This is a genomic window from Myxosarcina sp. GI1(2024) (genome assembly GCF_053543375.1).
This window is the reverse complement of sequence record NZ_JBKGTY010000011.1, coordinates 1-57,671: the sequence shown is the minus strand read 5'-3', so window position 1 is coordinate 57,671 and position 57,671 is coordinate 1. Positions and strand designations below refer to the sequence as shown.

Here is a 57,671-nt window from a genome sequence, read left to right as displayed (position 1 = left end):
TGCTGCCTTAACCAGAGTCAAAGTTGCTTTACAACAGGTAAGAGAAACAATTGAGGCAGGTCTACCCCTAGATTTTTGGACGATCGATCTGCGCGGCGCAATTCAAGCTTTAGGAGAAATTACGGGAGAAGAAGTTACCGAATCGCTTTTAGACCGCATTTTCAGTCGCTTTTGTATCGGTAAGTAGAACATAGAGATTAACTTGAGGATTTGATTTAAAACTTCTTACTTTCTACTTTCTAGTTTTTTTATCTTCCTTTACCTAAAACGATCACTCGTATAGTTTTTAAAGCGATCGCCATATCTAAAAACAAAGAATAATTTTTAATATAGTAAAGATCGTAAGCTACTTTTTGATAGGCATCTTCTACTGAAGCACCATAAGGATAAGATACTTGCGCCCAACCTGTAATTCCTGGTTTGACCAAGTAGCGAACATCGTAGTAGGGTATTTCTTTTCTCAATTCGAGATCGAATTCAGGACGTTCGGGGCGAGGTCCGATTAAACTCATATCTCCTTTGAGCACATTCCAGATTTGCGGTAGTTCGTCGATTCTAGTCATGCGCAGGAAACTACCAACTCTAGTAATGCGCGGATCTTTTTCTGCTGCCCACTGCACCCCCATTTGTTCGGCGTTTTGATACATCGAACGAAATTTATGCACCCTAAATCGTTTACCGTTAAGACCCGTTCTAACTTGGCTGTAAAAAATGGGTCCTTCACTATCCAATTTGATTAAAATTGCTACGATGATAATAATCGGTAAGGTTAAACATAATAAGCATACTGCAACTGAAAAATCGATTAACTGTTTAAGCTTGATGGTTACTCGATCGTGTAAGATGCTAAATCCAGAAGTAAAAGCAAACCAATTATCTTGAATATAAGCAGGAGGAATTTTTTGCCAAAATTGCTCGCAAAAGTCAGCCAAACTATAAACGTATATTCCCCGCAAGCGCATTTCCATCAATTCTCTGACCATTGCTTCGGAAAGTTTTTCACTCTGCTCGTCAATCAAAACGCCAGACCAAAATTGATATTTCCAAGTTACAAAATTATCGGTATTGTCGAGCAATATACGGTTACTGACATTAGTTTGAGAATCGGACTTGGCTTCTGAATCGGTTAAACAAACAAACTCTGTATCGGAATTTTGCTTCTGGTATTCTTCACTAAAAGTGAGTATTTTGTTGTCACTGCCAAAAATTAAAAAACGACTTGGTTCTTGATTGACTTTAATCCATTTGCCAGCAACAATTCTCCAAGTTATCGCCCAAATTGAAAATAAGCCAACGCTAATTAGTAAGATTCCTCTACCGACAATCGGATAGCTACCCCACAAACCCGTTAAATATATACAGGAAGTGATTGCCGTTACCGTAGCTAAAATACCCAACAGGACTCGTTCGGAAGTCCAAAGTCCAGAGACTTGTTTTTGTAATTTATAAGTATCTGCCAAATAGAGTCCAAATAAATACATGGCAATCAAAGCATAGATAACGGGCGATTCCAGATCGATCGCTTTTCCAAAACGTACTAAAAAGGCTAAATTAAAACAGAGCAGTAGTCCAATAACATCACTAAGTAACAGCAGCCACATAATAATGGCGCGAACAGTACGGTTTTCAATCGGTAATCTCTGTCGAGATGAAGATACTTGGCTAGATGACATCAGATACTGAAGTTAGATAAAAGTACGGAAGTTAAAAATTAGGTTTAATTTTACAGGAGAGATTGTAAAACTACGGCTAAGACTAAGATAAAAAGGTAGATTTAGCAAGTTAAATGAAGATAGTTAGATCCATTTGGCTTAGTTTATGGTATTTTCTGATTATTGTTGGGATTAATGGTTGCGATCGCGCTTTATTTGTTGAAACGCAGGTAATTCCAGGAGGGATTAACAGTAACTCAATTGAGGAACACCCAGCCTATAGTAGCGATGGTCGTTATTTAGCTTTTGCCAGCGATCGCCGAGGACATCGAGATATTTTTCTTTACGATTTGCAAGAGCGGAATTTGGTTTCTCTGCCCAATCTCAATCGGCGTAATTCTAGTCAAGATTCACCATCCCTTAATACTGATGGTAGCTATATTGCCTACGTTTCTACCGAACGAAGCAAAACCGATATCATGCTTTACGATCGCGCCAAACAGCGCTCGCAGTTATTAACCGTAAACGTTCGTGGTTCTGTAAGCAATCCTACTATCAGCGGTGATGCTAGTAAAGTTGCTTTTCAAACCAGTCAATTAGGACAGTGGAAAATCGCCATCGTGGATACGAATATAGTCAATATCAGTAGTGAGGAATAATTTAGGCTTTCTCTACATCTGCCAGGGATTATACTTCTTGGTAACTACTATGACCGATTTATCTTTGACTAACATGATGAAAGAGATAGTAAGATAGTAAAATTACCAGAGCGATCGCTCGAATAATTGATTGAGTCCTATGGAAATTAAACGCATTCGAGTTTTATCCGATAACTATATTTTTGTCTTAAGCGATTCTCAACAGAAAATTGCCACAGTGGTCGATCCTGCGGTAGCAGAACCCGTACTCAACTATCTTCAAGCATCCGATTTAAAACTAGTAGCAATTTTTAATACACACCACCATTACGATCATGTAGGAGGAAACAAAAAATTAAAGCAAAGATTTCCCGACCTTTGTGTTTATGGTGGTGTTAAAGATCGAGGACGAATTCCCCATCAGGAAGTTTTTTTAAATGAAGGAGATACGGTAGAATTTGCCGGGCGACAAGCAAAAGTCTTCTTCGTCCCAGGACATACTTACGCTCATATTGCCTATTATTTTCCTCCCACCACTCCTAGCGAAACGGGTGAGTTGTTCTGTGGCGATACCATTTTTGCAGGAGGCTGCGGTAGGTTGTTTGAAGGTACTCCCGCACAAATGGTAGATTCTATCAGTAAATTGAGAAATCTCCCCGATAATACTCGCGTTTGGTGCGCTCACGAGTATACCTTGAAAAATCTCAAATTTGCCCTAGCTGTAGATGGAAACAACTCCGATCTCCAATCCAGATACAAACGAGTCAAACAAGCACGCAGTAAAAATATTGCTACCGTACCTTCCCTTTTAGGTTTAGAAAAGCAAACCAATCCCTTTTTGCGTTGGGATGCACCTAGCTTACAAGCAGTTACCAAAATGAAGGAACCAGCAGAGGTATTGGGATATTTGCGAGCCATGAAAGATCGATTTTGAATTAGGCACTAGGCACTAGTCACTAGACACCAAGGTGTTATACATAAGACTTCTTGCATAAATATTATTAACCTTGATTTAGTAAGGGGAAAAGGTTAAAAGGTATAACAATTGCTCCTTAAGAAGGTTTATAGGCGATCCCGTAGGGATCTGCTTTGCAGTTCGCATAATTTTATCCAACTTTTTTTTAAATTAGCTGTCTCCTCTATTGTCCTAATAGTCCATAAAGCGTAGCGACGCGATCGTCTATTTCTTTTATTAAAGAATATGAAGAACCAGTCTTGCCGAAAAGAATTAATAAAATAGATGGTAATGTACGAGAGACTCAAAGAGCGAAAGTCAAGTAAAAAAAATTGATTCGGTCAGTTTTATGGAAGACTTCACCACATTCTACTTTCCCGACAATAGCTTATCAAAACGCCTAGTTTTTAAAAAAGGTAGTGGTGCTGCGGTAATCTTGATGCACGAGTTATCAGGAATAATCCCCGAATGTGTGGACTTAGCCCGAAGGCTAGCTGAACATTTTACCATTTATCTGCCGTTGTTATTTGGAAAAACAGATAAACCTGTTTCTGTACCTAGAATGCTGCAATATACGGCTCAAATCTGTATCAGCAAAGAATTCTATTGCTTTGCCAAAAATAAATCCAGTCCAATTACAGATTGGCTCAAAGCACTTTGCAGACAAGCTAAACAGGAATGTGGTGGAAATGGTGTTGGCGTCATTGGAATGTGTCTTACGGGAGGATTTGTTTTATCGTTGATGGCAGATGACTCGGTAATTGCTCCTGTTGCTAGCCAGCCTTCTCTACCGTTCGGAATTACATCGGCTCATAAAGCAGCTTTAGGAATATCAGTCGAAGAGTTAGAACGTGCCAAAGAGAAAGCTAGTAATGGTGTTCCTATTTTGGCTTTACGGTTTTCGGAAGATAAGATTAGTCCACCTGAAAAGTTTGTAACCCTGCGTCAAGAGTTTGGAAAGGAAACAGAAGTAATCGAAAATAGTGCGGAATTATGTTGGATGCGTGGTGCAGCTTTAGAAATTATGGAAATTAATTCTCAACCTAGTAATCCTTACAACATTTCTCAAAGTTCTCATGCGGTTTTAACTTTGGGTTATCGCGAGCCGGATCATCCAGCAAATCGAGTTTATCATCGTGTAGTTGAGTTTTTGCACGAACAATTTGCTAAGTAATTAGAACAATTAATAAGGTTTACTTACGTTGGAGGATAATCTGATGTCCAACCCCACAGAAACAATCATCAATCCTTCGCTGCCTGAAGGTGCAGAACCCTTTGCCATCAAAGACTGCGCCTTGATTGCGATCGCCACAGGCAAACAAGCTATGACTCTCAAAGAATTACGAGATCTTCTCGTAGCGATCGATGCCAATAGTATTTATCATCATTTTTGGGGCGGTTTACTAGAGCCTCGCTTTGAAGAGCGCGAGTACAATAACGATTTTGCTTCCTGGGCGCGACGGGGACTACACGACGATAAACTAGCAGAGCGTTTGGCAATGGTCGACCCCAGTTTTTACTCAAATTTGGAAGACTTGCGACAGGAATTACTAGCAATTATCGAAGAACGAATGGACGAGAGCGAATATCTACCATGGATAGTAGCAACTGAACCATTCGAGTTTATTCGGGCGCAAATTGTGGTTTTCGATACCGATAAGCGAGTCGAACTCCCCGAAGAATTAGGAGAGTCGCTCCCTCACTTGTCTACTAGCAGCATTTTCTATCACTTTATTGACGCGAGAAGACGGTTAAGTGATCGCAGCGATGACTTTCGCTGTTGGCTGGCTAGTTTTAATGGTCTATATAACGAGTTATCAAGCCAGTTAGGGAGTATCGACCCCTATTTTGAAACCTTAACCGAACTGCGTCAGCAACTAACTGTTATCTTTCAAAACTTTTGTTCGGGAGCAGACTGATGAATATACTCGAAACCTATGCTCGAGTAGCAGGAGAAGAGGTTATCGACCAGTTAAGACAACTCGCCAAATCCTTGCAAGGAATGAATATAGTTCATGTCAATTCTACTGCTGTAGGTGGTGGTGTCGCCGAGATTTTAAACAAGCTAGTTCCTTTGATGCGAGAGTTAGATCTTAATGTTTCTTGGGAGGTGATTACAGGGGACGAGCAGTTTTTTCAATGTACCAAAAGTATGCATAATGGTTTACAGGGTATTCAAGTGCCCATTAGTAATTCCTTATTAAAACACTATCAAGAGGTAAACGCTGATAACGCCGTCAAGCTGCGCTCAACCCTTGAAGCCGCCGACTTCGTATTTATTCACGATCCTCAACCAGCTCCCTTACTCAATTACTGTCCCAACCGTAAGGGTAAATGGGTATGGCGCTGTCATATCGATGCTAGTCATCCCTATCGTCCAATTTGGAAGTTTCTCCAGCCGTTTCTAACTGACTACAACGCCAGTATTTTCTCTCTTGCTGCTTTTGCCAGAGCTTTACCCCATCCAGAATATATCGTTCCCCCCAGTATCGATCCTTTAAGCGACAAGAATATAGATCTAGAATCAGATGAAATTGATACTGTCTGCGAGCGCTTTTCTTTAGATCGACAACGACCTCTAATCGTACAAATATCCCGTTTTGACCATTTCAAAGATCCAGTCGGAGTTATTCGAGCCTATCGTCTAGCAACCAAATTTGTTCCTTCGCTTCAGCTAGTCTTGGCTGGCGGAAGTGCTACAGACGACCCCGAAGGCAAAATCGTGATTGAGGAAGTCAAAACTGCTGCCGCTGACGATCCCGATATTCAGGTGCTGTTGCTACCTCCAGATGCTCACCGTACTATTAATGCACTTCAAAGAGCAGCAGATATTGTCTTGCAAAAGTCTATCAAAGAAGGTTTTGGTTTGACAGTAACCGAAGGAATGTGGAAAGGGAAACCAGTGATTGGGGGAGATACAGGAGGTATTAGGCTTCAGGTCATTAATTACCATACTGGTTTTTTGGTCAATACCCCAGAAGGTGCAGCTTTACGTATTCGTTATCTAATGCAGCAGCCAGACAAAATCGATGAGATGGGCAAAAAAGCCAGGGAATTTGTGCGTGAAAATTTTTTAATGACTAGACAGTCACGGGAATATTTAACTTTGATGGTGGCTCTACTTCACAGTGCGGTGGACAGGATTGAACTTGGCTGAGTTTTCCCTAATACAGTTTTTACCAGGGAAAAATGAAACATATAGCAAAGCTACGGAATCGTAATAGTTTAATTGAAAAATGCCGAACGAATTAAAAAGGCTCTAGCTACTTATAGCATTATTCGTCTGAGAACCAGGATTTTTAGTACTTATGGGTAAGGCATAGAACATCAGATAGTCAGTAAGTGGAGATGATTAAATGCTTTGCTATGTAACTAACAATTCAATTCAATCAAAGCAAAGAAAAATCCCTTGATGCGATCGCGTAAAGCTCGGTATTAAAAGCTCTACTCGGTGAAAATAAGTTTAACGAGATTAATTTTGATTCGCAGACACCGTTTCCGTCTCAACAGCCTCTACATCTATAGTTTCGCTTTTATCCGGTGAAGCCTCTGAGTAATTAGGGTTTGGTTTCGATTTAGATCTATATTTATCTAATATGACTTCTGACAGTTCTTTTACAAGTAAACTGACTATCATAAAGTCGTCAATTTGTCCGACGATCGGGATTAAGTCTGGGGAAATGTCAAGAGGACTAATTAAATAAACTATTGTACCCAGAATTACCCACCAGCGATACTGTGGATGGCGGATGGCATTACGATACCAGTTATAAAGCGATGTCAGGGAACGATTCATATTTGCTATTTTAATAATTAACTTATTTAATTCTGGCAAATTTGAGCCTTTTATCTGGTGCGGATAACCTCATCCGCTAATTTCGGTAACTACCAAGTATTGAATCGACTTAAGAGAGGTGTTAAGTTGAGAAAAATATTTAAGTTGACCAAATATAAAAAGCAAAATGTAAGGATTCAGGTGCAAGCATGAGGAATAAGAGAAGGATAAGAACAATGTCCAACTGTAGCTTGTAAAGTCTGTTGAAAAAAAGTAATCACCGAACGTCCTTGCAAACGACAAGATTGAATTGCACTCAGCAGGTTGGCTGTATGTTGAAACCGTTCGATGGAACGAGAGCCACCACAAAGGATCTGTCAATAAGTTTGTGTCAAAGAAAGTTAAAGTGGAAGCCGTCCTTCAAACTCGATGGCAAATCGATTTAAAGCAGCTTTCCAATCCCGTAAAGGTCTAGTCCATCTCTGAGATAAGTTATTAATCGCAAGATAAATAACTTTGAGCGCAGCTTCATCTGTTGGAAAAATCCGATGATTCTTCAACACTTTTCTAAGAGTCATATTCATCGACTCGATCGCATTAGTGGTGTAAATAATGCGACGGATTTCTGGAGGAAACTGGAAAAACGGAATCACGTGCTGCCAGTGAGCCAGCCAAGACCTACTAATTGGGGCATAAGTGGAGTCCCACTTGTCAGCAAAAGTTATTAGTGCCTGTTCGGCTTCAGCTTCAGTAGCGGCAGTGTACACTCGTTTGAGGTCAGCGGCAACAGCTTTACGGTGTTTGTAGGAGACATAGCGTAGGGAGTTCCTGACCATGTGTACCATACATAACTGTACGCGGGTTTGCGTAAATACCGTTTCAATCGCTTCGGCGAAGCCCGTCAGACCATCGATACAAGCAATAAAGATATCCTTGACTCCACGATTCTTTAACTCAGTTAACACCGACAGCCAGAATTTTGCCGTTTCTGTCTGGGTCATCCACAGCCCCAATAACTCCTTATCGCCTTCGATGTTGATTCCCAGAGCTAGATGGACGGCTTTGTTGATGACTCTTCCCTCCTGTCTGACTTTGACGACCAAAGCATCAAAAAAGATAATTGGATACACTGCCTCTAGGCTGCGATTTTGCCACTGGAGTCGCTCTTCATGAACCGCATTGGTTACTTGAGATACCAGGGCTGGCGATACTTCTACTCCATAAAGGTCTTGTAGTTGGGCTTGGATATCACGAGTGGTCATTCCTCTCGCATACAGGGCGAGAATCTTGTCATCGAAGCCTGTAAAACGAGTTTGTCCTTTTTTGACCATCTGAGGCTCGAATTGGCGATCGCGATCGCGAGGCACGGCAAGTTCCGCTTCGCCAAACTCCCCCTTAATGGTTTTACGGCTGTGTCCGTTGCGTCGATTTTGTCGCTCTTTTTTGCCCCGCTCTGCCTTCTGAGTCTCTAGATGTACGTCTATTTCAGCTTCTAAACAACGCTCTACGAGTTTTTTGGTCAGTTGTTTGAGGATTCCTCCTTCTCCAATAAGGTCTTCTGGTTTTTCATAGTCTTTGAGCAGTTCATCAATTAACTCTGGTCGAAAGGTCATAGTCTCATTCCTCACATTAATTCTATTTATTAGAGTGTGTTTTGACCTTTGACACAATTTATTTTACATACCCACCACAAACTTTCCGCTTGGTTACAGCAGTTCTCAAACATCGTTCAGCTAGATTATTGTCGGGGGGTATCTGAGGATGTGTCAGAAAATACCACCATTGCTCCGCCTTATCACGCAGCGAACGTAGCAGTTTTCCAGCTTCATGACCAGCATTCTTGAGCCAAGTCTTAATTGCGCTAGTCACTCGCCTTCGGAAATCCTCTGCCCAATCTCGATAGTGGCTTTCCTGATGGGTCTGTCGCCAAACCCGATGTTGCTTAAATGCCTCATCAATTAGAGACAGAAAGGTGGTAGCAATTTCTTGGTTATCTACCCCTTTAGTCTTTAACAGTTTTTGAAAATGACGACGTAGATGAGCCAAACACTTTTGTTGTCCTGCTACTGAATAGCCGTTGTAGACACTAAAATCGTCGCTAATCAAAACTCCATCATAGAATACTCCTAATACAGCTTCCAATTCTCTGCGTTTTCTAGTATCGCCGGCATGAAACAGGCAGAACTCTGACCCAGCTAAAACCCAGAGCCATTCTTTGACTCCTTTAACTGAGCAGGGGGTTTCGTCACAATGTAGAGGAGGATGCTCTGAATTAATCGACTTTTTCAACCCTTCAACACTGTTGATACTCGCTTGTTGTACTCGTTCGTTCATTGGTGGCAACTAAAGTTCCCCTACTAATTTCTATTGCTCCCAGTTCCCACAACAGTTCTTGCTGTTTAGCATAGGACATATGAGCATAGTTTCCCAGCCAGGAAAGTAACCCCTGTAGTCTGACTCCCAAGTCTTGACCTGGAATCATTGTGGGAGACCGTCGAGCTGCCTCTATTGCTCCACACTTGCCGCATTGACAGTGATGACGTTGGTACTCTACGACTTGTATCGGTTTTGCCACCAACTGGGCTACCTGTTGAGTATCTACTCGTACCCCCTTAGTCTTCCATTGTTGATTTCCACAGTTGGAGCAGATGGTCGGTTTCAATACTTCGTAGCGGTCTACACGCCCAAATCCTTTTCTCGTCTTCCCTTGATGTCCTGGTTGTCCTCCTGGTTTTCTTTTTGTCTCTTTTTTGGCTTCTTCCAACCCTACTTCTGGTTTTCTCTCGCTTTTTTTCAGCAAGTCAGTTGAAGGGGGTTTCGATGAGGTTTGGCTGTCGAGGTTGAGGCTCTGTTCCAGTTGTTCTATTCTTTTTTCTAGCTTCTCAATCAGCTTTTGTTGGGTAGTCACGATTTCTGCCAGTTTCTCATTGGACAACTGGCGCAGTTCTTCGGCTTTGAAGGGGTGATTAGCTTCGCTCATTATTGGCTACTTTAATCTCTTTTTCCTTTTTGTCAACCCTGATACCTGAATCCTTACCGCAAAATTTATAGTTCGAATTATTTATTACTGAGTAAATTTAATAGCTGAATGCCAATTTTTCTAGTTGAAAATCGAGTGGTCAAAAAACCGTATAATAACCGATCTAAAATCCAGGCTGATAATTTATTTTTAAATAAAGCCGCGATCGCTAGTAGTAAAACCAAACTAAAAATAGCTAAGAGCGTTTTAAGTATATTAGATATATGTAAAAGATAAAAAATTGTTAGTAAAATAGCAACTGCAGCTAATAAAAATATGACTAAAAGTAACCATTTAAAAAATTTTGGAGATTTTAATGATAGTTGAGTTAATATTTGAAAAATTAGCCAATGATGACTATTAATTAGATAACCAAACAATTGAGGATTTATAGTGGCATCTCGTCTAATTTGTTGGCAGATTTTGCCTTCTGCCGAGATAGTGCTTTTGAGTATAGCTATCTTTTCTCGATCGCGACTATAGTTGGTGATAAAAACTAAAGGCGATCGCTGGCAAGTATAGCTTAGTAAAGCGTAATAGCGTAAGTTAGTCAAATTTTTAGTTGAAAAACTGAGGCTTCGATTATTGTTTCGAGCATCAATAATTGTTTGTAGGTTACTTTGGTTAAGCTCAAAACGAACTCGGTAGGGAATAGTTTTATTGCGAGGGAGCGTTCGTTCGTCGAGATAAATAAACGAATCCGATCGTATGGGCTTCACAGATATATTTATACTCAAAAGAGTGTTATGGCGGTCGCGGAATAGATCGATAACAGGATTATTTTAACGGTCGAAAGCCCAAAAATAAAGTATTTCACCTTAAAAGCGAGCCCAGCTAACCAAACCAGATTAATTTTCCGATTTGGTTGAAGATCGAGCGGCGATTTTTTGCTCCCAAATTTTGACTAAATTGCAGATACTGTTGTCCCAACTGTATTTATCGATGGTTTTCTTGCCATATGCTCCCATTCGATCTCTAAGAGCCTGATTTTCAATTAAGGTTTGCAGTTTGTTAGCAAAATCATCCCTGTCTTGAGGAGTATACAAAAAGCCATTTTTGCCAGGTTCAATATTTTCCACCACTCCTCCGGCACGAGGTGCGAGTACGGGAATACCAGCCGCTAAAGCTTCCAAAATCGTCAAACCTCTAGTTTCTTTTTCCGAAGTGGTAACGTGGAGATCGCAATTGACTAGAACTGCGGGGACGTTTTCGGGTGATACTCTTCCTAAAAAATGAACTTGAGAAGTTAGTTGACCCAGCTTATCGGCTATTTCCTGACGCATCGGACCATCTCCCATGATAATTATTGCGATGCGATTGAGATCGATTTTCTGTGCTACTAAAGGAAAAGCACTTAGAGTAAAATTCCAGCCTTTATCTGGGTAGAGCCTACCGAGAAATACCAGTTTAATTTGTTTGTCTAGCTGAGGAAGTCCATATTGTCGTTCGAAAAAGTCAGCCTGAGGAGAACTGAGCTCAAACCGCTCGCCATCAAAACCAACTAAATTAGAGTGCAGGGTGTTGTTAATCCCCAAAGCCTTGACTTTAGGCTGAGTAACTTTGCTAGTAACTAAAGTCAGATCGTAAGAATTGTAGACATAAACAATCATTAGTGCGATCGCTTTTTTAACAATTGCCGCGATTATTTTGGGTAACTTAAAATAATCTTCTACATAATCTAAAAAATTGGTTCTAAAAAAGCTGACGCAAGGAATACCAGCACGTTTGGCATAATCAACTCCGGCTACTCGCCACAGGCTGACGAATAGTCTTTCTGGTTCGTCAACGTGAACGATATCTGGCTGAAACTTTTGTAGTTCTGCTAAGACAGTTTGATAAGAGCGTCTACTAGGGTTAAGTTCGTATGATAAACCGACAAATAAATTGCTTTTGAGATTGACAATTCTCACCCCAGGGAAAATATTGCCCGTATAGTCTCGCCAGTTAGGATATTCTCGTTCCAAACTACTGTAATCGGGACAAAATAATAAAACTTCATGTCCCCAGCGGCTGAGTTTTTCTAACCTCTGCAAACCACTAACAGTAACGCCATCAATCAGAGGCAAAAAACAGGGTGTAATAATTGCAATTTTCACGAGTAAATTAAGACAATTGAACGTTAATACCAGTTCTAAATATTACTGCTAAAACAGTGGGGAGTATAAAAAAGTAAAAGTAAAAAATACAAAGTTTGAAGGCAATAGAGAGTAGGGGAAAGGGTTCGCACCACTTTTATATTGAAAAGTTAATTAGCGACCTCAGCTTTAATGTAGTGCCAGATCGTAAAAAAACTTCTGCTTTTTGACTACTCCTTTGCTGCTGCTTTTAACAACTCTACTATTTGTGAATGATTGTTAAATTTAGCTAACATTAAAGCCGTATAGCCGCCACGATTGCGTAGATTGAGATCTACTCGTTTGGTTTGCAACAAAATTTTAACTCCGTCAACGTAACCACGATAGCTAGCCCACATCAAAGCCGTGGCACCAGAACTATCTTGGAGATTGAGATCGGCACCTGCTGCGATCGCTTCTCGCATAATGGCAAAATTACCCCGATCGCCTGAATGCATTAAAATAGTTTTGCCATCAGTCAACATGGTATCGGGATTGGCTCCTGCTTTCAGTAAAATACCGGTCAAAGGAACGTGACCTTGGGTTACTGCCAGCGTCAGAGGAGTTTCTCGCTGATTGACTGCATTGGGATCGGCACCAGCGTTTAAGAGTAGGGAGACAATTTCTTGATAACCCTGGAGCGAAGCTACCATCAAAGTTGTATCTCCCAAATTATTACGGCAATCTGCCTCTGCGCCGGCTTCAAGCAAAAGTTCTACAATTTCCCGATAACCTTCTACCGTTGCTAAATGCAAGGGTGTTTCGCCGTGCACGTCTTGACGGTTAACATCAGCACCAGCGTCAATTAAATAACTTACTATTGCTTTACTGCCATTGCCTGCAGCGATCGCCAATACTGTTTCCTTTTCTGCTGTAGCCAGGTTGACATCGGCACCAGCTTCAACCAAAATTTCCACCATTGCCAAATTATTGGCTTCCGTTGCTAAAACCATAGGAGTTTCACCATTGACATCAAGAGTATCGATCTCGGCACCCCGTCGAACTAATTCTCGGACAATCTCGGTATGACCATTGACGATCGCTAAGTTCAAAGGATTATCCCCATCCTCATCGCGATGATTGACATTCGCTCCTGCCGCAACTAATAGTTTCACCAGCGGTAAATAACCTTTATACGCGGCGATCGCTAGAGCGGGAGTCCCATCGTCATTTACGGCATTTACATCTGCACCTGCAGCGATTAGTCTCTCTGCAATCTCAAGTGAGTTACCCGCTGCGGCAAACATCAGTGGAGTAAGACTATGGGGACGATTGTAGCAGTTAACTTCAGCACCAGCCTGTAGCAATAGCTCGAGGATTTCGCGATCGCCAAGTTGAGCGGCATAAAATAAAGCCGTATTATCTCGTTCATCTTTACTCTCGAGATTTGCACCTTTACTGAGTAATTCTTTGACGCGATCGCCATTTCCTTGTCTGACTGCTTGTAATAAAAGCATCTCCTTGTTGGTAGCCATCATCTCAACTCCAGCTAACTTTACATAACTAGATTAGGTTAATTTATCAGCAATAATTAAACCAATCGAACAGACCAATCGGGGTAAAATTAAGTGAAATTTTAACTAAGTCAAAGGAAGCTCTGTTGTTTCAAAAGCTTATAGTCGGCATCTGGTTCGGCGGCTCAACTTCCATTTTTGAAGAGAGAGCGACGACTCGGATGCCGCGCTGCTTCTGCCGATCGCTACCAACAGTATTGCTTTGAGATTGATAGATTAGGTCGATAAAGCCGAAATTTGTTAAAAGACTGAGTTTTTAAGCTAAAAACAAACTAACTGTATTTAATCAAGTTTTTTCTGGCGGGATGATTATTAAAGTTAACACTCCAGAAATAACAATAAAGCTAACGTTAATTCCCAATAAGATTAAGCCACCCCAGCCCATTCCTAGGTGCTAGAGATAAAAAGGCAATACCAGCCGCAGCGAGAGCAGGAACTAGAGCTAAGGCGGCAACTACGCCGACTAATGTATCGGTTTTTTGCTTGACTAGGGCAACCATTCCAGCCGTTCCTGCAGCGATCGCGGCAATAACACTATACCAGCCAGGCCGAACTCTTTCAGCCAGCAAGTCCTTATTAATTAAATTAGTTTCTGCGGGAATAACGTTAGTAGCATTGAGTATCCAGGTGGTTAGCATGGTAAAAACCATGGCGATAGCCAATCCTGACAGAGACGAGATTAAACCCTTAAGAGCTAGAAAATATTTTCTTCCTACCAAAGCTAGAGAAACTAATCCCAAAGGAGGTAAGGCGGGAGCAACAACCATGGAGCCAATTAAAATTGGTATCGAATTAGTCAATAAAGCTACTGCCGCCAAGATACCCGCCATTGCCATAAATAACATATAAGAAGTTGACAGTTCTGCTTCAGAGCTTAGCCGTTGCAGAATGCGATCGCGAACTAACAACTGCCTATTGCGGTTTGGCGATCGACGTTGGGTATTCACACCATACTCCTAAGTTACAATTTATACCTAATTATATTCATCTAACTTAGTTATTCTAATAAACCTGGGTCTTTGGCTGCAGGATAAATATTATTTACTTATCTACATATACATATCAAAACTGGTTTGTCTGAATAGACTACTTCTAATTCTTCCTGCAATTCTAAATCCCATTGCAGATCGTAGTCTAGTTCGAATTCGCTTCTTACGAAAGACTGTACCGGTTACAAATAGCGTTTCCTCATTTTGAAGGTAGAGCTTGAGAGGCAAGTTTAATTACGACTAGGTCTTCTCCACCGAGTATTTAAAATTCATTTAGAGTAAAAGTATTATTACTCCTAATTTCGCCAACTTTATATTTTTTTTGATTACGATATGGGTAATTATTTTTTATTTGGTTTCAATTCAATTATCAGCAGACGATCTGCTACTCCCACTTTTAATCTTCTAGGATTGTTGATTATTTTAACAGCTCCTTTTTTCCAGTTGGGTTTATAAATTTTTGCCCTGCTGATTTTAGTATCCAAAAATATATTTAAATGACGATATGGCACTTTAATATCTGATTTAGTTTTAAGATTGTAACTATTCACCTCTTGCCATAAAACTAGATAAAATCTACCATCTTTTTTTTGCAAAAGAGTTTGATGAATATTAGTTGTGTCTCCTTTAATGTAGTAGTCTAAAGAGCCAAGAGGAACTCTCTTAGTTGCTGTTTCTACATCAGAGTTATCTAAAATATCGAGCAAATTTCTGATAGCTATAAAACTCTTTTTTTTAGTGCCATCAGCTCTTAAAAAGCCAAAGTTATGGGAGGTTATATCTAAGGAAGGATTGTGATAATCATTCATCAATTGATAAATATAGGTCCGTTTAAAACCATTATTAAAAAATGTCATTAATAATCGCGGCAAATATCTCGCTGCTGCTGTTTCCGATACACCATATCTGGTTTTAAGAGCATTGGTGTAACCAGTTTCTGTTGATATTAAAGGTTTGTCGGAACCGCAAACCTCTTTTAAATAAGGTAAATGCCAAAAAAAGTGTTTGCTAGCAGGCATTTGACCGGCAGGATAGTTGTGTGCATTATTAATATCGCAAGTTACTTTTCCTAGCTGCTCTACACTTTTTTTAAGTCCGACACCATGTGATAAAGAAGGAGCGATGACTGGAACATGGGCGGTATCGGGATTGTTTTTGATAGCTCGATATAAATCTGATTGATAATTTTTGAGTCCTTCGGGAAAGCTTTTGCCTTTGTAGGTTTTCGTTAAACTGTGATTCCACTCATTAGGTCCTTCTACCGATTGAACCGATTTGCCAAAAGTCTCGACCAATCTTATCGTTTCAGTCAAACTTAGTTTACGAGGATCCATGACCAGGTTAAACTTGAAACCCATTTCAGCCAACTCTTGCATTTTAGCGATAGTTTTGCGATCTCCAGGTCTGACATTAGTTCTGATGTGACGCACGCCTAATTCTTTTAATCTGGGTTTAACCACTTTGTCGTACTGACTGTATGAAGATTGATTGTCCCATAATTTAACTACCACTCCGACTGAGTCAATAAAAGCTTCAGTACTACGTGCTTTTTTGACTTCTGCCTGGCTAGATGGAGTAAATAGAGCAATGCTGCTAGCAAATATAGTTAAGCTTAACAAAGTCGTGCCAAGATAATTTTGGCGATTTTTTACGAAACTAAGTGAATTTTTCATAATTAACTTGATTAAATATATTTATTAATTTGCTGCTTTTTTTATAAATATATTTAATCAAATCAACTGTGATTTCGATCTCCGTTCAAAGCTGATATAGTCAAGCAAACAAAACCATTAGGAAAGAAAAGTTTCGATCTAATTAAATAATTGGCGTAAGGATTCAGGTATCAGGGTTGACAAAAAGGAAAAAGAGATTAAAGTAGCCAATAATGAGCGAAGCTAATCACCCCTTCAAAGCCGAAGAACTGCGCCAGTTGTCCAATGAGAAACTGGCAGAAATCGTGACTACCGGTTCTGTTGCAAAAAATCCGAACAGAGAGAATATACCTGTGATTAACTAATTTTTTAGACAGCGATCCCAAACAGAGAATAGACAAAATTTCTTTGTCCCAAGATGTCACCTTTAGCGATATTTTTTATTTGCCCTTTGCGAATCACATTCATGATTTCATACCCTTTTAATGTCCGCCATGCTGAGTGGAAATGTTGAAAGTATAATTTATACTTAGCCTGCTTTTTCGGAAATCTATGGTCTTGCTCGATGATATTATTAAGATATTTGTTCTGTCTCAATTCACACTCACTAGAGATAATTTCTTCCGTTTGAAGTTCTTCAACTGCTGCGGGATAAGCAGGATTTTGGTCTACGTTAATAACTCTTGGCTGCTTATTATGTCTCGATTTCAGGGCTTTCTTCAAGAATCTTTTAGCAGCTTGTTTATCTCTCCTGGCACTAAACATAAACTCTATGGTAATACCATTGCTGTCAACTGCTCTATATAGATATTTCCATTTTCCTTTGACCTTGAGATAAGTTTGATCTACTCGCCAAGAGTCATTAGTTGAGATGAGATGCTTTCTGGCTCTTCTTTCTATTTGTGGTGCATAAATCATCACCCATCGGTAAATCGTGGTGTGGTCTACAGATAGTCCTCGCTCTTGCATGATTTCTGCTAAATCACGATAACTCAAACCATAGCGGAGATACCACCTCACACAAAGTAAAATTATTTCTCCTTGAAAATGTTTCCACTTAAATGGTTGCTTTGAGTTCATCTGGTCTAGTAGTTATTTACGTTTGTTAAATACTACAAGTTTGTCTTAAGTTTTTGCAACATTACCGATGCAGTAGCAACACGGCTAGCAAGGGAACATCCAGAAAGCTTTCGACCAATTAGAGTCAAATGTGGCAATGGTTCGGAGAAGGAATTTTGGGCTTTTACTAAGACAGTACGGCTGAAAAAATCTGGGAAAAAACGGTTAGTTATCGCACACCAACAGGAGGATTTAAGTGATGAACCTCGTTTTTTAGTACCAGATGCTCTTCACTGGCAAAGTAAGCGAGTTGTTGAGACTTGGAGCTATCGTTGGCCGACAGAAATCTTTGATGAGTTCAGCAAACAAATCACGGGTAAGGATTACAAGTCGGCGGGCTTTGACCTGTCTCAGTCTCGTCTACGCGATGCCCAACGGCTGACGTCACTGTTCATGCTCCTCGACATAGCCCACCTGATTACGGTCGTCGTGGGGATGCTGTTGGTTCAGGCCGGAAACCGTTCTCAACTCGACTGGCACGGTGAGCGGGAGTTGAGTTTTCTGCAAGTGGGGCTTCGAGAGATTGCTCGGCGGTGTTATCAACGACTGCACTTGCCCACCCTCACCCCACTGCCCCAGCGAAGTCCCCCGAAAGCCTATGCCCTGAAGCACTACCAGCAGGCCCGAGACTCTCGGATTGAGTTTTTAAAGGTGGTGACGTTCTCATGATGAGATCATTGACCGTGGACGACAGAGTTTTCTGCACCACTAAGGGGTTTTGAGTCAAAACGTGTGCGCGTGCAGTACCTCCGCGTCACAGAGATAGGCGATGCCCGAATAATCGTCGAAAAACTGCGCTGCGACCTTATCCGAAATCTTCACGGCTATATCCCGATTGGCGGTGAGCACCTCGATCTTTATATTCGGGTAACTGTCCCCAACGTTGGGTTGTCCCGACGAGCGCAAGTTGCGACTGCCTTTACCGCCAGCGGCCACCACCGTATAACCGGCAGCACCGGCTTCGTCGATGATCTTGGCGATCTTTTTCAGCAGTACCTTTTCCGTGACGATGACAAGCATGCTGGCTTTCTGGGTCATGTGGGTTACCTCCTGACGCGTGATGTAGAGAGTTGTTCGAAAAATTGGTCGCTTCTTCAAAACTCTGTTGCGACAATTCAAGACAAGACTCTATGGTTTTACCTTAAACCATACCTTTAAGTATATGCCAAAAATCGGCGAATTCACTACCCTCTGTTGAGAAAGATTGATTCAGATTATCGGAAGCATTTTATAAAAAACACTTATCCTTTTGGCGCTATGACCACCATTCAACATCAGATTGCAGGGGTCACTAGGGACGAAGGCTCTGTCGTTTTCAGTACCGTCCACTGGTAGAGTAATCAAACTTCGATTCACCATCTAACAGCGGAGCAGCTCTTGAATATCACCACCCTCACCGCAGATGTTTTAGTGGTCGGCGGCGGCACGGGGGGACACCGCCGCGGCGATTCAATCCGCTTGACGTGGGGCGATTTCTCCCACATGCGAACTAATGTGTGGACGGGCTGGTCATGCAGAATTCACGCGAAAATGAATCGAAAAAACCAAACATCAGCTGGACTAGTATCTCATCGTTCGCTTAAATCAAAAATTGCTAAGGAAATAAAATAGCTAAAGTGTATGCTGAGAAAGAAGTTGAGAGAATAGAGAGACCAATATTCTTGAAAGGAACGAACTCAGAAAGAACGGACAAAAAAGAGGTTTTCATCGTTTTAAACGGGGTCATTTTCCCGCTTTAGCAATCTATTTTCAGGATGAAGAGCGGATTCAAGGGTTGATGTTTTTGCTCACGATCGCTTTAACGGTACTTAAACAAAAATTAAGCCCAAACAAAGCCCAAACTAGCTTTATAAGCCATGAATACGTCACGGTTATGGTTGAGCCATTGGACAAAACGATACGGACAGCTCACGATTCTGAGCTTGGCTCAGAATCCGTGTCCTCAAGATATAGCGGTACGAAATGCCTCCAAAGCTTCAGGAAATGTAGTTAAAGGTTTATGTGCCCAACGCCGTCTTAAACCTCCAGTTAACTTATGCCAAAGAATAAAAGTATAGGCAGCAAAAACTAAAATAAAATGCCTTTCTAAACTCTTTTTTTCTCGAACTTGATATTCACTTAATCCTAGCCAACCCTGGGCTTCGCGAGAGAAAACTTCTACCCAATTTCTCTGACTATAAGTCTCAACTATCCATTGCTCCGTTACTTTTTCTGCTTCAACATTTGTGATTAAGTAGTCAATATCTTCTGCATCTTCAAAGGCTGGAGCGTTCATGACGATAGCTATTTTTCTAGTTCCTTTGAGTTGGGATATTTCTGCTTCTAATATTGCTACCCACACAATTCTGGGTTTTTCACTCTGGGTTTTTCACCAGGGATTTCAATCTTCTGAAATTCCTCTGATGATATCCATCGAGCATATTCATCTATTCTCATTGCTTCTATTTTTCCTGCAGAGTCCTTAATTAAAATCTTGCGATTTTTAGCTATTCCTCCTATGTACTTTAGTTTTCTTGCTTCTAAGTCTTTTAAAAAAGATGTGTTGTTTCCATAAGATGAATCTATTAAAACTCTTCCTGGTCTATAGCCTCGGTTCAAACTTTTATCAATTAATTCCCAAGCTAAGGTGGGTTTTTTCTTAAACTCTGGGTCTTTCTTTCCTGCCGCTAACGATGTGGCGTGTTGGTATAATTTTATATCTAAAGGTAAGCTTTTTTGGCCATCATAAAGATGGGTTGTTACTACCACATTTCCATTATCTGTTTTACCAATTTCTCCGATGTATTGACGACCTACTCCTGCCGTAAAATTGCGCACCGCCCGCGCTGAGGTTTCCTCAGCGTATAGGACCGAGCAAGCAGCCACTTTTTCTATGTCCACTATCATCGACAATGAGACTAAATACCCGACTGATTCTGGTTTGATTGCATTTGTTCATCACTTCTAAACGACGCTCATTAATCTTCTCTGCCGACCAAGTTGCTTCCGTCAAAAAGCGATGCAGCGCGGTCTTGGGGGTTTCCCCCATGAGCGACTGCATCAAGACAATGATGTATTTTGTGGTATGTTACCTCTACTGCGTCTTTAGCCATTTGAGATAGATTTTTTCGCTCACTTTCTCCCAATAATCCCCCTAAATAATGCCTAAACTCTCTTTTTTGGGTTTTATTTTTGAGCAAATCATCAAATTTTTGACACCATCTATCGAAACAGGGAGGCATGGCTGCTGGAGTTGTTTCTTTCATTGAGCGCGAGCGCTAAAGACAGCGATGTAAAAGTACTATCACACAAAGATTATACTTTGTTTTTGCTTTTCAATCTGTTTAAGTACCGCTAAATGAGCGAACCGTGAGTAGTAAAACTCTCGAACCAGGAGTTGTTAGCTGCTGTAAACAAGTGGCGATCGCTTTAGCGCTTTGCTCTAACTCCTGATAAGTTAGTTTTATCTGACATTCCGCAGATAATCTGTAGAAAAAAATAATTTAATGAATTTGCCAGATCTCAGTCACTCGATCGCGATTGCCATCGAGAAAAATTAGAAATAATATCTTAATTGAGACTATCTTAACAAAATAGCTGTGTATCAGTACCAATAAGCTTTACAAGCTACATTTAACTAAAAATTATTGAACGGCAAAATTTATCTGCGGAATGTGGGTTTTATAGTTTTGTTTTTACCATCTTTAAGAAAGATATAAGCCGGATTCTGAGGCTGAGAAATAGCTCACTGTTGTAGAATTTCTACGAGATTAGAATCGCGTTTGAGAAGCATCGTGCTTGGCAAAAATTGAAGATATGAAAAGATAACGATTGCAAATTATTGCTTGCGAGTTTACTATGACTTTTTTCAGTTGGCAATTTGCTTGACCAAACATTATAGATGCTGAACTAGGACTTATCTAATTGAGAACATTTCCTCTGCCGCCTGTTTGAACTCGCCATAGGTTAGCATACACTTCTTCCATGGCCAGTAATTCTTCATGAGTGCCGCGTTCGATTAACTCGCCGTAATCCATCACATAAATTGTATCGGCGTGTCTAATTGTCGAAAGTCGATGAGCGATCGCAATCGTAGTACGGTTTTGGGTAATTTTGTCTAAAGAACGGGCGATCGCGGCTTCAGTTTCATTATCTACGGCTGAGGTTGCCTCATCGAGAATCAAAATTGGTGGATCTTTTAGAACTGCTCTGGCGATCGCGATTCTCTGTCTTTGTCCCCCAGATAGCTTTTGCCCTCGTTCCCCAACGACGGTATCGTAACCTAAAGGTAGTCGTCGGACAAAATCGTCAGCTTCAGCAACTTGGGCGGCAGCTACAATCTCATTCAAACTAGCATTAACTGAGCCATAGGCAATATTTTCCCTCACCGTACCGTGAAACAAGAATACCTCTTGGCTAACTAAACCAATGCTGCGCCGCAAATCCCACAGAACGATATCTTTAATATTTATCCCGTCTATAGTAATCGTTCCCGACTGGATTTCGTATAGCCTGAGCAACAGCTTAACCAAAGTACTCTTACCCGAACCCGTCGCCCCGACGATCGCCACAGTTTGTCCTGCAGGAATATGTAAAGAAAGATGTTTGATTACTGGCTGGCGATCGTAGGCAAAAGTAATATTACTTAACTCGACTTCGCCACGAATTTTATTTGGTGGTAAAGCTAGACTGCCCGAATGAATATTCAGGGGAGTATCTAACAAGTTCATTACCCGGGTAATTGAAGCCATCGCCCGTTGGTAAAGGTCGAAAGTTTGTCCCAGACGAGTTAGAGGCCAAAGTAATCTTTGGGTTAGAAAAACTAAAACGCTGTAGGTGCCTACTGCTAAAGTTCCTTCTACTGCGCTCATACCCCCATAGAGCAAAATCGCCGTAAAGCCAACTAGAATAATCATGCGAATTAGAGGAATAAAAGCTGCCGATAACGCGATCGCTTTTTGATTGCTACGAAGATAGGCTTCGCTTTCTCGTCTCATTCGCTGTAACTCATATTTTTCAGTAGTAAAACTTTTAATCGTAGTAATTCCACTCAGATTGTTTGCCAGACGAGAATTGAGCAAGCTGACTCTGGCTCTAACCTCAGCATATCGAGGAGCTAAGCGTTTTTGAAAGGTAACGGAAGCCCAGATAATCACAGGAATCGGTAGGATTGCCATCCAAGCTACGTTGGGAACTAAAACAAAAAATGCGCCGCCGATAATGATAGCAGTAGTGACTACCTGTAGAATTTCATTAGCACCAACGTCGAGGAAACGCTCTAGCTGATTAATATCGTCATTGAGAATCGACAGCAACGTTCCAGTGCTACGTTCTTCAAAATAAGCCAGTTCTAAATCCTGAACGTGTCCGTAAGCATCCAAACGCAAATCGTGTTGGATATTTTGCGCCAAATTACGCCATAGCTTTTCATAAGCATACTGAAACCACGATTCTAAACCCCAGATAATTGCTGAGAGTAAAGACAGTACCAAAAGCTGTTGAAAAATGTCAGTAATACCTAAGCTAGCAATAATCGAATCTTCTTGCTGTACTACCACATCTACTGCTGCACCGATGATAGCTGGAGGAGCCAGATCGAAAACTTTGTTGAGAATAGAACAACTTACGGCTTGCCAAATTTTAGGCCGATATTTATGTACGTATCCTAAAAGACGAGATAGAGGATGTTTGTTGGAGCTAGCAACTGGCATGGTTTATATTGTAGATTTTACTCAAGCGATTGAAGTAGAGAGCCTATCTTTAAACTATTGGCACGTCGATTTTTGTTTCTACGATATCTGCTCCATGCTATTGAAGTAAACAATGTCTGTAACTATAGACGCGATCGCTTTACTGTTTATTAAGAAAAATTGCTAACTTTGGTCGCTCGATCGCTATAGCCTCTTCAATTCAAGGTAATCTGGATTGGAAGATTTTAGTATTGTTAGTAACATAAAACTTAAACCAACACAATGACAGCTTTAAATAAAAACTTCAAAAATACTCCTCAACCTTCTAAACCACCTGCTGACTCTAAAGAAAGAGTCAGTCAGTTTATGAAACAGCTACAAGATGAAATCTGTGCGGCTTTAGAAAAAGTAGACGGTAAAGGAAAATTTCAGGAAGATAGCTGGAAGAGAGCCGAAGGCGGTGGCGGGCGATCGCGAGTTTTAAAATCGGGTAACATTTTAGAACAAGGCGGCGTAAATTTTTCTGAAGTTTGGGGTAGTCATTTACCTCCTTCGATCTTGAAACAGCGTCCAGAAGCTGAAGGACACGGTTTCTACGCTACCGGAACCTCAATGGTGCTTCATCCTCATAGCCCATACATTCCTACCGTACATCTCAACTATCGTTACTTTGAAGCTGGTCCAGTGTGGTGGTTTGGTGGCGGCGCCGACTTAACTCCATACTATCCCTTCGCTGAAGATGCGGTACAATTTCACCGTACTTTTAAAGCTGTTTGCGATAAGCATCACGGCGAATACTATCCCGTTTTCAAACGCTGGTGTGATGAATATTTTTACCTCAAGCACCGTCAAGAAACTAGAGGGGTAGGAGGACTATTTTTTGATTATCAAGACGGTACGGGTGAACTATATCGTGGCTTTAATCATGACGGTGCAGCGGCACAATACAGTCAAAAACTAGGTGAAGTCAAGCACCGCAGTTGGTCCGAGCTATTTAGTTTCATTCAGGATTGCGGTCGAGCTTTTTTACTTGCATACTTACCAATAGTCGAAAAGCGGCGCAATTTAGATTATGGAGAGAGAGAAAGAAATTTTCAACTCTACCGTCGCGGACGTTATGTAGAATTTAACCTAGTCTACGATCGTGGTACGATTTTTGGACTGCAAACCAATGGACGCACCGAATCAATTTTAATGTCTTTGCCACCTCTGGTTCGCTGGGAATATGGCTATCAGCCAGAACCCAATACCCCCGAAGCAGAACTATATAATACTTTCCTCAAACCTCAAGATTGGGCAAATTGGCAATCTGCTCGGTAAGCAATTATAAATAATAAATTGTAATGGTTTTCCCACTCACCTGGTCGCCTAGTCAGAGATTACTCCGTCGTGCGGACTGGAGCGAATGACGGAGCCTGTCTTGACGGATCTTCCCGTATCGGAGGAAACCTTATCGGGCTTCTGTCGCTGCTCTGACTGTTGCTCAGTTAATCCTTTTCTGTCTTATCTGCTCTTGATATTTTCTAGTTGAAAAAATGGTAAAAATTGTCAGTCGTAAATCTTTAGGCAAGCAACCAGTTTACGATCTTGGTGTAATTAAAGATCATAATTTTCTACTCGCCAATGGTACGGTTGCTTCCAACTGCTTCAATAAATCTCACTCCACTGCCTATGCCTACGTCACCTATCAAACTGCCTATTTAAAAGCTAATTATCCCGTAGAGTATATGGCAGCACTGCTAACTGCTAGTAGCGGTATTCAAGATAAAGTAGACAAGTATCGGGAAAACTGCCAAAAAATGGGGATTGTCGTCGAACCACCCGATATTAACCGCTCAGAAGCCGATTTTTTGCCCTCAAGCAATAAAAGTCTCTTGTTTGGCTTGTCCGCTGTCAAAAACCTAGGTCAAGGAGCGATTGAAAATATACTTAAGTGTAGAACAGAAGGAGAATTTAAATCTCTGGCTGATTTTTGCGATCGCGTCGAGTTAAACAAAGTAAATCGTCGCGCGATGGAAACTCTAATCTACTGTGGTGCTTTTGACAGCATTCACCAGAACCGCCGTCAGTTAATTCAAGATCTCGATGTAGTAATTCCTTGGGCACAAAAACGCACCAAAGAAAAAGCTAGTGGTCAAATGAATTTATTTGACATGGTAAGTAATAATCTTGAAAGCGATCGCACTAGTAGCTCGTTCGAACAAGCTCCCAGTACTCCATTGGTAGAAGACTTTCCCCTCCAAGAAAGACTGAGATTAGAGAAAGAATATATTGGTTTTTATCTAAGTGACCATCCTCTAAAAACAGCATATCAAGCCGCACGGATTCTTTCCCCCATTCAGCTGAGCGATTTATCAGAACAAAAATCCCGACAAAAAGTCAGTGCGGTAGTCATGCTCAACGCTGTCAAAACTATTACGACCAAAAAAGGCGATCCTATGGCTTTTTTACAGATGGAAGATATTACCGGGGAAGCTGAAGGAACAGTGTTTCCTAGTACCTACGAAAAATTAGCTTCCATTTTACAAGAAAATAACCGTTTAATTGTCTGGGGAAAAGTACAGCAAAGAGAAGAACGCTATCAGCTGATCGTTGATGATGCCGAACCGATAGATCGAGTCAAGATGCTCGTGTTGGAAATAACTCCCGAACAAGCTTTAGACAAAAGCAAACAAATTTATCTCAAACAAGTATTACAAGAACAATCTCAAGATTCTCACAAATTTAAGATTCCCGTAATTGCCGCTATTGGTAAAGGTCAAAATCGCCAATTCATTCGTTTTGGGCAAAAATTCTGGAGCCAAAATGAAAGCCAAACAGTTAATAATTTAAAAAAAGCGGGTTTTACAGTTTATAGTCAACCATTAATCTCTAATTGATTTTAACTAGATAAAATTGCATAAGTTTTGAAAACAAAGAGATTATCTTTTGTTGTAGATCCTTAGTTTTACGGATGCTATTAAACCAAGAATTGAATTGACTGCGATCTTCCCAATTCGATCGTTACAAGTCTTTTTTTTTTAGATTAGAATGTAAACGAAAAATATAGACCAATTAAAGCTAGAACCAAAACAGGCTATCTAAAAATGCTAAATATTAATTAAACCGTATATTTAATTGCTTTAAAGTTTTCTCTGCATTACTTATTGACTGTAAAATCAAACTCATATATACACACATGAGCGATCTAAAATCCAAGCTAACTTTAGTAAAATTTAATCGAGCCGATGTACTACAAGGACGACATATTTTAATTGTGGAATCCTTAGAATCAAAACGAGCCGTTTCTCTAAACTTTAGTGTATTTTCTATAGGTCGGCATCCTCATAATAATCTTTCGATTAACGATAAAATGGTATCTCGACATCATGCGACGATTGCCTGGTTAAAATACATTCATAATTCAGAGCGAGTCGATTATGCTTATTGGGTTATTGATGGTAAAGGCAAAAGGCAGAGAAGCAGTAATGGTGTGTTTGTCAATGGAAAAAAACAAACCTTACACAGACTCAAAACTGGTGATGTTATTGTCATTGGAGCCGACACCAAAATAACCTATCAATATATTCCTTACAATCCTAAAAACGATCGCTTCTTAAAATATTACGATCGAGATCTAACTCAGTATAGTCAGGTACGAAATGATAGTTTCAAAAATACGGTAGTAGATGAAAATTTAGAAATTGATGAGACAGTATTGGCTGACAATTCTCAACCTCCACATCCTTAGCTCGAATTAAGCTCAGTTTCTCCTCACAGAATTTCTGTTTCCTTTTGCTGTGGAAGCGGAAGCCTAGTTAAATTTTAATTTAAATTTCTATTGATGCTGAAATTCAGGAAAGGCGATCGCTTATATCGCTTGAAGTTTAAATTGCAAAAGTTTGCGTCGTAACCAATCTAGAGCATTACAAGCACTGAGATCGCGAACTAAAGCACGACCTCGGCGATCGCCAAAACTATATTCTCTGCTTTCTACTTTACCGTCGGGAGTAGCCAAACCAATATACACTAGCCCCACCGGTTTTGTATCTGTACCGCCTCCCGGACCGGCAACTCCCGTAATACCAATACCCCAGTCAGTGCCCAAACCTTGTTGGACTCCTAGTGCCATTTGCTCGGCGACAGTAGCACTAACCGCTCCTAATTTAGCCAAATCAGTGGGGTTAACATTGAGTAGGGCAATCTTTACTCGATTAGCATAAGCGATAATCCCCCCTAGAAAATAATCCGAACTTCCTGGAGTAGCGGTAATCATTTCACCTAGACCTCCACCAGTACAAGATTCGGCAATGCTGAGAGTTTGTCCGGCATTGCGTAATAAATTTCCGACTACTGAAGCTAGAGTATCCTCATCGCTGCCAAAATAATCCAGTCCAGCAATTTCCTTAATTTTACTTGCCACAGGTGCGATAATGGCGATCGCCTCGGCAGGGGTTTTTGCTTTAGCTGAAATTCGCAACCGAACTTCTCCCCTACTGGCATATGGTGCTACTGTCGGATTATCCGACTCAAACAAATGAGCGACTTTTTCTGCCAAGGTCGATTCACCAATGCCTCGAAAGCGTAACATTTGACTGTAAATAATATTTTTTCCCCAGCCCTGGCTTTTGAGAAAGGGAACGGCGGTGTCCCGCCACATCCGTTCCATTTCTGAGGGAACGCCAGGAAAAGTTAGAATAGTTAGATTAGATCTCGGTTGCCAAATAATTCCTGGGGCAGTTCCCGTAGGATTGGGTAGGGTCTTAGCACCTAGGGGAACTAGAGCTTGTTTGTGGTTACTAGAAGTCATTTCACGTCCGATTTGAGCGAATTTTTGCCGAATGTTTTCGAGTATTTCAGCATTTTCCACTAATTTGACCTTGAAAAAAGAGGCAATTGTTTCTGTCGTCAAATCGTCGGGAGTAGGACCGAGACCTCCGGTAAAAATCAGAATTGAGGCGCGTTGAGTAGCAATACCGATTACTTGTTGCAATCTAGCTGCATTGTCTCCAACTACGGTTTGGTAATAGTGAGGAATGCCCAAACTAGCCAGTTCCCGCGCCAAATATTGACAGTTAGTATTGAAAATATCACCCAATAACAACTCCGTACCCACACAAATAATCTCTGCACTCATTGCTAAACCGCTAATTGTTTTGTTTTCTAGTGTTGCGCCATACTTGCCAGCTAATATAGGCGAGTAGCATTGTCGCCCCAATTGCATAACCCCAACCGCTGGGAATATTGGAAAACCCCATTGCTAAACTGCCTACCCACAAAGTTAGAGCATAAATAAACAAAACGGTTTGACGTTGAGAAATTCCTGCCTTGAGTAACCAATGATGGAGATGGCTTTTATCAGCAACAAAAGGAGATTTACCTTTGCTAAGACGAGATAAAATTACCGCTGACATATCCAAAATTGGCACTGCCAAAATTAAATATGGCAAGAGTACGGCAGTAATAGCAGTAGTTTTAACTAAGCCAATTACTCCTACTGCCGCTAGAGTAAAACCCATAAAATAGGCTCCTCCATCTCCCATAAAAATTTGGGCGGGATTAAAGTTATAACGAAGAAAACCTAACGCTCCACCAGCTAATGCCGCAGCTATTAAGGCAGCAGCCGATTGGTGCATAAACAGAGTTACTACTAACATGACTACAGCCGCAATACCGGAAACTCCCGCTGCCAAACCATCGACACCGTCGATCCAATTAATTGCATTAGCCATTCCTACCAGCCAGATAATGGTAATGGGAAGACTTAACCAACCTACTTGAATTAAGCTGTCGAAAGGAACGGAGAGAAAATCAATTCTGACCCCCATAAACCAGCAAATAGCCGCTACGAATACCTGCATTAACAAGCGCGAAATAGGAGTTAAATTAAATAGATCGTCGGCGAAACCAATGGCAAAATAGCAGATACTGCCTATAATTACCGCCCAAATTTCCCCTTCGCCTCGAACGGAAACGGTGGAAAATCCTCCCAGTCGCCAGACGATTAGCAGGGCGGTAATCGTACCAACAAATATAGAAACTCCTCCGACACGAACGACTGGAGCTTTATGAATCTTCCGTGCATTGGGTCGATCTACCATACCTAATTTAAGACCGAGCATCTTAACATCGGGGATTGTCCACAACACTACGGTTACGGAAATTAGAAAGGCAATCAGATGAAATAGTTCGGCAGGCATCTGAATTTATGAGGTTCTCGATTTAGTTCAATTAGGAGACGAGCTACTGCAAATCCTAATTTAAATTCTCGCCGGTACGGGAACTTGTAAATAAGGATAGAGAGGAAAACGATCGCACAAAGCGGCTACACGTCGCAAACAATCGTTTTGAACTGCCTCGTCTTCAGGACTGAGCAATTTGTCTGCAACAATGTTAGCAATCTCTTTAAATTCTGTCTCCCCCATTCCTCTGGTAGTCATGGCAGGGGAACCCAGACGCAAGCCACTGGTAACGAAAGGAGATTCTGTATCGAAAGGCACGGTATTTTTATTGGCAGTAATGTTAATTTGGGTCATCAGGCGATCGCCTCGTTTGCCCGTCATGCCAATACAGCGCAAATCGACCAGAATTAAATGATTATCAGTACCTCCGGATACTAGTTTGAAACCGCGAGCGATTAAAGTTTCTGCCATCGCTCGGGCATTGGCAATTACTTGAGCCGAATAGTCTTTAAACTCGGGCTTTAAAGCTTCCTCGAAGGCAACCGCTTTAGCAGCAATAACGTGTTCTAAAGGTCCGCCCTGACTGCCAGGAAAAACAGATTTGTTGAGTTTTTTACCCAGTTCGGGATCGCGGGACAAAATTAAGCCCCCTCGAGGTCCCCGTAAAGTTTTATGAGTAGTGGTGGTGACTACATCGCAGTAAGGAATGGGGTTGGGATGATGCCCGGTTGCCACCAAGCCGGCAATGTGAGCGATATCTGCTAGTAAATAAGCTCCTACTTCATCGGCGATCGCTCTAAATTGGTCAAATTCAATGGTTCGCGGATAAGCAGAATAGCCGCAAATAATTAGTTTGGGACGTTCTTTAAGGGCTAAATCGCGAATCAAATCGAAGTCGAGACATTCGGTTTCGCGGTTGACTCCATAATGAACGACATCGAACCATTTACCAGAAAAGTTGACGGGAGAACCATGGGTGAGATGTCCGCCGTGAGACAAATCCATACCCATGATCTTATCTCCTGGTTCGAGAAGAGCCAGAAAAACCGCGAAGTTTGCCTGTGCCCCTGAATGGGGTTGAACGTTAGCCATAGCAGCATCAAAAAGTTGCTTCGCCCGGTCGATGGCTAATTGTTCGGCGCGATCGATAATTTCACAACCGCCATAGTAGCGTTTTCCGGGCAACCCTTCGGCATACTTGTTGGTTAACACCGAGCCTTGGGCAACCATTACCGCAGGGGAAGTAAAGTTTTCGCTGGCGATTAACTCTAAATGCGATCGCTGGCGTTTGACCTCTAAATTGATAATTTCGGTAATTTCTGGGTCGGTTTGAGCGAGAAAATCTAAATTGGTTTTGGTCACTGAGTTTCCTTATTTTGATAAAAAAGACTGGTAACTTTAATATACTCAATAACAAAGCAGAGCAGATTAGCGCAGATTAATGAAAAAACTCGACCTAGAAACTACAATTAAGATTCTCAATACGATTATGGAGTACGAACTGGCTGGAGTCGTACGCTATACACACTACTCCTTAATGGTAACTGGTCCCAATCGCATCCCTTTAGTAGACTTTTTCAAAGCTCAAGCCACTGAATCTTTGCTTCACGCTCAACAAGCGGGAGAGATAATTACTGGTTTAGAAGGAGGTCACCCCAGCCTTAAAATTGCTCCAGTTAAAGAAAGTTTTCATCATGCCATAGAAGATATCTTAAAAGAAAGCTGGGAACACGAACAAAAAGCTTTAGGTCTCTATAAAGAACTGTTAACAGTTGTTGAAAATGCCAGCATTTATTTAGAAGAATTTGCTCGCACTATGATAAGTAATGAAGAAATGCACGGGCTAGAATTGAGAAAAATGTTACGCGACTACAGAATTTCTGCACCATCTTCTGCGCCATAGCTATTTGAGTCCAACTATTAAGCTATGTGGCAAAAATTACATTTTACGGTTGTCAAAAAACTAGAATAAGATTAGAACTTCAAAAAGTCTCAAACAATGTAATTATGCTAGTAATGATTGCAGAAGAACAAATAGTTTCTTTAGAATCAGTTTGTCAAAATTGCCTGATGGCAAATCAAAGTGGTTTGCCCCGGTGGCATCAGGGAAAGCTAAGCTGTGGTCAGGCAATAAAGCAAGCAACAGATAAAAGCGCGACTATTTACGAGTGCCAAATGGGATTTCGAGTTACTGAAATTGAATAGATGGCGTTAAGCGATCGCACCGTGTATTCGCTACCAATAAAGATAAGCCTGCGCTACCATAACAACTATAATTCTAGGCTTTAGTATTAGAGGTAAAATTATGACCTGGCGCGGTTCGACAGATACCAAAGACCGTTTATTTGCAGCGATTGTCTACTTAATACCGCTATACGAAGCCTTAAGTTTTAGCGGATTTTTGCAAGTTCAATTGCCTCTGTTATCGCCTCTATTTAACCTACTAAAGACTGTACTCATTCCTATAGGGATAATTTACAGTATCAATCCCTTTATGAATCTAATAGTTTTCTTCGTCTTGCTGTTAGCAGTAGTTAGAAACGAAAAAATCGCTCATTTTATCCGCTTTAATACCATGCAAGCGATTTTAATCGATATTGCCTTAGCATTGTTAGGAATTATCTTAGGTACGATCTTAGGCTCGCTAGGTTTTATTATCGCGATCTTGAGCAGCATTATCTTTATCATTGCAGCGGCAGCCTGTATTTATGGAATAATTCAGTCAGCTATGGGTCTTTATGCTGAAATACCCGCTATTTCTGATGCTGTATATTCTCAGGTTCGATAGTATACTTCATATTTAACAGGCTTCTGATCCGAACGAGAAATAATCACTCTCGATACTTTAACATCTACGGCGATCGCCGATCCTTGATTTCAACTAAATGTGTTACCTGGTTAGACAAACTACCAATTCCTTCAATTTCCACTCTAACTACATCTCCAGGCTGCATAGCCCCTACTCCCTCTGGAGTACCAGTCAAAATCAGATCTCCAGGGTTTAAAGTCATGATTTGGGAAATATAAGCCACGATCGCCGCAGGAGAAAAAACCATTTCTGTAATTGGTGCCGATTGACAGAGTGTATCGTTTAAAAAAGTTTGTAGTTTCGCTTCAATACTCAGTTCGCGGACGATCCAAGGTCCTAAAGGACAAAAAGTATCGAATCCTTTAGCTCTCGTCCACTGTCCGTCTTTTTTCTGCAAATCTCTAGCAGTTACGTCATTAGCGATCGTATAACCCCAAATAACTTTTGCTGCCTGTTCCAAAGTTAGGTGTCGGCAACGTTCGCCGATAACTAAAGCTAATTCTCCTTCATAGTCAACTCGCTGAGATTGAGATGGGTAATAAATCTCTCGACTATCAGCAACTAGAGTAGTAGGAGGTTTGAGAAACAATAATGGTTCTTGAGGAACGGGAGAACCCATCTCGTCAGCGTGTTTGAGATAGTTTTTACCTACCGCCACGATTTTAGAAGGAGCACAAGGAGCTAATATTTGATAGCTATCTGGTTCTAATTCGATATCTGTTTGTTGTCCTCCCAACCAAGGAGGTGCATCTAATACCACTATACTACGATTTGCCTGCAGCAACCCATAGTAAATTTGTTCGCGGTCGGATTTAACTCGGACGTAACGTAGTGGCATAAACAAAAAAGAAACGGAAATAAAGATTAAAACAATAATAATAGACCTGTCTTGAAAATAGAAGTCAGCTCTCAACGGTCAGAATGAAGCTATGTTCATCACCAGGTGGTGAACGATAGCTTAGAGCATCTTTTGGATGAATAAAAGTTAAATTGCTTTTCCCTGGCTCGTTAACGGCATCAAAAAACAGCAGCAAACTTGAAAAATTCTTCATTGGCGATTGCGATCGAAAATCTAGGTTTTACCAGCAAAAATTAGGCTAAAATAATATATCCTTGCTTCTTGGCAAATTAATGGGACGAATTTGCTGGGTAAACTGCCGTAACATGGCAGTATGAGTTTTCATTAGCCTCGGCTAGAGACAAAGGTTCTTGGGTTGAAGTTTGCGTAGTGGCAATGAAATTTCTCTCGGTGAGACATTGGTGTCTTTTCACACCAACTTGGTAATGCGTTCCAGTTATTTGTTGAGAAGCCTTATCGTCCATAAGGAGATTAATTCCATGAATAGCTACGAAATAATGTATATTTTGCGTCCGGATCTCTCTGAAGAGCAAGTAAGTGAGTCGATTGACAAATATCAACAATTCTTGAGTGAAAATGGCGCAGCAGAGATCGCTATAGACATCAAAGGTAAAAGAAGATTGGCATATCCAATTGGTAAATATCTCGATGGCATTTACGTTCAAAAAAACTTTCAAGCAGATGGTTCTCAAATTGCCGCTTTAGAAAGAACGATGCGTTTGAGCGACGATGTAATTCGCTATTTAACCCTGAAGTTGAAACAGAAATCTGCGGTAACCCAAACTACGGAAGAAGCACCAGAATCTGTAACCGAAGAAGTAGAAGCTTCTGTATAGCCGAGATTATACTAGCCAGCCACGAGTAATTTTCAACTGCGAACTTTTAATACCTTTAGGCGATCGCCAACTCGAACTATTCCCGTATTGCGGGGAATCATATATTCGCCAAACATAACTCCCTGTTCGCTGAACTGTCGAAAAGAACCGAGAGTTCGCAGGGGTTCTTTTTGTGAGTTTTTTTCTCCCCGTTTCTGGTCGATGGTAGTGATAATACAGCGACTACAGGGTTTGACCACTTTAAATTTTACTTCTCCAATTTGAATCGATTGCCAGCGGTCTTCAATAAAAGGTGTTTCGGTAGTTAAGACTATATTGGGTCGAAAACGGCTCATCGAAACTACCTGTCGTGGCTGCTGATTAATCTCAAGTATACGCTGGTTTAACTCTTCTAAAGAAGCAGTTGCCGTCAACAAGTAGGGATAAGAATCAGCTAGACTAACTCGTTCGCTATCTCGTACTGAATGTTTTCGGTCTACCGAACGAATACGATCTAATGATTGTCTGACTAAGCGACATTCTTTTCCCTCTTCTAATTCCAAAAAGCGGTGAAACCAGCCCGCGGCTTCATCTCCTTGGTCGATCGCCACGGTGCGATCTCCCCAGATTTCCACATCCATTTTTGTTCCGTCCGGGGTAGAAATAAAAGTTAAAGCTGGAACACTCTCATCTTCTGAAGACAGAGTAATGGTTTCATTGTTGATATTGAGATTTACCCGAACTTTAGCCAACAGAGGATACTGTCTTTGAGTGAGACACTTACCAGTTTTAGTAACCAACATCATTTCTCGATCCCAAACAAAGCCTTTAGGCATTACTTTCGCTCGTTGCAATTTAATCCCTTGACAAGATTTAATGGGATAAATGTAAATTTCTGAGACAATCATAAGCTGAGGTAAAACTGGCAAAAAACAGATAAATAGCTATGTGCTCGATAGCCTAAAAAAGGTTGCCAGTTATCAGTTGGCAAACGATTTAAATGTCAAAAAACCAGCAATTTTTACGGGGGATGGGATCGCATTTTTTGTCGCTCAAATAAATCTTACTCTCTGTTTTTTAAGGCAAAATTCTCAATTCGTCCACTTTTCCCACTAAACCCGCTAGAAAAGTTCGAGAGCAGCAGCCAGACGTAAGATTAATGATTCGCGGTAAGGAGCGGCGATAAGCTGAACTCCCAAAGGTAACGAGTTAGACTGCTTAATTGGAACTGATAATACGGGAAGTCCAATAAAAGAAAGCGGTTGAGTAAATCGACCCAAATTAGGGCGAATTAAGATTTCTTCTCCGTCAATTCTGATTGTTTCTCTACCTAGGGGTGTAGCAGTGCAGGGAGTAGTGGGAGCGAGAATTAGATCTACTTTAGTAAATATTTGTTGCAGTTGCTGGCGGTACCAACGGCGAAACCTTTGAGCCTGTAAGTACCAAGAACTAGGAATTAATGCTCCTGCTAGAAAGCGATTGCGGGTGGCAGGATCGAAGTCTTGTGGGCGAGACTGTAGATTGTGGAGATGTAAATTTGCTCCTTCTACTGCCGTAATAATATATGCTGCCGCTTTGGCTCGCTGGCTTTCGGGTAGGGTAATTCTTCGGGTAACCTGAAGTTGCTCAGCAACAGCACTGACTGCAGCGATCGCTTCTGGTGCGGCACCGTGTTGAAAATAATCGTCGGCGATCGCAATTCTCAACCCCGTAATTCCCCGATCTAATTCTGGTAGACATGGTTGGTGTATTTTTTTACTACACGCGGGATCTAGGGAATCTTCCCCTTGTAAAATATCGAAAACTGCTGCCAAATCGCGAACTGAATTGGAGAAAGCTCCAATACAATCCAAACTACTGGAAAATAACTCCATTCCCCGACGAGAAAGCCGTCCGTAAGTCGGTTTAAAACCGTACACGCCGCATAAAGCTGCAGGCACGCGAACCGAACCATTAGTATCCGAACCCAAGCTTAAAGGTACTAATCCTGCTGCTACTGCCGCCGCCGAACCCCCAGAAGAGCCACCACCAATCCGAGTCAAATCGTGAGGATTGCGAGTTGCGCCGTAGTGGCTGTTTTCGGTAACAAAACCATAGGCATATTCATCCATGTTGGTCGCACCAACTAAAATAGCACCTGCCTGTTTGAGTTGGACAATAGCCGTTGCGTCTGCGGTAGCTGGAGGACGTTCGCGATTTATTTTAGAACCAGCTAGAGTGATTAAACCCTCAATATCGAACAGATTTTTTACGGCAAAGGGAACTCCTGCTAGAATTCCGGGATTATTACCTCCGGCGATCGCTGCATCGATTGCTTGGGCTTGGGCGATCGCTTCTTCTTCGAGAACTGTAGTAAAACAGTTTAGTTCGGGGTTGCGTAGTTGAATCTGCGCTAAAGTTATTTCAATAATTTCACTAGCCGTAATTTCTCTGTTAGTGATGGTACGAGATAGAGCGATCGCATCGCGATACTGATTCATGGTTCGAAAGTAGGCGCAGGCTCTAGATCTTTAGATAAGTCGAACTCCATTACCAAAGCTGCAATTTCCGTCAGGCGATCGAAGTTAGCAATAACTCCAGGCAGATACTCTGGGTTTAATTCTAACCCCATCAATTCGGCTGTCTGTTTGACATATTCGGTAGAGTCTAGTTTAACTTCGCTCATATTCTTGAGTTTCTAGAAAATTAGCAATCGCCACTGCAATCTGTTTTTTACCTACGACTTTTTGTGGTTCTTGGTTTTGAGTTACTAAGTAAGCTATCTGTTCTCCTTGCTGCTCTGCTTCTTCGCCGCGATTAGCTACAATTACTTGATAACCTTGTTGTAATCTAGCATTAGCAATGGCAATTAATTCTTGATGAGAAACATTTTCTTGATATTTAAAAGTCACCATATATAGATTGGAAAATTTAGCTCGAACTTCAGCAATAACTTTTGCAGTCGGTATCAAGTTAATTGTTTGCCCGTATTCGCCACTAGGAATTTTCCCTGGATATACTCGCTCTGGTTGATAGTCGGCGACGGCGGCAGAAAAGATTGCCAGTTGATGTTGATGCTGTTGTAATTCTTCGATTACTTTAGTTCGGTATTCATCGTATGTGTTAACTACCTGATAGGGAAGATAGTCTGGGGGTGTATAATTTCCTCGCCCATGAATTAATCTTACCTTCGCTCCTCTAAGATAGAGTTCTTCAGTCAAGTATGCACCGAGTCTTCCAGTAAAGCGATTAGTAAGCAGGCGAATCTTGTCAATCGGTACTGGAGTCGCACCACCCGTAACCAAAATAGGAACATTTTTCAGACTCGAGCGACTGACAGCACGGCACACTTCAGAGGCGATCGCCATTTCCGATGGTAAATTGTTTTTACCGTTGGCAACCTGAGGCGGAATCATTCTGATCCCCATTTTTTCTAATTGCTGTAAAGATTCAGTCAAAATTGAGTTATGGAGACTGCCGTGCATGGTAGGGGCTATTAAAACCTCGGTTTTACCTCGCTCCATTCTCCCAATCGCCGAACCGATTGCCGCAGTAACTACACTGTCAGCGATCCCGTAGCGGATTTTGTTAATAGTATTGTAGGTTGCGGGAGCGACTAGATAGGCAGCAAAGGGATTGTCATCACTAAGATGCTCGGCAGCGGCAGTTAGCTTGGTAATTACAGAATTAGTCGTACTCCACTCTAAAGCATCGATGGTAGTGTATCTTAGAGCTTCAGGAGAGGCAAAAGCCACTACATCCGCACCGTGGCGGCGCAGCGTCCGAGCAATTAAGGGTGCTTTGAGAGCGGCAATACTGCCTGTAACTAGTAAAGCAATGCGTCGATTTTCTAGATGAGTCGATTCTAAAACGACATCGCGATCGCCCAACTCTGATTCTTCTGGCGGTTTAAATTTCCAATCATTCATAAATAGATCTATTGGAAAAAAAGCGAGCTAGTATTTTATTTTTTAAATTGTTTCAAGAATTAAACTAATTTTACGTCATAATAGGCAACTAACTATAAAAGGTTAAAGATGAATATTTTTACTACTCAGTAATTTGATTTTATAGCATTATCAACAATAGTTATAACATCGAGCTTATTGTCACTTAGTTTTGCCTTACAAAGTAAATTTGTGATAGTTTTATAAACTTATTGCTATAACATCCCGCTTTTTTTATTCTAAAAACTTTAAAGATATACCAACTAATGAATTGTTTTATTCATTGATACTAACTTTGTCGATTACAAAGCATATGACTAACCAAACGCCCGCACTAATAAAAATTGTCAATAGTAATCTTAAAATAAATAATTTGATATCTGATAAATCTTGACTGAAATTATATATTAAAATTGCATCAACTGCTGCTGTAAAAAATCCTATAGCTTGTTTTAAATTATTATTAGACATCTCTTCCTTCCTTTTAAACCTAAGTTCGATCGCCAGCTAACTAGTTGGATAATATTTTTACGTACACGGCTATTTTAAAATACCCACTAATAGGAGGGAAACTAACAAGCTATAGTTATCTCAATTAGATTTACGTAGATTACTTGTATAATTTAAATTTTAGATATTCCTTCTTCAAAGCTGGTTAAGATTGTTTCCAGGTTAAACTTAGCTTTAGCACTGTTATATCCCCGTTCGGCTAAAGCATCGGCAAAATCGCGATTGCCAATTACTTTTTGGATTTGTTTACTGAGAGCGATCGCGTCTCCTGGAGGAAATAACAAGCCACTAATCTCATCTTCAATGAGCTCTAATGCTCCTCCGGCAGCAGAAGCAATTGTAGGGCGTCGAGCTAGCTGCCCTTCGACTATAACTCTGCCAAAGGGTTCTGGTTCGGTAGAGGTATGAACGATCGCATCGCAGGCTTTCATTAAGCTAGGTATATCATCGCGAAATCCCAACCAATGAACGCGATTTTTGAGTTCGGGTTCGTCAGCTAAGTTTTTCAAGTAGGTAAAGTATTCTTCTTCGCCAAACAAAACATCTCCGACAAACAAAGCATGAATTTGAGGCAACTCTTTCAGAGCTGAGAGTAAAATATGCTGTCCCTTCCAATAGGATAGACGACTAAATAGCCCTACTACTGGGACATCTTCAAGCCCTAAGCTTTCGCGCAACTGTCGTGCCTCTTGAGTAGTTACGCGATCGAACGGTTTTGAGTTGAAGCCATTATAAACTAGGCTGGTTAAAGCTTTCTTACCTCCAGCAGCCACAAAAGCTTTACCCGTAGCTTGAGAGTTAACTAATACTTTAGCTGCAAATCTATTTGCCAAAGTAACTGCGAGCCGACGATTGATCGCGCTAAAGTGTTGTGCCGTCAAAATATCGTGTAGGTACCAAACTACAGGAGGACTATTTCTTAAAGTTGCTAATGCAGCAACGACAAATGCTTTTTGAGAATTGGCGTGAATCAAATCGAATTTTTTGGCTTCTTCGGCGACGATCCCAGCCAGCAACCATAATTCTGGTATAGTTTTAAGTGCGTTTAAACCTCCAGAAGCACGAATTTTTAATACTTTTTCTGAGACTTCAATAACTTTTACTTCCACTCCTACACTTTCGAGACGCGATCGCAAAACTCCATCGGCAAACAGCAACACCTTACTTTGATGGCGATAGGCAGCTGCCAAATCTAACAAACTGAGTTCAGCTCCTCCCAAGACAGCCGTATGGTCGATAAAAAGAATTTTACGCTGTTGCATATTTTGTAAGTTAACTTAAAAATTAGTTTTGGATAGCTAAATTTACTAATTTACGTCTGGCAAAATCTTTAATTAACGGTTGCAGAATATAGTTATCTTTTTTTTGAAAGATCAAATAGCGGTCTTTTAGAGAGTTTAAACTTTCTAACTTTTGAGATGAAGATTGAGAGCAAGAAATAATTTCATTTAAAGCATCAATACTACTTTCGCAGCAGCATATGGCTAAGATATAGACAATTTCTTTCTCTAAAAGAGATAGATAGTTTAGCTCTTGCTCTAATAACTGTTCTATTTCTTTTAATAGAAAAATGTCTTTTAATACCAGCTCGATATCTTCTGGCAACAAATTTTTCATACTGCCGATGGCAATACTTAGCAGTAATGGGTTATGCATACAGTATTTACTTAAGTTTTGCCATTGAAATTCGGTTAAATTAGTTTTTAACCTTTTACTAAATATCTTAATAATGCTTGATTGTTGAAGTCCTTGAAGATTGAGAAAGAATACGCGATCGGTCGAATAGTAGTTGAGTATTTTAGGTTTAACGCAGCTAGTCGTAATTAATAAGCTTTGATGCTGAGTTGAAATTAGACAACGAAGTAACTGTCCGTATTCTTCATATCCCTGAAGGTATGAGATAGTATAATCTCCTACTTCGAGTATTGCCTGTAACTCATCTAAAATTAATAAACATCTATATTGGCGTAGATAATTGAGAACGTTAGCTAGTAAATGATGGAGACTTTCGGAACTCACATCTGTTTTTATATTCAAACTAGAGGTAAAAATTTGTAGATAGTTATTTAGCAACAATTTTACTGAAGGAGCATCTGTTAGAGAAAACCAAATTACATACTCAAAGCGATCGCTTACCTGCTTGGCAAATTTGGTGACTAAGCTAGTTTTGCCGCAACCATGCATACCTGAAACCACGATACATCGGCAGTTAGGGTTTTGACTCCAGGTATCTAACCAAGCTAATTCTAATCCCCTACCTTCAAAACTAGAAACCTCAGGAGCAGTCATCCAATAAAGCTCCCTATTGCTCAATACTATAGTGTTCCAAACTGCCTTTTGAGAGCTTTGAGAAGATGTTAGCTTACTTTTGGTTCTAGTATCGATCTGATTTCTCATGAAAGGAACGAAAGTACTCTTGCTGATTTGAGTACCAAATGACTTTGAGAGCAATTTCCATAATTCGTACCCCTTGGTTTTGACGTACTCCATATCATAGTTAAAGCTAGTGGCAATTTCGGAATACGTTTTTCCTTCCCAAACTTGTCTGAGTATAATCTCTTGTATCTTATTTAAATAATAGGGTTTGATAACTTCGTCAATTATTGAGATTGCTCGGTCAAAGTCATAGTAATTATTAATCATTATTTTAGCTATGAAGATTAACAATAAGTCAAAAATTGCTCAGTTTACAACAACTTATCGGGGGGTACCTCGCTCGAGCAGTGCTGAATGAATAATTACTTCTTTAGAGGCTTTAATTGTATACGTCGTAAAGCTTGCAGTATTGTATGTATCACCTGAAATTACCAAGCTCCTTAGTACAGATAACAAAAATAGAAGATAACAATAGAATCTTATGAGTAATCTTATGAGTATATTTGAAGTGTACTCGTGCTAATTTTGGCATGTAAAGGCTAGAACCATAGTAGAGTTTGCTTATCTTCTGTCTTACGTTGTCGATAATTTTAGCCTTTGTCATTCGCAACTATTGTATCAAGTACATCATTTGGCTTTTTTTTCAAGTATCTTTTGATGCTTTTGTTGGTTATTGGTGACTTTCAGATCACTTTACAGTTACCTAGAAATCCTATAGAAATACTTCTGTTTCCAGTTTTCTTAGATATATTGACCAAGAGCGGGTAGATCGAATGGCTCGGTTATAATAACTAGTTTTTTACCATAACTTAATAAAATTAAGTTTACAATGGTCTAACTGCTCTGGAGATAAAGATTTCAACAAGATATTTTGTCAAATTTACCAACAGTATGGAGGACTCGACTTTAGTTGTAAATTCTGTTATCAGACATGAAATTTAGAGTCGAGAAGTTTAAATGAAAGTAGCGTTAGTACATGATTATTTAACTCAAAGGGGCGGTGCTGAAAGAGTATTTGAATTGCTGTGTAAGTATTTTCACCAAGCAGATGTCTATACCTCCGTATATAATTTATCAAGGACAATAGACTTAGGCGATCGCCCCATCAAGACAACTTTTCTACAGCAAGTTCCCGGCACCAGAAAAAGCTTTCGAATTTTTGCTCCTCTGTATTACCCAGCATTTCGATTTTTAGACCTTCAAGACTACGATTTAATTATTAGCAGTACCTCTAGCTTTGCTAAAGCGGTAAAGAAACGACCGGGAGCGATGCATATTTGCTTCTGTCACAACATTACTCGTTTTTTATGGGATACTCGTACCTATTTAGAGGAATACGGCAGCCTGAAAAAGTATTCGCGATTGCTCGAACCCGTACTTAAATCACTACGACAAGCAGACTTGATTTACTCACAAGAACCAGATTTATACATCGCCAATTCTTCGACAGTAGCCCGACGTATCGAAAAAATTTATTCTAGAAAATCTTTAGTAATTAACTATCCTATAAATACTAAAAAATTCATCTTTTCGGCTAAGAAGGAAGATTTTTATCTTATTTCCTCCCGAATGATAAGTTATAAACGTTTAGATATTGCAATTGAAGCATTTAACTGGTTGGGGTTACCCTTGGTAATCATTGGTGATGGACCGGAACGAAAACGTCTGCAAGCCAAAGCTCTAGATAACATTAAATTTCTAGGATTTGTAAACGATGAATGGCGCACTCACTTAATGGCGAAAGCCAAAGCAGTGGTAATCACGGCTCTAGAAGATTATGGTTTAGTTCCTATTGAATCTAATGCCAGTGGTACGCCAGTAGTAGCTTATGGAGCCGGAGGGATTCTCGACACCCAAATAAATCGAGAAACAGGAATTTTGTTTAAACCCCAATCTCCTGAAGCTCTTCAAGCAGCTTTGTTTTACGCAGAGCAACAGCAGTGGGATTACTATCAAATTCGGGCTCATGCAGTTAATAATTTCTCCGAAGCAGTATTTTTCGAACGAGTCAGAAAAACGATCGAAGAGTTTTGCGGTAAATCTATCATTGACAGTTTAGAACTTAACCTAGAGTTAGAAAGCGATCGCGCTTTAGTGGAGGTAAATTAATGGAGCGAGTTAACTGGGAAGAAGAACACGGAGATTTAGGCTACGGTAAACTGTTTGAAATTTTCTGGCGACGCCGGTTTTGGTTCGCAGGAGTTTTTGTTGGAGTTTTAGCTGCGGCAATCCCGCTGACCTTAAGCAAAGCTCAGACCTACGAAAGCTATATGCAGCTTTTGGTCGAGCCCAACTATCAAGGAAATAGAAATACTGGAGACGCAGAACAAACCTTTGCTGATTCTGACATCCAAATTGACTATGCTACCCAGCTTAATTTAATGCGTAGCTCCGAATTATTGCAGCAGGCAGTTGAAAAATTACAAGCTGAATATCCGGAGATAAGCGTCAAAACTATCAAAAAATCTCTCATTCTAGATCGTTTAGTAGAAAAAGAAGAGGAAGGAGAAAATACAGACACCAAAATTTTTGAAGTAGTTTATTCTGACGAAGATCCCGAAAAGACCCGAAGAGTTTTAGAAGTTATCAGAGAAGTTTATCTCAACTACAACTTAGAGCAACAACAGAAACGACTTCAAGAAGGACTCAGCTTTATTGACAACCAAATTCCCGAAGCCAAAAGAACTATAGCCCAAGCCGAAGCCGAATTGAAAGAGTTGCGGAATCAATACGGTCTGATCGCTCCCGAACAAAAAGCCACCACCTTGACAGAAATGCTGGATAATATCGAACGAGAAAGAACGACTCTCAATGCAGAATATCAAGCTACCAAAGGTCGGGTCGAACAACTACAGCAAGTATTCGATCTATCTCCTGATAGTACCCAGACAGCATCTCGTCTCAGTCAGTCCTCTACCTATCAACTTTTGTTCGATCGACTACAAGAAATTGAAACTCAGTTAGCAGCCGAAAGAAATAGATTTACTGAAGATAATCCCATAATTCAAGATTTAATCGCCAGAAGAAATAACAAACAAGCTCAGTTAAGACAAGAAGCTGAAAGAATCTTAGGCAAAACTCCCCAAGGATCTCTACCGGAAATTTCACCCCAACAACAAAAAGTTGATTCCGATACAGAGTTAATCCAAAATCTAACTGAAGCTAAAGCAGACCTAGCAGCAATTGAAGAGCGCGATCGCGCTTTGGCCGCAACCGAGCAAAAATTGAGACAACAACTCAACCAGTTCCCCGATATAATCGCTCAATACGCTAACTTGGCTCAAGAGTTACAGACCAAAAGAGATACATTGCAGATGTTGCTCACTGCCAAACAAGAGTTGGGTATCGAAATCGATCGCGGTGGCTTTAATTGGCAAGTAGTCGAACCACCGCAATTGGGAGAAGAGACGGGAGCGACTACCCTGCAAGAAATACTTATTTGTGTCGTTGTAGCTACCTTTTTGGGAGGAGTAAGTGCTTTTTTGAGAGAAGCTGTAGACGATCGAATCTACAGCTCAAAGCAGCTTCAAGAACAAATAGATCTGCCTATTTTAGGTACTGCTCCTAGTCTATTGCCCTCTCAGAACCATCCTTTTACCGTAGGACTTCCATTTTTGTCCTCTCGCTCGACTAAGCCACAAGACCTGATTCGCTGGCCACCTTTTCGGGAATCTCTAGATTTAATTTATGAAAACATTCAACTAGTGGGTTTCGAATCACCATTTAAATCTATTGCCATAACTAGTCCCACAGAAGGAGAAGGAAAATCCACCTTAGTTATGGGTTTGGCATTAAGCGTCGCTCGCCATCATCATAAGGTTTTAATTATCGATGGCGATTTACGTTGCCCTACCTTGCATCAAAAGTTTGAGCTCGATAATGACTGCGGGCTGTCTGACTTTTTAAGTGATAAAACTGTAGTTCCTCATCTCCAAAACTTATCTTCGGTCGAGGAAAAAATTGATGTGTTGACTGCTGGTTCTAAAACTCCCGACCCAGTCAAGTTATTAAATTCCTCTAAATTTAAGCAGTTAATTCGTAACTATGAAGAAATATACGATTTAATTTTAATCGATACACCTCCAGCAATTGGAATGGCTGATGCAATCAAAGTTGCCTCTTGCTGTGATGGAACAATTTTGATGACTCGTCTCAATCAAGTAAAAGCTTCAGAACTGCTTCAGGCTGTTGGTTTGCTGGATAAGTTAAATGTCATAGGAGTAGTCGCCAATGACTCTAAAGAAGTAGTAAAACAGTACAGGAAACAAAAACGCTATTTGTTGCCCGAAACAGTGTAAAAATTTCACAAAGATCGAATATGACTGACAATATCTTGCTAACCACATCTAAACTTTTAAATCTGGACTTAGCTCCCACTCGAGTAACTAATAATCACTTGCCTCCTTGTAGTCTAAAATGGCGCAAAAAAAAGCTATGGATTGAAAAAACAAGCGATCGCCAGAACTTCATATTACCAGCTTTAAAACGCCAACAGTGGCTGAGAGAATGCTTGAAACGCTCTTCTGTAGAGCAAGTTTGTGTCGATTCCAAGCTGGGAGAAACGGGAATAAAAGTTTGGGCTGATGCCTGTCTCGAAACCAACAAACAAATTTTTTTGCGTATTCCCTCTAATCCAAAAATTCTGCAACGGCAAAAAAGCTTTTACTGGCAATTTAAAAGAGTTATGGACTGGTGTGGTGCTGCCATTTTACTGCTGATACTCAGTCCTATCCTGCTAGGGGTTGCCGCACTCATGAAAATTTCCTCACCGGGGTCGATTTTCGTTCGTCAATGGCGGGTCGGCCAAAGAGGCAAGCTGTTTAAAATTTATAAGTTTCGCACGATGGTCATCGATGCCCAACCTCAGCACCATCAGCTCTCGAGCACGGATCGAGGGTTGTACCAGCGAGAAGAGGAGCTCCCCATTACCTCAATCGGACAGTTTTTGCATAAATACGGTCTTGATGAATTACCTCAATTGTTGAACGTGCTTAAAGGGGAACTCAGCTTGGTAGGACCTAGTCCCTGGGCTTTAAATGATGCTTTAGGCTTGGGAGAAACCAGAAAAGAAAGACTGAATGTATTACCTGGAATTATAGGTGCTTGGTCAGTAGAAAACCGCTCTAATTTATTAGAGTTAGATGCAGTTACTAATTGCGATCTAGAGTATCTCCAAGGCTGGACTTTGAAAAGAGATTTAAAAATCTTACTGATGAGCGTACCTAGAGTATTTTCTAGTTTTGGTGCCTATTAATTTTAACTTTACTGTGTAAGAATGCTAATAAGCTTTAAATTTGCTTTTTTATTAGGTAACTTAGTAAAAGCGACCGAATTTTGGCGAGATAACTCCATAATTCTGCGCGAACTCAAACATTTTCGTAAGATTGCTATTCTAGCATTGACCTGTACTTTGCTTGCTGCAGTTTTTGAAGGAGCTACGGTAGGTTTAATTGCTTCTTTTTTACAAGGTTTGACCAACCCCAACGAACCCCCCATACAAACAGGCATCAGATGGTTCGATGTTTGGGTATTGGCGACTGAGGCGACCGCAGGGGCGCGAATTTATCGCCTATCTGCGCTGATTCTAGGCGCTGTATGGTTACGCTCCTCATTACAGTACATTGGAGCCTATAATCTCAGGCTTTCTCAATCTAATTTATGCGATCGCATTCGCAAACGTTTGTTCGATCAATTTCAAAGTTTGAGCCTGAGCTATTATTCCAGCAGTCGCTCGGGAGAACTAATTAACAGCATCACTACAGAAATCAATCAGCTTAAAGCTGCTGTTGACATCTACTCTGGGCTGATTACTCGTACTTCTACTATGTTGGCTTACGTAGTTTCCATGTTTTGGATCTCTTGGTCACTGAGCGTGGCTGCATTGATGCTTTATTTTCTACTATCTGTAGGACTGTCTAAATTAATCGCCAGAGTCCGCGAAGCAAGTTTCGCCGTACCTCGAGCAAATGGCAGACTGGCTTCGGTTGCTATTGAATTTATTAATGGAATTCGAACTGTCAAAGCCTCGGCAACCCAAGAATACGAACAAAAAAGATTCTACCGAGCCAGTAGAAACATCATCAATACTGAAGACAAAGTCGCTACCATTTCATCATTGGTACAGCCCATAGCTGAAGCAGTAGCCAGCACGATTTTAATCGTCATGGTTATCGTGGCATTCAATTTATTTATCGTTGGGGGAGAGTTTAAGGCAGCTTCACTGCTGACATTTATGTTCGTCTTGTTTCGAATGATGCCTTTAGTTTCCCAAATTAATGCTAAGAGAGAACATTTAAGTCGTTTTCGAGGCTCGATCGAGCATCTTAAAGAACTATTGAGGAAAGACAATAAAACCTATCTTAAAAATGGCGAGATTCAATTTTTTGGATTGAAGCGAGGAATAGATTTTATCTCGGTAGATTTTAGCTACGAGCCAGAAGAAGATTTGGTGCTAAAAAATATTACTCTATCGATTGAAAGAGGCAAAACTACTGCTTTGGTTGGAGCCTCCGGTGCGGGTAAAACTACATTAGCGGACTTAGTTCCTCGATTCTACGACCCTAATAGTGGTGAAATTCTAATCGACGGCATCAGTCTGCGTCAATTAGAGATTAATTCTCTACGTCGTAGAATGGCTGTAGTCAGTCAGGAAACTTTTATCTTCAACAACACAGTAAAATACAACATTGCTTATGGATTAGAGGAGGTAGACGAAGAAAAAATCATTGAAGTAGCCAAGCAATCTAATGCTTGGTCTTTTATTCAAGCGATGCCTGAAGGATTCAATACCGTACTCGGCGATCGCGGCGTGCGGCTATCGGGAGGACAAAGACAGCGTATTGCGATCGCTCGCGCTCTGTTGCGCAATCCCGAAATTTTAATTCTCGACGAAGCAACTAGTGCTTTAGACTCCATTACCGAACGACTAATTCAGGAATCTTTAGACAAGCTTTCCCAAGATCGAACCGTTATTGCGATCGCCCATCGACTGTCTACAATCGTCCAGGCAGATAAAGTAGTCGTCCTAGAAAAGGGGCAAATTGTCGAACAAGGCACATATGAAGAATTATTGAAGCAACGAGGTGAACTTTGGAAATATCATCAAATGCAGCATGAATTTACTTGATATCAAGCTGCGATTTAGCGATAGGGAAGATAAGGCAAAGGCATTGCAACATCTCATAGCTTACAAGCCATAATTCGCTAACGGCGCTGGGAAATAAACTATTTTATTAACGATACGGTAAACTCAAGTTGATAATTAACTCAAACTACGATGGGAAAAATATCGTGAAATTTTTAAGAAGTCTTTGTCAGCGAGCGGTATCTTAATAGATATGCTCGACGTTTTTAGCTTTCTATCGAAGTTAGCACTGATTACATTAGCTCCAATACCGCTCTTCACATAAAATGAAATGAGTTGTTATGAAAATTGCTTATATCGTTGAATCCTTTCCAGTTTTATCGCAAACCTTTATTATCAATCAAATCATCGGGACACTGAAACGGGGACATGAAGTTCACATTCATCCTATCGGAATTCTTCACCGAGAAGATAATTTGAATAAAATTCACCCTATCGTAGAAGAGTATCGGCTTTTAGAACGGACCCATTATTCCCCTTCTTTACCCAAAAACTATTTCTGGCGAGTTCTCAAAGCTATAGGGTTATGGTTAACATATTTGAGACGAGGTTCTCTAACTTGTTTGCCTCTATTTAATATTTTTAAATATGGTAGAGCTGCATATTCTTTACGCTTGTTTTACCAAGCAATCGGGCTTCTTAGCAATCGCTCTTATGACATAGTACACTGTCAATTCGGTCAGTTAGGTCCGATAGCTCAGATTTTTCGTGACTGTGGTTTACTTCAAGGTCGTTTCATCGTTACTTTTCGTGGCTTTGATGTTAGTTGCTATATTCAAAAACAAGACAGCCGAGTGTACCAGCGACTATTTGCCGAGGCAGATTTGTTTATAGCTAACTGCGAATTTTTCAAACAAAGAGCAATTTCGCTAGGCTGCAATCCCCAGAAAATTATCGTTCACGGTTCGGGAATAGACTGTAGTAAATTTGCCTATAAACTTCGGTTTTTAGCTCCTGATGGCAAAATTCGACTGATTACCGTAGGGCGGTTGGTAGAAAAAAAAGGAATTGAATATGGTATACGTGCCGTTGCTAAACTGGCAGCAAAATTTCAACACATCGAATACGAAATCGTCGGCGATGGATCTTTAAAAGCAACTTTGCAAGAATTAGTAGAAAAACTTAAAATCGAGCATTTTGTCAAATTTTCAGGAGCCAAACACCAGGAAGAAATTATCGCCATACTAGATCGCTCCCACCTATTTCTTGCTCCTTGCATCAAGGCAACTAGCGGAGATAGTGATGCTCCGATTAATACTTTAAAAGAGGCAATGGCAATGGGATTACCTGTTGTCAGTACCAAACACGGCGGGATACCAGAGTTAGTACTCGATGGAGTTTCGGGGTTTCTCGTTCCAGAAAGAGATGTTGAAGCACTCGCAGACAAGCTTTCTTATCTCATCAAACATCCAGAATACTGGTCGGTAATGGGTAAAGCCGGTCGCGCCAGAGTCGAAGCTAAATATGACATTGAAAAGCTCAATGATGAGTTAATCGAAATTTACCGAAAACTATTGTCCTCAGAAACAGATAGTCTGAAATTCGAACGACTACTAGTAGCTTAATCTCTACTCGCTAAAGTACTACCCTTTTAATTCAAACAACTAACTCATGCTGAATTCAATAGCTGAAACTATGACCCATTCTCCAGACAAAAAACCTCAAGTAACTATCGTGGTAGTCCCCCGCGAACGCTTTAGCTGTACTCAAGACTCTCTAGAAAGTATTTACGAACATACCAAAATTCCGTTCCAGCTAGTCTATGTAGACGGTAATTCGCCTCCTAAGATAGCACGATATCTTCAAGAGCAGGCGCAAACTAAAAATTTCCAACTAGTGCGCTCTAACCATTATCTTTCTCCTAATACGTCTCGAAATTTAGGTTTGAGCTACGTCAAGACCAAATACGTAGTTTTTATGGATAATGATGTGATTTTAACCTCAAACTGGCTACAGCCTCTCGTTACCTGTGCTGAAGAGACAGGAGCAGCAATAGTCGGACCTTTAATGTGTCAAAATCTACCGCTACACGAAATAGTTCATTTTGCTGGCGGAGAATCTCACATTGTCACTGATGTTCATGGTAAGCTGCATATCCGTGAAAAAATGTACAAACAAGGTCAGAAAGTAGCGGAAGTACGACCGAGACTCAAGCAAATGCCTACAGAACTAACAGAATTTCACTGTATGCTAGTGCGTAGTGATGTCTTCGAGCGCGTCGGTACTTTTGATGAAGCCATGCTCAACACTAAAGAACATCTCGATTTTTGTATGACGGTTACTGCAGCTGGAGAAACCGTTTACTTCGAACCCAACTCGATAATGACCTACGTCCAAGGTTCTCTCGACTGGACAGACATTCACTATTTTATGCTTCGTTGGAGTGATGCCTGGACTGTAAACAGTTTGGAACATTTACGCCAAAAGTGGAACTTAGAAATCGATGGTTACTTCAAAAGCAAATATAAAAAGTTGGGATGGCGGCGGAGAGAGCAAATTATTACACCACTCAGCCGTCGTCTTAGCTTAGGCTTAAATCCTAAATACTTGCGTAAAATTTTGAGGGTATTAGATAAAAAAGTATTAAATCCCTATCTTACCTATCGTCACGCCCGTCAGCAATTTGCAGCTCGAAAAGAGTTATTAGAGTCGTCACCGCAACCAGCTAAAGTACTCGAACGAGTTTGAACTCGGAATTCTAGCCTAGACTGTTTGATATATCGATGTAAAACTTCTAGTTTCCCCCAAAGCGGAATTTTTACAGTGGCTAAGTTTGTGGCTTGCAGTAGAGTGAATATTTAACTAGAATCGGGTGTTTGCTTTGAGGTTGGACGGAAAAACCAGCGCCGAATATGGTTTTGAGTCATTTGTGTTTATGTCAGGCAGCTAGACTCTATCCCGTTCAAGGCAACTTAAGTATAGGAGATATCTTATCGAACAGAGCTATAATTTTTTTTTATTTCCTAGCCAGCAGTGAATGATAATACTTTTATCTTAATCTACTATTTGTATCTGCTAAATGATTGAGGTTAATAAATAAATAGTCTATAACAGTTTTAGCAATTTATTATATTGGGCAGAATATTGGGTAGAACAATATGAACAAACTAGTATCTGTAATTATACCGTGTTATAACAAAAGCGAGTGGATTAAAGAAGCAATTGATAGTTGCTTAAATCAAACTTATTCTCATATAGAAATTATTATCATTGATGATGGTTCTACCGATAATTCTTTAGAAATTATCAAAAGCTATGGAGATCGAGTGATCTGGGAAACTGGACAGAATAGAGGAGGCAATCATGCCAGAAACAGAGGCTTTGCTCTGTCAAGCGGTCAATATATTCAGTATCTAGATGCTGATGATTATCTATTACCTGAAAAAATAGAAAAGCAGGTTCGTTGCTTAGAAAAGACAAATGCCAATTTAGTTTATGGAAATGTAATCTGCAAATATTACTCAACGGATGGAACTAGTTACTCCAGTGAACTTCAAACTTGTGGACCTCATGATGATATGCTGGAATTTCTATTATCTTTTGAGTATTTTATTCAAACTGCTAGTCCTTTGATCGAACGTCAAGCAATAGCTAACAGTGAGGGATGGGACGAAAATCTTCAAGCGGCGCAAGACATAGATTTTTTTCTAAATTTAGCTATAGATGGAGTTAAATTTGTTTATCAGCCTGACTGCTTTACAGTATATAGATATTATAATAGCGATCGCAAAATTTCTGCTGATAAGAGTAAACTATGGACTCATCGTTTATTAGTGATTGAAAAAGTAGAAAGAAAGCTGCAAAAACTAAATAAATTATCAGATAAATTCCAAAAAGCTTTGGCTTATGCTTGTTTTAGGGTCGCGCTGTTTGGCAGTATTCACCTCAGTCTCAAGCAATACTTAAACTTGTTAAGAAAAACCATTACCCTGTATCCTTCTTTCCGTCCCGATAGTTCTATGCTAAAAAACGGTGCCAAATTATATACAATTCTCCATAGCTTTTTAGGGTTTATGCCAGCTAGCCTAGTCTACAAATACATAAAATATTTGACTTCTATTGCTTATCAAGAAAGCTACCACTATAGGGGGTTAACAGCTAAAAAGACGGGATAAAACTGAGAAAGATGAAAGATGAAGATTTAACAGGAATCGCAGACTGACTAAAACACCAAAATGCAAATAAATAATTTCGCTTTAATTATTGGAACTATGAAGGGCGGAACTACTAGCTTGTTCAATTACTTAGCAGAGCATCCAGCCATTTCACCGTGTATTGAAAAAGAGCCAGAATTCTTCTCGGATCGAGCTAAATTAGCCAAAGGTTTCGACTATTATCAAAGTCTATGGGATTGGGACAGAGCTAATCACCAGATAGCTCTCGAAGCTTCTACCGCATATACCAGAGTTACTCACCCTCAATTTCTCAATGCAGCAGAAAATATATATCACTACAGGATCGATAACAATGTTGACTTTAAATTCATTTACATTCTGAGAAATCCTATAGATCGAATCGAATCGCACTATACTCATGGTCGTGCCTGGGGTTTTGGAGAAACGGCGAAAAGCCTAGCTGGTGGAATCGATCGCGAAGTCTTAGAAACCAGTAAATATGCCATGCAGATTGAGGAATACTATCAAAGGTTTGCTGCCGAGAAAATTTTACTCTTGAATTTTGTAGATTTAAAGCAAAAACCTCAAGCCGTATTGCAAAAAATTTGTCAGTTTTTGGCTATAGACGATACGTATAATTTTGACAATCTCAACACGATTCACAATCGGGGAGAATCTAGAACGACGATTAAATTGCCTGGATGGTATAAAATCAGAAAAACCAAAACTATGAAGACTTTAAGCGAGAAGATACCTATCGAACAAAAAAAGCTATTTCGCAGTATTTTTGGTCGTCAAGTCAAAGACCATATTAGACTATCCCCAGAACAGAAAATTTCAGTCTTGAGCGAACTACAATCCGATTTAGACAAATTGCAGGATATACATGGATTTGACATTTCTAAATGGCAAATAAAAACTTAAATGTACGAGCAGATTTAGTCATGTTACTCTAAATCTTAAAAATAATGAAAATTGACAATTTTGGTTTGATTATCGGCACGATGAAAGGGGGAACAACCAGCTTATTTAATTATTTGGCGCAGCATCCACAAGTATGTCCCTGTAGCAATAAAGAACCTGATTTTTTTTCTTACCAAAGTCGTCTATCTAGAGGATTTGATTATTATCAAAGTTTATGGACTTGGGATCCCAGTACACATAAAATAGCAATTGAAGCCTCAGTAAGCTATACCAGAGTTACTCTAGAAAATGTTTTAAATGCTGCCGAACAAATAGCCAAGTACAAAGAATTTGTCAACTTCAAATTTATTTATATCTTGAGAAATCCTTTAAAAAGAATAGAGTCTCACTATTCCCATGGCATAGCCTATAAAAGCAAAGCAATACCTGATTCCACAGTTGAGGCGCTAGACCGCGAAATTCTTGATACATCTAGATATTCGATGCAGATAGCCCCATATTATCAAAGATTTCCTAGCGATAGCATTCTGCTACTAAATTTTAGCGATCTAAAACAAAAACCTGTGACATTAATGCGAAAAGTCTGTTGTTTTTTAGATATAGATCCCGGCTACGAGTTTCAAAATTTGTCCAGCATTTATAACGATAGCAATAACAAAAAAATTAGAATAAATTGGTATGGATTGAATATACCGATGAAAAAAAATATTCGCTCTCTAGCATGTAAATTGCCGACAAATTGCAAGCAGGCAATTCATAACTTGTTTGGTAAAAAAAATCAATACTATCTCAAGCTATCTAACCAACAAAAAAAACATATCTTAGCAGAGTTGAAAGACGATTTACAAAAACTAGATCGAATTTATGGCTTTGATGTTTCTCAATGGAACTTAGACATCTAATTCCGAAACAATAGCTATCGAAAATTAATAATGTCGATTAAATCTAATCTCAGAGCATGAAAATTCTGCTTACCATTCATGAAAAATTCGACCCTAATTCTGGGGCTGCCGGAAGTATCGCCAAGCTAGGAGCGGAATATCAAAAGCTGGGTCATGAAGTACATTATCTTTCTATGGACGATCTTCCTAAAAGAATGCATCGTCTAGTTAAAAGAGTTCTATTTCCCGAATTCGTAGCCGCTCGTATTGCATCAATATCAGCAAAATCTGGTTTAGATATAGTTGATGCCTCTACAGGAGATATCTGGTTCTGGGTACAAGTTTTGCAAAAATTCAGCATTAAACCTCCTTTGTTGGTTACGAGAAGTCATGGATTAGAACATCTTTTGCATCAACAGTATGTCAAAGATGTTCGTGAAGGAAATGCAAAGTTAAGCTGGAAATATCCTTTGTATCGGGGAAGTATCTACCTCTCAGAAATAGCCACATCTTTAAAAAGCGCAGATTTGGTTTATTTGCTCAATCGTCAGGAACGGGAATATGTGACTGATAAGTTAGGTGTTAAAGCTGAAAATATTCATCTAGTTGCTAACGGAATTCCCGAAACGTTTCTCAATCTACCTTTCGAATCATTGTCGCTCAACCCACAAGACACCATACGCATCGCTCAAATAGGTACTTACATTCCTCGAAAGGGCATTAAATATGGTTCGCCAGCTATTAATGCCATATTACTAAAATACCCTAACGTAGAAATGACTTTTTTGGGGACAGAGTGTCGTGAATGTCCCAGTATTGAGCCTATTTATGCAGACTTCGATCCCGTGGTTTGCGATCGCATTACCATTATACCGCGTTACACTCATGAAACATTACCCACTCTACTTCGAGGACATCAGATTAAACTGTTTCCCACTCTTTCGGAAGGCTTCTCCCTATCTCTACTTGAGGCAATGGCTTGTGGCTTAGCTCCCATAACCACAGCTCATTCAGCAGCTTTAGAGACAGTCAAAGATGGTCATGATGCTATTGTAGTTCCATTACGCGATCGCATTGGTCTCGAGCGGGCTTTAGAACGAGCGATCGAAGATCGAAATTATCTCGAACGTTTGCGACAAAATGCTCGCGCTACCGCTCAGCGATATAGCTGGAATTGTATTGCCCGACAAAGCTTGAAGATATATCAACAAAACTTACAATTGAAACAAAGTCAAAAAATGAACTCTATATCTGGTTCTGCGAGCAAGTACAGAGGTTAAAAGGGTTTAAAATCAAGTGACGACTCGATAGATCGCAACCGAGCGTCACTTTTCCTAATAGCTCACCAGCGATCGTCATAACTTATTCTCTACTGCTCTTATGCCAAGTTCGATTCGTAATAGTTTAAAGCAACAAAAATTTCTTAGCTTACTTTTTCGTCCGACGACAGCTTGGAAAGCAATCTTTAGCTGGATCGGTTTTTTGTCTTTGTTTCTTTTAGCCGGCTTGGGCAAATTCTTGATTTTGTTATTTCCCTTGAGTTCGGTTGCTGTCGGCTTATTTTTGTACTTTCGTGCTCCAGCATTATATATCGGCTTTACTTTTTGGATCTGGTTTTTCGGCGCCCTAATTCGGCGTATCATTGACTACCAAAGCGGCTATTTGACTCCTGGACCTTGGACTTTTACTCCTTTGTTAGTCACTATGATTACTTACCTCACTATAGTTCGGGAGTTACCTAAAATACGCAATTACAAACAGAATTTACCTTTTATTATCTGTTTTGGCGCGTTAGCATATGCATTTTTAATCGGACTGATCCAACATCCATTAGATACAACAATAGTTAATTTTTTGGATTGGGTTTGTCCGATGAGTTTTGGTTTTTATTTGTACGTTAATTGGAAAAATTATCCTCAATATCGCCAAGTTATTCAGCAAAGTTTTTTATGGGGAATAATTTTCACGGGACTGTATGGAATAATCCAATTTTGTACTGCGCCACCATGGGAACAATTTTGGTTTGACATGGAAGACGTCAAGACTTTTGGCGTAGCAGAACCTTTTGGTATCAGGGTAATGAGTTCGATGAATTCCCCGCAAGCTTTCGCCACTATGATGATGGCAGGATTAATTCTTTTATTTAGCGATCGCAGCAAAACTTGGTTTTTACCAGCTAATATACTCGGTTATCTAAGTTTTTTACTCTCTAGAGCTAGAGCTGCTTGGATGGGTTGGTTGATATCTCTATTTATCTTTGTTTCTTCTGCAAAATCTAGTACCCAAATGAAGATAATTGTCAGTATTACGCTCATCGTGCTGGTAATGCTGCCGTTAATTAATCTCGAACCTTTTTCAGATACTATCATGTCTCGGCTAGAAACTCTGTCTAATACTGAAACTGACACTAGTTTGAATACTCGTTTATCAGCTTATGAAGATTTATTCGGTTTAGCTATCCAGGAAGTAGTTGGCAAAGGTTTGGGATACAAAATAGATCTAGCTGGTTTTGGTGAAAATGATGGGGCCATTTTACCCACACTCTTTATTTTTGGCTGGTTGGGAATCATACCTTTACTAAGTGGTGTTGGTGTGATGCTTTTCAAGCTGTTTTATGCAAAAATCAACAAATCTGATGCTTTTAGCGTTGCTACAAAAGCTATTTGCGTGGGAATTTTAGCACAAATAGGATTTAACTATATTTTTTCCTCGACAATAGGTTTGATTTTTTGGAGTTTTTTGGGAATTAGTCTGGCAAGTCAAAAGCACTATTTATTTCAATTAAAATCTGCACTAACCAAGCCGACTACTTGATTCAAACGAGCGAAAAAATATTTCTATTTTAAAACCATTAAAATTCTTACAGCCAATGTTTAAGTTAGCAGTAGATCGAATCAAAAATTGGATTTTTGTGACTGGGGTAATTAGAAGTGGCACTACATTCGTCGGAAAAATTTTAAGCCTTCCATTACAAGTGGATTATATTCATGAGCCTTTTAATCCTCTGTGCGGTATTCCAGGAATGAAAAAATGGTATCGATACGTAGAACCTACCTTGAGTACCGAAGAAATGAAGGAGTTTCACACTCTAACTAAGTCTATTTTTAGCTACGATTTTAAGCTAAGAACCTGGTATCCTAAAAGCGATCCACTACTGACGAGAGTAATTAAACTTGCTGTTGGCAGCAGAGGACCTTTTTATCTTCGTTTAGCTAAACCAAATATTTTTCACCAAGCAGCAGTAATTAAAGATCCTACTGGCAATTTATTAGCAGAATATTTATATAAGCACTTCGCTGTTAAACCCGTAATCATTATTAAGCATCCCGTATCTTTTATTGCTAGTCTCAAACGAGTAAACTGGTGGCCCAAACTAGAAGAGATTAACGACCAAACTCATTTAATTAGAGATTATTTCTATGACGAAGCAAGCTTTATGGAATGTAAATTTAATAATTCGGTTATGGCTGCTGCTGCTTACTGGCGTGCTAGTTATAAAGTGCTTTTGACACAAGCAAGTAAACATCCTGATTGGCAGGTTTTTACCCATGAAGAATTAAGTCAATCATCAGTTGCCACGTTTAAAAATCTTTATGAAAAATTAGATTTACCCTGGTCAAACTCGATTAAAAATAAAGTACTTAAATTAACTACTGGTAATAATTCTGCAAGAGCGAGATCGGGAAAAGTTCAAGACTTTAGAAGAAATAGCGCTGATATATTTAAAACTACTATAGAATCGACGACTTTACAAGAACGGAGAGAAATATTTGAGATTGTCAAAGACGTTGCGTTACAAGTATATGAGCGAAAGACTTTTACAATAGATTAAGAGCATTAAAGATAAACTTCCTAGTTTTACCCAGTTGTAGACAAACTCAACCGAGAAAAACTCGATAGAATCGGACTATCTTAAAGTTTTTTATGAAAGCTAGCTAGTAATAGAGTTAAAATAATAGAGTTGAATTTTAATAATGCCAATTAGTAAGGATTCAGGTGCAAGGGTACTGTTGCAAAAACTTAAGACAAACTTGTAGTATTTAACAAACGTAAAT

Annotated in this window: 48 protein-coding genes and 3 pseudogenes (1 of these 51 running past the window's edge); 26 read left to right on the top strand and 25 right to left on the bottom strand. The window is 40.2% G+C overall.

The window, feature by feature from the left end; genetic code table 11:
• On the top strand, positions 1-187 hold the 3' portion of the coding sequence (gene mnmE / locus ACLFKQ_RS26290; protein WP_449002631.1) for a tRNA uridine-5-carboxymethylaminomethyl(34) synthesis GTPase MnmE. It extends 1,190 nt beyond the left edge of the window; the window shows 187 of its 1,377 coding nt (coding positions 1,191-1,377); its start codon lies beyond the left edge, outside the window; it ends in the stop codon at positions 185-187.
• Between the two features lie 61 nt (positions 188-248).
• On the opposite strand, the gene ACLFKQ_RS26285 is transcribed toward mnmE, so the two are convergent.
• Complete coding sequence (locus ACLFKQ_RS26285) at positions 249-1,673, bottom strand: exopolysaccharide biosynthesis polyprenyl glycosylphosphotransferase (protein ID WP_449002630.1); 1,425 nt, start codon at positions 1,671-1,673, stop codon at positions 249-251.
• Between the two features lie 113 nt (positions 1,674-1,786).
• Between ACLFKQ_RS26285 and ACLFKQ_RS26280 the strand changes: the two genes are divergently transcribed.
• The 5 genes from ACLFKQ_RS26280 (at position 1,787) to ACLFKQ_RS26260 (ending at position 6,402) form a co-directional block, all read left to right on the top strand.
• A complete protein-coding gene (locus tag ACLFKQ_RS26280) occupies positions 1,787-2,311 on the top strand; it encodes a TolB family protein (protein ID WP_449002629.1) in 525 nt (174 codons plus the stop codon).
• A 139-nt stretch (positions 2,312-2,450) separates the two neighbouring features.
• Positions 2,451-3,224 carry a hydroxyacylglutathione hydrolase gene (gene gloB / locus ACLFKQ_RS26275; protein ID WP_449002628.1) on the top strand — a complete coding sequence of 258 codons (774 nt, stop codon included), beginning with the start codon at positions 2,451-2,453 and terminating at the stop codon, positions 3,222-3,224.
• Between the two features lie 370 nt (positions 3,225-3,594).
• Positions 3,595-4,419 (top strand): dienelactone hydrolase family protein, encoded by an 825-nt coding sequence (locus tag ACLFKQ_RS26270; protein ID WP_449002627.1) that lies wholly within the window; start codon positions 3,595-3,597, stop codon positions 4,417-4,419.
• A gap of 43 nt (positions 4,420-4,462) precedes the next feature.
• Positions 4,463-5,164 (top strand): DUF5752 family protein, encoded by a 702-nt coding sequence (locus tag ACLFKQ_RS26265; protein WP_449002626.1) that lies wholly within the window; start codon positions 4,463-4,465, stop codon positions 5,162-5,164.
• Positions 5,164-6,402 (top strand): glycosyltransferase, encoded by a 1,239-nt coding sequence (locus ACLFKQ_RS26260; RefSeq protein ID WP_449002625.1) that lies wholly within the window; start codon positions 5,164-5,166, stop codon positions 6,400-6,402. Before ACLFKQ_RS26265 ends, ACLFKQ_RS26260 begins: the two co-directional genes overlap by 1 nt.
• A 315-nt stretch (positions 6,403-6,717) precedes the next feature.
• Here ACLFKQ_RS26260 and ACLFKQ_RS26255 read toward each other — a convergent pair whose 3' ends face one another.
• The 9 genes and pseudogenes from ACLFKQ_RS26255 to ACLFKQ_RS26215 form a co-directional block, all read right to left on the bottom strand.
• Positions 6,718-7,041, bottom strand: a complete 324-nt coding sequence (locus tag ACLFKQ_RS26255) for a YkvA family protein (RefSeq protein WP_449002624.1) — start codon at positions 7,039-7,041, stop codon at positions 6,718-6,720.
• Between the two features lie 176 nt (positions 7,042-7,217).
• Positions 7,218-7,385 (bottom strand): annotated as a pseudogene (locus ACLFKQ_RS26250) (IS66 family transposase); the annotation flags it as partial.
• A 36-nt stretch (positions 7,386-7,421) separates the two neighbouring features.
• The gene (locus tag ACLFKQ_RS26245; protein ID WP_448998010.1) at positions 7,422-8,633 is read right to left on the bottom strand and encodes an IS256 family transposase; all 1,212 of its coding nucleotides are present in this window, start codon (positions 8,631-8,633) and stop codon (positions 7,422-7,424) included.
• 70 nt (positions 8,634-8,703) lie between these two features.
• Positions 8,704-10,000, bottom strand: a pseudogene (gene tnpC, locus ACLFKQ_RS26240) (IS66 family transposase); the annotation flags it as partial.
• A gap of 77 nt (positions 10,001-10,077) precedes the next feature.
• Positions 10,078-10,758 (bottom strand): hypothetical protein, encoded by a 681-nt coding sequence (locus ACLFKQ_RS26235; RefSeq protein WP_449002623.1) that lies wholly within the window; start codon positions 10,756-10,758, stop codon positions 10,078-10,080.
• Positions 10,759-10,887: 129 nt separating this feature from the next.
• On the bottom strand, positions 10,888-12,135 hold the full coding sequence (locus ACLFKQ_RS26230) for a glycosyltransferase (RefSeq protein WP_449002622.1): 1,248 nt from the start codon (positions 12,133-12,135) through the stop codon (positions 10,888-10,890).
• Between the two features lie 209 nt (positions 12,136-12,344).
• Positions 12,345-13,631 (bottom strand): ankyrin repeat domain-containing protein, encoded by a 1,287-nt coding sequence (locus tag ACLFKQ_RS26225; protein ID WP_449002621.1) that lies wholly within the window; start codon positions 13,629-13,631, stop codon positions 12,345-12,347.
• A 386-nt stretch (positions 13,632-14,017) separates the two neighbouring features.
• Positions 14,018-14,614 carry a DUF389 domain-containing protein gene (locus ACLFKQ_RS26220; RefSeq protein WP_449002620.1) on the bottom strand — a complete coding sequence of 199 codons (597 nt, stop codon included), beginning with the start codon at positions 14,612-14,614 and terminating at the stop codon, positions 14,018-14,020.
• Positions 14,615-14,997: 383 nt separating this feature from the next.
• Positions 14,998-16,329, bottom strand: coding sequence for a hypothetical protein (locus tag ACLFKQ_RS26215; RefSeq protein ID WP_449002619.1), 1,332 nt, complete (start codon positions 16,327-16,329; stop codon positions 14,998-15,000).
• A 212-nt stretch (positions 16,330-16,541) separates the two neighbouring features.
• On the opposite strand from ACLFKQ_RS26215, the gene ACLFKQ_RS26210 reads away from it, so the two are divergent.
• Positions 16,542-16,673, top strand: coding sequence for a hypothetical protein (locus ACLFKQ_RS26210; protein WP_449002618.1), 132 nt, complete (start codon positions 16,542-16,544; stop codon positions 16,671-16,673).
• A 4-nt stretch (positions 16,674-16,677) separates the two neighbouring features.
• On the opposite strand, the gene ACLFKQ_RS26205 is transcribed toward ACLFKQ_RS26210, so the two are convergent.
• The 4 genes and pseudogenes from ACLFKQ_RS26205 to ACLFKQ_RS26190 form a co-directional block, all read right to left on the bottom strand.
• Positions 16,678-17,388, bottom strand: a complete 711-nt coding sequence (locus ACLFKQ_RS26205) for an IS6 family transposase (RefSeq protein ID WP_448997902.1) — start codon at positions 17,386-17,388, stop codon at positions 16,678-16,680.
• A 762-nt stretch (positions 17,389-18,150) separates the two neighbouring features.
• A complete protein-coding gene (locus ACLFKQ_RS26200) occupies positions 18,151-18,465 on the bottom strand; it encodes a P-II family nitrogen regulator (protein WP_449002617.1) in 315 nt (104 codons plus the stop codon).
• Between the two features lie 781 nt (positions 18,466-19,246).
• A pseudogene (locus ACLFKQ_RS26195) lies at positions 19,247-20,672 on the bottom strand (IS701 family transposase).
• Between the two features lie 654 nt (positions 20,673-21,326).
• Positions 21,327-23,117, bottom strand: coding sequence for an ABC transporter ATP-binding protein (locus ACLFKQ_RS26190; RefSeq protein ID WP_449002616.1), 1,791 nt, complete (start codon positions 23,115-23,117; stop codon positions 21,327-21,329).
• Between the two features lie 261 nt (positions 23,118-23,378).
• On the opposite strand from ACLFKQ_RS26190, the gene hemF reads away from it, so the two are divergent.
• The 3 genes from hemF (at position 23,379) to ACLFKQ_RS26175 (ending at position 26,826) form a co-directional block, all read left to right on the top strand.
• On the top strand, positions 23,379-24,416 hold the full coding sequence (gene hemF, locus ACLFKQ_RS26185) for an oxygen-dependent coproporphyrinogen oxidase (RefSeq protein WP_449002615.1): 1,038 nt from the start codon (positions 23,379-23,381) through the stop codon (positions 24,414-24,416).
• Between the two features lie 215 nt (positions 24,417-24,631).
• Positions 24,632-25,975, top strand: a complete 1,344-nt coding sequence (locus ACLFKQ_RS26180) for a helix-hairpin-helix domain-containing protein (RefSeq protein WP_449002614.1) — start codon at positions 24,632-24,634, stop codon at positions 25,973-25,975.
• A 299-nt stretch (positions 25,976-26,274) separates the two neighbouring features.
• Positions 26,275-26,826, top strand: a complete 552-nt coding sequence (locus ACLFKQ_RS26175) for an FHA domain-containing protein (protein WP_449002613.1) — start codon at positions 26,275-26,277, stop codon at positions 26,824-26,826.
• A 120-nt stretch (positions 26,827-26,946) separates the two neighbouring features.
• Here ACLFKQ_RS26175 and ACLFKQ_RS26170 read toward each other — a convergent pair whose 3' ends face one another.
• From ACLFKQ_RS26170 to glyA, 3 genes are read right to left on the bottom strand one after another with little or no spacing between them, the layout of a single operon-like run.
• Complete coding sequence (locus ACLFKQ_RS26170) at positions 26,947-28,212, bottom strand: competence/damage-inducible protein A (RefSeq protein ID WP_449002612.1); 1,266 nt, start codon at positions 28,210-28,212, stop codon at positions 26,947-26,949.
• 10 nt (positions 28,213-28,222) lie between these two features.
• A complete protein-coding gene (locus tag ACLFKQ_RS26165) occupies positions 28,223-29,275 on the bottom strand; it encodes a glycosyltransferase family 4 protein (RefSeq protein WP_449002611.1) in 1,053 nt (350 codons plus the stop codon).
• Positions 29,276-29,335: 60 nt separating this feature from the next.
• Positions 29,336-30,619, bottom strand: coding sequence for a serine hydroxymethyltransferase (gene glyA / locus ACLFKQ_RS26160; RefSeq protein ID WP_449002610.1), 1,284 nt, complete (start codon positions 30,617-30,619; stop codon positions 29,336-29,338).
• Between the two features lie 79 nt (positions 30,620-30,698).
• On the opposite strand from glyA, the gene ACLFKQ_RS26155 reads away from it, so the two are divergent.
• From ACLFKQ_RS26155 to ACLFKQ_RS26145, 3 genes are all read left to right on the top strand, one after another.
• Complete coding sequence (locus ACLFKQ_RS26155; RefSeq protein ID WP_449002609.1) at positions 30,699-31,160, top strand: ferritin-like domain-containing protein; 462 nt, start codon at positions 30,699-30,701, stop codon at positions 31,158-31,160.
• 104 nt (positions 31,161-31,264) lie between these two features.
• Positions 31,265-31,462 carry a hypothetical protein gene (locus tag ACLFKQ_RS26150; protein ID WP_449002608.1) on the top strand — a complete coding sequence of 66 codons (198 nt, stop codon included), beginning with the start codon at positions 31,265-31,267 and terminating at the stop codon, positions 31,460-31,462.
• Positions 31,463-31,562: 100 nt separating this feature from the next.
• The gene (locus ACLFKQ_RS26145; protein ID WP_449002607.1) at positions 31,563-32,045 is read left to right on the top strand and encodes a Tic20 family protein; all 483 of its coding nucleotides are present in this window, start codon (positions 31,563-31,565) and stop codon (positions 32,043-32,045) included.
• A 64-nt stretch (positions 32,046-32,109) separates the two neighbouring features.
• On the opposite strand, the gene ACLFKQ_RS26140 is transcribed toward ACLFKQ_RS26145, so the two are convergent.
• Positions 32,110-32,904: a fumarylacetoacetate hydrolase family protein gene (locus ACLFKQ_RS26140; protein WP_449002606.1), complete on the bottom strand. Its 795-nt coding sequence runs from the start codon at positions 32,902-32,904 to the stop codon at positions 32,110-32,112.
• A 500-nt stretch (positions 32,905-33,404) separates the two neighbouring features.
• Between ACLFKQ_RS26140 and rpsF the strand changes: the two genes are divergently transcribed.
• The gene (gene rpsF, locus ACLFKQ_RS26135) at positions 33,405-33,761 is read left to right on the top strand and encodes a 30S ribosomal protein S6 (protein WP_449002605.1); all 357 of its coding nucleotides are present in this window, start codon (positions 33,405-33,407) and stop codon (positions 33,759-33,761) included.
• 32 nt (positions 33,762-33,793) lie between these two features.
• Here the strand turns inward: rpsF and ACLFKQ_RS26130 are convergent, their stop codons facing one another.
• The 7 genes from ACLFKQ_RS26130 to ACLFKQ_RS26100 all read right to left on the bottom strand — a co-directional run bounded on the left by ACLFKQ_RS26130 (position 33,794) and on the right by ACLFKQ_RS26100 (position 40,819).
• On the bottom strand, positions 33,794-34,648 hold the full coding sequence (locus ACLFKQ_RS26130) for an MOSC domain-containing protein (protein ID WP_449002604.1): 855 nt from the start codon (positions 34,646-34,648) through the stop codon (positions 33,794-33,796).
• A 213-nt stretch (positions 34,649-34,861) separates the two neighbouring features.
• Positions 34,862-36,220 carry an AtzE family amidohydrolase gene (locus tag ACLFKQ_RS26125; protein WP_449002603.1) on the bottom strand — a complete coding sequence of 453 codons (1,359 nt, stop codon included), beginning with the start codon at positions 36,218-36,220 and terminating at the stop codon, positions 34,862-34,864.
• Positions 36,217-36,405, bottom strand: a complete 189-nt coding sequence (locus ACLFKQ_RS26120; RefSeq protein WP_449002602.1) for a DUF4089 domain-containing protein — start codon at positions 36,403-36,405, stop codon at positions 36,217-36,219. The genes ACLFKQ_RS26125 and ACLFKQ_RS26120 overlap by 4 nt, the downstream gene beginning before the upstream one ends.
• A complete protein-coding gene (gene coaBC / locus ACLFKQ_RS26115; protein WP_449002601.1) occupies positions 36,392-37,648 on the bottom strand; it encodes a bifunctional phosphopantothenoylcysteine decarboxylase/phosphopantothenate--cysteine ligase CoaBC in 1,257 nt (418 codons plus the stop codon). Before coaBC ends, ACLFKQ_RS26120 begins: the two co-directional genes overlap by 14 nt.
• A 294-nt stretch (positions 37,649-37,942) precedes the next feature.
• On the bottom strand, positions 37,943-38,137 hold the full coding sequence (locus ACLFKQ_RS26110) for a hypothetical protein (RefSeq protein ID WP_449002600.1): 195 nt from the start codon (positions 38,135-38,137) through the stop codon (positions 37,943-37,945).
• 152 nt (positions 38,138-38,289) lie between these two features.
• Positions 38,290-39,438 carry a glycosyltransferase family 4 protein gene (locus ACLFKQ_RS26105; RefSeq protein ID WP_449002599.1) on the bottom strand — a complete coding sequence of 383 codons (1,149 nt, stop codon included), beginning with the start codon at positions 39,436-39,438 and terminating at the stop codon, positions 38,290-38,292.
• A gap of 22 nt (positions 39,439-39,460) precedes the next feature.
• Positions 39,461-40,819, bottom strand: a complete 1,359-nt coding sequence (locus tag ACLFKQ_RS26100) for an ATP-binding protein (protein ID WP_449002598.1) — start codon at positions 40,817-40,819, stop codon at positions 39,461-39,463.
• 690 nt (positions 40,820-41,509) lie between these two features.
• On the opposite strand from ACLFKQ_RS26100, the gene ACLFKQ_RS26095 reads away from it, so the two are divergent.
• From ACLFKQ_RS26095 to ACLFKQ_RS26040, 12 genes are all read left to right on the top strand, one after another.
• A complete protein-coding gene (locus tag ACLFKQ_RS26095) occupies positions 41,510-42,661 on the top strand; it encodes a glycosyltransferase (protein ID WP_449002597.1) in 1,152 nt (383 codons plus the stop codon).
• The gene (locus ACLFKQ_RS26090) at positions 42,661-44,850 is read left to right on the top strand and encodes a GumC family protein (protein ID WP_449002596.1); all 2,190 of its coding nucleotides are present in this window, start codon (positions 42,661-42,663) and stop codon (positions 44,848-44,850) included. Before ACLFKQ_RS26095 ends, ACLFKQ_RS26090 begins: the two co-directional genes overlap by 1 nt.
• Before the next feature lie 20 nt (positions 44,851-44,870).
• Entirely contained in the window at positions 44,871-45,806 is a 936-nt protein-coding gene (gene hepC / locus ACLFKQ_RS26085; RefSeq protein ID WP_449002595.1) for a heterocyst development glycosyltransferase HepC, read from the top strand.
• A gap of 21 nt (positions 45,807-45,827) precedes the next feature.
• Complete coding sequence (gene hepA / locus ACLFKQ_RS26080; protein WP_449002594.1) at positions 45,828-47,678, top strand: heterocyst formation ABC transporter subunit HepA; 1,851 nt, start codon at positions 45,828-45,830, stop codon at positions 47,676-47,678.
• Positions 47,679-47,977: 299 nt separating this feature from the next.
• Entirely contained in the window at positions 47,978-49,261 is a 1,284-nt protein-coding gene (locus ACLFKQ_RS26075; RefSeq protein ID WP_449002593.1) for a glycosyltransferase, read from the top strand.
• 46 nt (positions 49,262-49,307) lie between these two features.
• Positions 49,308-50,384, top strand: coding sequence for a glycosyltransferase family 2 protein (locus tag ACLFKQ_RS26070; protein WP_449002592.1), 1,077 nt, complete (start codon positions 49,308-49,310; stop codon positions 50,382-50,384).
• A gap of 410 nt (positions 50,385-50,794) precedes the next feature.
• Positions 50,795-51,811 carry a glycosyltransferase family 2 protein gene (locus ACLFKQ_RS26065; RefSeq protein WP_449002591.1) on the top strand — a complete coding sequence of 339 codons (1,017 nt, stop codon included), beginning with the start codon at positions 50,795-50,797 and terminating at the stop codon, positions 51,809-51,811.
• A gap of 60 nt (positions 51,812-51,871) precedes the next feature.
• Positions 51,872-52,735 carry a sulfotransferase family protein gene (locus ACLFKQ_RS26060; protein WP_449002590.1) on the top strand — a complete coding sequence of 288 codons (864 nt, stop codon included), beginning with the start codon at positions 51,872-51,874 and terminating at the stop codon, positions 52,733-52,735.
• A 44-nt stretch (positions 52,736-52,779) separates the two neighbouring features.
• Positions 52,780-53,637 (top strand): sulfotransferase family protein, encoded by an 858-nt coding sequence (locus ACLFKQ_RS26055; RefSeq protein ID WP_449002589.1) that lies wholly within the window; start codon positions 52,780-52,782, stop codon positions 53,635-53,637.
• Positions 53,638-53,693: 56 nt separating this feature from the next.
• Positions 53,694-54,896: a glycosyltransferase family 4 protein gene (locus ACLFKQ_RS26050; protein ID WP_449002588.1), complete on the top strand. Its 1,203-nt coding sequence runs from the start codon at positions 53,694-53,696 to the stop codon at positions 54,894-54,896.
• 100 nt (positions 54,897-54,996) lie between these two features.
• Positions 54,997-56,430 carry an O-antigen ligase domain-containing protein gene (locus tag ACLFKQ_RS26045; RefSeq protein WP_449002587.1) on the top strand — a complete coding sequence of 478 codons (1,434 nt, stop codon included), beginning with the start codon at positions 54,997-54,999 and terminating at the stop codon, positions 56,428-56,430.
• A 55-nt stretch (positions 56,431-56,485) separates the two neighbouring features.
• The gene (locus tag ACLFKQ_RS26040) at positions 56,486-57,448 is read left to right on the top strand and encodes a sulfotransferase (protein WP_449002586.1); all 963 of its coding nucleotides are present in this window, start codon (positions 56,486-56,488) and stop codon (positions 57,446-57,448) included.
• Positions 57,449-57,671: the final 223 nt, after the last annotated feature.

What these genes read in the sequence shown, in the direction of transcription:
- ACLFKQ_RS26070 (WP_449002592.1), top strand. Translation starts at nt 49,308, where the DNA reads ATGCTGAATTCAATAGCTGAAACTATGACCCATTCTCCAGACAAAAAA.
- gloB (WP_449002628.1), top strand. Translation starts at nt 2,451, where the DNA reads ATGGAAATTAAACGCATTCGAGTTTTATCCGATAACTATATTTTTGTC.
- ACLFKQ_RS26110 (WP_449002600.1), bottom strand. Translation starts at nt 38,137, where the DNA reads ATGTCTAATAATAATTTAAAACAAGCTATAGGATTTTTTACAGCAGCA.
- ACLFKQ_RS26140 (WP_449002606.1), bottom strand. Translation starts at nt 32,904, where the DNA reads ATGCCACTACGTTACGTCCGAGTTAAATCCGACCGCGAACAAATTTAC.
- ACLFKQ_RS26055 (WP_449002589.1), top strand. Translation starts at nt 52,780, where the DNA reads ATGAAAATTGACAATTTTGGTTTGATTATCGGCACGATGAAAGGGGGA.
- ACLFKQ_RS26270 (WP_449002627.1), top strand. Translation starts at nt 3,595, where the DNA reads ATGGAAGACTTCACCACATTCTACTTTCCCGACAATAGCTTATCAAAA.
- ACLFKQ_RS26210 (WP_449002618.1), top strand. Translation starts at nt 16,542, where the DNA reads ATGAGCGAAGCTAATCACCCCTTCAAAGCCGAAGAACTGCGCCAGTTG.
- ACLFKQ_RS26280 (WP_449002629.1), top strand. Translation starts at nt 1,787, where the DNA reads ATGAAGATAGTTAGATCCATTTGGCTTAGTTTATGGTATTTTCTGATT.
- ACLFKQ_RS26040 (WP_449002586.1), top strand. Translation starts at nt 56,486, where the DNA reads ATGTTTAAGTTAGCAGTAGATCGAATCAAAAATTGGATTTTTGTGACT.
- ACLFKQ_RS26120 (WP_449002602.1), bottom strand. Translation starts at nt 36,405, where the DNA reads ATGAGCGAAGTTAAACTAGACTCTACCGAATATGTCAAACAGACAGCC.
- ACLFKQ_RS26175 (WP_449002613.1), top strand. Translation starts at nt 26,275, where the DNA reads ATGAGCGATCTAAAATCCAAGCTAACTTTAGTAAAATTTAATCGAGCC.
- ACLFKQ_RS26245 (WP_448998010.1), bottom strand. Translation starts at nt 8,633, where the DNA reads ATGACCTTTCGACCAGAGTTAATTGATGAACTGCTCAAAGACTATGAA.
- ACLFKQ_RS26150 (WP_449002608.1), top strand. Translation starts at nt 31,265, where the DNA reads ATGCTAGTAATGATTGCAGAAGAACAAATAGTTTCTTTAGAATCAGTT.
- hepA (WP_449002594.1), top strand. Translation starts at nt 45,828, where the DNA reads ATGCTAATAAGCTTTAAATTTGCTTTTTTATTAGGTAACTTAGTAAAA.
- ACLFKQ_RS26090 (WP_449002596.1), top strand. Translation starts at nt 42,661, where the DNA reads ATGGAGCGAGTTAACTGGGAAGAAGAACACGGAGATTTAGGCTACGGT.
- ACLFKQ_RS26255 (WP_449002624.1), bottom strand. Translation starts at nt 7,041, where the DNA reads ATGAATCGTTCCCTGACATCGCTTTATAACTGGTATCGTAATGCCATC.
- hemF (WP_449002615.1), top strand. Translation starts at nt 23,379, where the DNA reads ATGACAGCTTTAAATAAAAACTTCAAAAATACTCCTCAACCTTCTAAA.
- rpsF (WP_449002605.1), top strand. Translation starts at nt 33,405, where the DNA reads ATGAATAGCTACGAAATAATGTATATTTTGCGTCCGGATCTCTCTGAA.
- ACLFKQ_RS26130 (WP_449002604.1), bottom strand. Translation starts at nt 34,648, where the DNA reads ATGATTGTCTCAGAAATTTACATTTATCCCATTAAATCTTGTCAAGGG.
- ACLFKQ_RS26060 (WP_449002590.1), top strand. Translation starts at nt 51,872, where the DNA reads ATGCAAATAAATAATTTCGCTTTAATTATTGGAACTATGAAGGGCGGA.
- ACLFKQ_RS26190 (WP_449002616.1), bottom strand. Translation starts at nt 23,117, where the DNA reads ATGCCAGTTGCTAGCTCCAACAAACATCCTCTATCTCGTCTTTTAGGA.
- ACLFKQ_RS26075 (WP_449002593.1), top strand. Translation starts at nt 47,978, where the DNA reads ATGAAAATTGCTTATATCGTTGAATCCTTTCCAGTTTTATCGCAAACC.
- ACLFKQ_RS26045 (WP_449002587.1), top strand. Translation starts at nt 54,997, where the DNA reads ATGCCAAGTTCGATTCGTAATAGTTTAAAGCAACAAAAATTTCTTAGC.
- ACLFKQ_RS26095 (WP_449002597.1), top strand. Translation starts at nt 41,510, where the DNA reads ATGAAAGTAGCGTTAGTACATGATTATTTAACTCAAAGGGGCGGTGCT.
- coaBC (WP_449002601.1), bottom strand. Translation starts at nt 37,648, where the DNA reads ATGAATGATTGGAAATTTAAACCGCCAGAAGAATCAGAGTTGGGCGAT.
- ACLFKQ_RS26165 (WP_449002611.1), bottom strand. Translation starts at nt 29,275, where the DNA reads ATGCCTGCCGAACTATTTCATCTGATTGCCTTTCTAATTTCCGTAACC.
- ACLFKQ_RS26125 (WP_449002603.1), bottom strand. Translation starts at nt 36,220, where the DNA reads ATGAATCAGTATCGCGATGCGATCGCTCTATCTCGTACCATCACTAAC.
- ACLFKQ_RS26215 (WP_449002619.1), bottom strand. Translation starts at nt 16,329, where the DNA reads ATGAAAAATTCACTTAGTTTCGTAAAAAATCGCCAAAATTATCTTGGC.
- ACLFKQ_RS26155 (WP_449002609.1), top strand. Translation starts at nt 30,699, where the DNA reads ATGAAAAAACTCGACCTAGAAACTACAATTAAGATTCTCAATACGATT.
- hepC (WP_449002595.1), top strand. Translation starts at nt 44,871, where the DNA reads ATGACTGACAATATCTTGCTAACCACATCTAAACTTTTAAATCTGGAC.
- ACLFKQ_RS26170 (WP_449002612.1), bottom strand. Translation starts at nt 28,212, where the DNA reads ATGAGTGCAGAGATTATTTGTGTGGGTACGGAGTTGTTATTGGGTGAT.
- ACLFKQ_RS26180 (WP_449002614.1), top strand. Translation starts at nt 24,632, where the DNA reads ATGGTAAAAATTGTCAGTCGTAAATCTTTAGGCAAGCAACCAGTTTAC.
- ACLFKQ_RS26145 (WP_449002607.1), top strand. Translation starts at nt 31,563, where the DNA reads ATGACCTGGCGCGGTTCGACAGATACCAAAGACCGTTTATTTGCAGCG.
- ACLFKQ_RS26050 (WP_449002588.1), top strand. Translation starts at nt 53,694, where the DNA reads ATGAAAATTCTGCTTACCATTCATGAAAAATTCGACCCTAATTCTGGG.
- ACLFKQ_RS26065 (WP_449002591.1), top strand. Translation starts at nt 50,795, where the DNA reads ATGAACAAACTAGTATCTGTAATTATACCGTGTTATAACAAAAGCGAG.
- ACLFKQ_RS26105 (WP_449002599.1), bottom strand. Translation starts at nt 39,438, where the DNA reads ATGCAACAGCGTAAAATTCTTTTTATCGACCATACGGCTGTCTTGGGA.
- ACLFKQ_RS26265 (WP_449002626.1), top strand. Translation starts at nt 4,463, where the DNA reads ATGTCCAACCCCACAGAAACAATCATCAATCCTTCGCTGCCTGAAGGT.
- ACLFKQ_RS26100 (WP_449002598.1), bottom strand. Translation starts at nt 40,819, where the DNA reads ATGATTAATAATTACTATGACTTTGACCGAGCAATCTCAATAATTGAC.
- ACLFKQ_RS26260 (WP_449002625.1), top strand. Translation starts at nt 5,164, where the DNA reads ATGAATATACTCGAAACCTATGCTCGAGTAGCAGGAGAAGAGGTTATC.
- ACLFKQ_RS26200 (WP_449002617.1), bottom strand. Translation starts at nt 18,465, where the DNA reads ATGACCCAGAAAGCCAGCATGCTTGTCATCGTCACGGAAAAGGTACTG.
- ACLFKQ_RS26225 (WP_449002621.1), bottom strand. Translation starts at nt 13,631, where the DNA reads ATGATGGCTACCAACAAGGAGATGCTTTTATTACAAGCAGTCAGACAA.
- ACLFKQ_RS26285 (WP_449002630.1), bottom strand. Translation starts at nt 1,673, where the DNA reads ATGTCATCTAGCCAAGTATCTTCATCTCGACAGAGATTACCGATTGAA.
- ACLFKQ_RS26205 (WP_448997902.1), bottom strand. Translation starts at nt 17,388, where the DNA reads ATGAACTCAAAGCAACCATTTAAGTGGAAACATTTTCAAGGAGAAATA.